The sequence below is a fragment of the Nocardia sp. CWNU-33 genome, assembly GCF_046764895.1.
Classification (GTDB): domain Bacteria; phylum Actinomycetota; class Actinomycetes; order Mycobacteriales; family Mycobacteriaceae; genus Nocardia.
Genome location: NZ_JBKOQN010000023.1, coordinates 1 through 57,671 on the forward strand (window position 1 = coordinate 1; position 57,671 = coordinate 57,671).

A 57,671-nucleotide genomic window follows, 5' to 3' on the forward strand; every position below is an offset into this window, starting at 1 on the left:
CGACCGGCCCGTACTCGATGATCACCCAGCAGCCGCTGGGTGGTAAGGCGCAGTTCGGTGGCCAGCGCTTCGGCGAAATGGAGTGCTGGGCCATGCAGGCCTATGGCGCGGCCTACACGCTGCAGGAGCTGCTCACCATCAAGTCCGATGACGTCGTCGGCCGCGTGAAGGTCTACGAGGCGATCGTCAAGGGCGAGAACATTCCGGAGCCGGGCATCCCGGAGTCGTTCAAGGTGCTCCTCAAGGAACTCCAGTCCCTATGCCTCAACGTCGAGGTGCTGTCTTCCGACGGCGCCGCGATCGAGATGCGCGACGGCGACGACGAGGACCTGGAGCGCGCGGCGGCGAACCTGGGCATCAACCTGTCCAGGAACGAAGCAGCCACCGTCGACGACCTGGCGAACTAGGCGGTCGGCCGGATGCCGTTCACTTCGAACGGCATTCGGCCCCGCGTTCCACCAACTAGTGAACTTTTTGCTCGAATTCGACCCGAATAGGGGAAAGGAAGTTACGTGCTAGACGTCAACTTCTTCGATGAACTCCGGATCGGCCTGGCCACCGCCGAAGACATTCGGCAGTGGTCCTTCGGCGAAGTGAAAAAGCCGGAGACCATCAACTACCGCACGCTCAAGCCGGAGAAGGACGGGCTCTTCTGCGAGAAGATCTTCGGTCCGACCCGGGACTGGGAGTGCTACTGCGGCAAGTACAAGCGCGTCCGCTTCAAGGGCATCATCTGTGAGCGCTGTGGCGTCGAGGTGACTCGCGCCAAGGTGCGTCGTGAGCGGATGGGCCACATCGAGCTGGCCGCTCCCGTCACCCACATCTGGTACTTCAAGGGCGTGCCTTCGCGTCTGGGCTACCTGCTCGACCTGGCGCCGAAGGATCTGGAAAAGATCATCTACTTCGCCGCCTACGTGATCGTCGGCGTCGACGACGAGCTGCGCCACAACGAGCTCTCCACTCTCGAAGCCGAGATGGAGGTCGAGAAGAAGGCGGTCGCCGACCAGCGCGACGCCGACCTGGAGGCCCGCGCCCAGAAGCTCGAGGCCGACCTGGCCGAGCTCGAGGCCGAGGGCGCCAAGTCCGACGTCCGCCGCAAGGTCAAGGACGGCGGCGAGCGCGAGATGCGTCAGCTCCGCGATCGGGCCCAGCGTGAGCTGGATCGGCTCGAGGAGATCTGGACCACCTTCACCAAGCTGTCGGTGAAGCAGCTCATCGTTGATGAGGTGCTCTACCGCGAGCTGGTCGACCGCTACGGCGAGTACTTCACCGGCGCCATGGGTGCGGAGTCCATCCAGAAGCTGATGGAGAACTTCGACATCAACGCCGAGGCCGAAAGCCTGCGGGAGACCATCCGCAGCGGCAAGGGCCAGAAGAAGTTGCGCGCGCTCAAGCGCCTCAAGGTCGTCGCGGCGTTCCAGACCAACGGCAACTCGCCGATGGGCATGGTGCTCGACGCTGTCCCGGTGATCCCGCCGGAGCTGCGTCCGATGGTTCAGCTCGACGGTGGCCGTTTCGCCACCTCCGACCTGAACGACCTGTACCGCCGCGTGATCAACCGCAACAACCGCCTCAAGCGACTGATCGACCTCGGCGCGCCCGAGATCATCGTCAACAACGAGAAGCGGATGCTGCAGGAGTCCGTCGACGCGCTGTTCGACAACGGCCGTCGTGGCCGTCCGGTCACCGGACCGGGTAACCGCCCGCTGAAGTCCCTGAGCGATCTGCTCAAGGGCAAGCAGGGGCGTTTCCGTCAGAACCTGCTCGGCAAGCGCGTCGACTACTCGGGCCGTTCGGTCATCGTCGTCGGTCCGCAGCTGAAGCTGCATCAGTGTGGTCTGCCCAAGCTGATGGCGCTCGAGCTGTTCAAGCCGTTCGTGATGAAGCGTCTGGTCGACCTGAACCACGCGCAGAACATCAAGTCCGCCAAGCGGATGGTCGAGCGTCAGCGTCCCCAGGTGTGGGATGTCCTCGAAGAGGTCATCGCCGAGCACCCGGTCCTGCTGAACCGTGCGCCCACCCTGCACCGCCTCGGCATCCAGGCCTTCGAGCCGCAGCTCGTCGAGGGTAAGGCGATCCAGCTGCACCCGCTCGTCTGTGAAGCGTTCAACGCCGACTTCGACGGTGACCAGATGGCCGTGCACCTTCCGCTGTCCGCGGAGGCGCAGGCCGAGGCCCGCATCCTGATGCTGTCCTCGAACAACATCCTCTCGCCCGCCTCGGGTCGTCCACTGGCCATGCCGCGTCTGGACATGGTGACCGGCCTGTACTACCTGACTCGCCTCGTCGAGGGCGCGAAGGGTTCCTACCAGCCGGCCTCCAAGGACGCTTCCGAGCAGGGCGTGTACTCCTCGCCTGCCGAGGCGCAGATGGCGGTCGACCGTGATGAGCTGACCGTGCGTTCGCTGATCAAGGTGCGGCTCACCGAGCAGCGCCCGCCGAAGGACATCGAAGCGGAGCTGTTCCCGGAGGGCTGGAACCGCGGTGACGCGTGGCTCGCGGAGACCACGCTGGGCCGGGTGCTGTTCAACGAGTTGCTGCCCGCGGACTACGCGTTCATCAACGAGCAGATGCCCAAGAAGCGTCAGGCGACGATCATCAACGATCTGGCCGAGCGCTACCCGATGATCGTGGTCGCGCAGACCGTCGACAAGCTCAAGGACGCGGGCTTCCACTGGGCCACGCGTTCGGGTGTGACGGTCTCGATGTCCGACGTGCTGGTGCCGCCGGAGAAGGCCGAGATCATGGAGCGCTACGAGGCGCTCGCCGATCAGATCGAGAAGAAGTACCAGCGTGGCGCGCTCGATCACACCGAGCGCAACAGCGCCCTGGTCAAGATCTGGCAGGAAGCGACCGAAGAGGTCGGTACGGCGCTGCGTGCGCACTACCCGCCGGACAACCCGATCATCACGATCGTCGAGTCGGGCGCGACCGGTAACTTCACCCAGACTCGTACCCTCGCCGGTATGAAGGGCCTGGTTACCAACCCGAAGGGTGAGTTCATCCCGCGGCCGATCAAGTCCTCCTTCCGTGAGGGCCTGACGGTTCTGGAGTACTTCATCAACACCCACGGTGCGCGTAAGGGTCTGGCCGACACCGCGCTGCGCACCGCCGACTCGGGTTACCTGACCCGTCGTCTGGTGGACGTCTCGCAGGACGTCATCGTGCGTGAGCACGACTGTGGCACCGAGCGCGGCATCATCGTGACGATCGCCGAGAAGCAGGCGGACGGCTCGCTGATCCGGGACGCGCACGTGGAGACCTCCGCGTATGCGCGCACCCTGGCATCGGACGCGGTGGACGCCAAGGGCAACCTCGTCATCGCCAAGGGCGCCGACCTGGGCGACCCGGCCATCGAGGCGCTGCTGGAGGCCGGCATCACCGAGGTGAAGGTCCGCTCCGTGCTGACCTGCACCACCGGCACCGGCGTGTGTGCGACCTGCTACGGCCGCTCGATGGCGACCGGCAAGCTGGTCGACATCGGTGAGGCCGTCGGTATCGTCGCCGCGCAGTCCATCGGTGAGCCCGGTACCCAGCTGACCATGCGTACCTTCCACCAGGGTGGTGTCGCAGGCGAGGACATCACCGGTGGTCTGCCGCGTGTCCAGGAGCTGTTCGAGGCCCGCGTGCCCAAGGGCAAGGCTCCGATCGCCGAGGTCTCCGGCCGCGTGCGGATGGAAGACGACGATCGCTTCTACAAGATCACCATCATCCCGGATGACGGTGGCGAAGAGGTTGTCTACGACAAGCTCTCGAAGCGTCAGCGTCTGCGTGTCTTCAAGCACGACGACGGCACCGAGCGTCTGCTCTCCGACGGTGACCACGTCGAGGTCGGCCAGCAGCTGCTGGAAGGCGCGGCGGATCCGCACGAGGTGCTGCGCGTGATGGGCCCCCGTCAGGTGCAGATCCACCTGGTCCACGAGGTCCAGGAGGTCTACCGCTCGCAGGGTGTGTCGATCCACGACAAGCACATCGAGGTCATCGTGCGCCAGATGCTGCGTCGCGTGACGATCATCGATTCCGGTGCCACGGAGTTCCTGCCCGGCTCGCTCACCGAGCGTTCCGAGTTCGAGGCCTCCAACCGTCGCGTCGTCGCCGAGGGCAATGAGCCCGCGGCCGGTCGCCCGGTGCTGATGGGTATCACGAAGGCGTCGCTCGCGACCGATTCGTGGCTGTCGGCGGCATCCTTCCAGGAGACCACTCGAGTCCTGACCGACGCGGCCATCAACTGCCGCTCGGACAAGCTCATCGGCCTCAAGGAAAACGTGATCATCGGCAAGCTGATCCCGGCCGGTACCGGTATCAACCGCTACCGCAACATCACGGTGCAGCCGACCGAAGAAGCCCGTGCCGCGGCGTACGCGGTGCCGTCCTACGACGACACCTACTACAGCCCGGACAGCTTCGGCGCCACCACCGGTGCCGCGGTCCCGCTGGACGATTACGGTTTCAGCGACTACCGGTAATTCGGTAGCCTGCAACAACATTCGGCCCCCGCTCCTGCTGGAGCGGGGGCCGATGTGCGTTCGGGCCGGCCGGCGTCAGCCCAGGAACGGTTGGGTTCGCCCTTCGATGTGATGTCGCAGGCGGAGTCGGACAGTGTCATGAACCGGTGCGCTATCGAGCTTGCTCAGGTGGTCTCCCAAGCATGGACAACCGCGAAGGCCCCGGGGTATGAAAGTGGAACACGTTTCAGTTTGAGGCTGGTGGGAGATTCGATGGACAGCGCAACCATGGGCGAGCTGGTGATGGCCGGGTTTCAGAAGCTGGGTTTCATCCAGTACGCCGGCATCGAAGGGGTGGAGTTCGGTCCTGGCCGCAATGTTGTGTCGATTGCGCCGCATTCGGAGCACTTCAACCACAACGGTGATCTGCATGCCGCGGTGTTGTTCGGGCTGGCGGAGACGGCGGCGATGGGGGCGTCCATCTCCGGCATCGTCGATCTGATGGGGGAAACATTCATCGTCGCCAGGGACGGGCGGATCGAATATCTGGCGCGCGCGAAAGGCGCGGCGGGGCCGTTTCTGGCGACCTCCGAGGTATCGGCCGACACCCTCGCGAAGGTCCGAGCGGACATCGCGGCCCGCGTCGCGATCGAACTGGAGGTTCCGGTGAGCATTGCCGACGGCACGGGAAAGGTCGTCGCCACAGCGGCATTCACCGCTGTTATTCGCCCCAAGCGGCAATAGAACCGGCTCGTGCGAGCCATCGGGAGGGTGCGTCACCAGCGGTGCGCGCATCCTCCCGATGTCGCACTCAGCGCTTCGTGTCGAGCACCTCAGCGCTCGCTGTCCAGTAGCGCCATCTGTGCTGTGGCGTAGCGGTCGCCCGCGATCTGATCGGCTGGCACCGCCGCCTCGATGACGGCCAGCTCTTCGGCGCTGAGCTGCACATCCAGTGCGCCCAGGGTTTCGGTCCACCGCTCACGGCGGCGAGCACCGATCACCGGGACGATGTCCTCGCCTCGGGTCAACACCCACGCGATGGCCAGTTGCGCCACCGAAACACCCTGTTGCGCGGCGATTTTCGCCAGCGCATCGACCAGGTTCAGGTTCTGGGTGAAGTTCTCGCCCTGGAAGCGCGGGCTGTGGGCGCGGAAGTCGTTGGCGGCGAAGGTCGTTTCCCGGCGTACGCTGTCGCTGAGCAGGCCACGGGACAGCACGCCATAGGCGGTGATGCCGATGCCGAGCTCGCGAGCAACGGGCAGGATTTCGGCCTCGATGCCGCGGGAGATCAGCGAATACTCGATCTGCAGATCCGCGATCGGATGCACGGCGGCGGCCCGGCGGATGGTGTCCGCACCGACCTCGGACAGTCCGATGTGGCGGACATAGCCGGCCTCGATGAGTTCGGCGATCGCGCCGATGGTGTCCTCGATCGGGACGTTCGGGTCGAGGCGGGCGGGGCGGTAGATGTCGACGTAGTCGACGCCGAGGCGTTGCAGGCTGTAGCCGAGGGAGTTGCGCACCGCGGCCGGGCGGCTGTCGAAGCCGTCCCAGGTGCCACCGGGACCGCGCATCGCGCCGAACTTCACGCTGAGCATCACGTCCTCGCGGGGACGCTCGGCGATGGCCTTGCCGATCAGCATCTCGTTGTGGCCTGCGCCGTAGAAGTCGCCGGTGTCGATGAGGTTGGCGCCGGAGTCGAGTGCGGCATGGATGGTCGCGGTCGACTCGGCGTCGTCGGCGGCGCCATACATGCCGGACATGCCCATTGCGCCGAGACCGATACGGCTGACGGTCGGTCCGGTGCTGCCGAGCTGCGTGGTGGAGATCTTCGATGTCGTCATGGGACAAAGCCTGATGTACATCCAAGGATGGCGGCAGAGATCGCTTATCGGGGGAGCGGCGATCCCTGGCTCGCGGTATCGGGTTCGGGCACAGTGGAGACATGGACCGATCCGAATTGGCCGATTTCCTGCGTCGCCGCCGCGAGCAATTGACGCCGGCCGACGTCGGCCTGCCGCCGGGCGTCCGGCGTCGCACCCCCGGGCTGCGCCGCGACGAGGTGGCGTTGCTGGCGGGCATGTCCACCGACTACTACACCCGGCTCGAGCAGTCGCGAGGTCCGCGACCCTCGACCCAGGTGCTGGCGTCGCTGGCGCGAGCATTGCGGTTCAGCAGCGACGAGCGCGATCACCTCTACCACCTCTGCGACCACGCGGCCCCCGGCGGCGACTTGGGCGACAAGCACGTCGGCCCCGGCCTGCTGCACGTGCTGGCCAAGCTCGACGACACCGCGGCCGCGGTGGTCACCGACCTCGGCGAGGTGCTCGTGCAGAATCGGATGCACATGTTGCTCGTCGGTGACCACGGAAATCGACGTGGCATGGAGCGGTACTACTCGTGGCGCTGGTTCACCGAGCCGCGGTCCAGGTCGATCTTCCCGGAGGAAGACTGGGATCGGTTGGGCCGCAGCCACGTTGCCGACCTGCGAGCTACCGCGGCGCGTCGCTCCGGCGATGCCGACGTCACCGAGTACGTGCGCAAACTGCGTGCCGCGAGTGCGGAATTCGAGCGGCTGTGGAACGAACACGAAGTGGCGGTGCGGGTTGCCGACACCAAGCGGATTCTGCATCCCCAGGTCGGCCTGATCGACACCGTCTGCGAACCCCTGCTGACGCCGAACTCGGCCCAACGGCTGCTCGTCTATTTGCCGCGCCCGGGCACGGATGCCGCCGACAAGCTGGACCTGTTGCGCGTCATCGGAACCCAGACCCTGGTGTCCGACGACATCCACCGATAGCCGTCGAGGTCAACAGCCGACAGGGTGAAATCCTGGGCGGATGCGGCGACCGGCGGGATTCGAACCCGCGGACGGATCGGAGCAGGACCGCTCGTCTCCATCACACCGGCAGCCGAGGTTCCTCCGGCTGCCGGTCTGCATTGGGCCGCTCTGCCACGGTCCGCATCCTGCGGGATCGCGCGATCCCGCTGACGACATCCTAGGAACGGACCACATCATTTGTAGAGCGATTTTTTGCGCGCCGGGTGTCCAGCCTCGCTATACGTGTGTGCTCCACAGGATCCGGCCACCGCTGGCCCGGGGGCGAGCGAGCTCAACGGGCATCAGGACCTGCTCTGCGGAATCTCCGGCGACAAGGCATTGACGGGATGAGTGCCGAGAGTTGCTACTGAACTAGATGGTTCAGTATGACTTCCTCGACGAATCGTTCGGGGCGCTCGCGGATCCCACCAGGCGCGGGATTCTGCAGCACCTCGGGCAGGGGCCCGCATCGGTCAGTGAACTGGCGGAGCGCTTCGAGATGACCCTCACCGGCATCAAGAAGCACATCCACCTGCTGGAGGGCGCGGGCATGGTTGTCACGGAGAAGCGCGGACGGGTCAGATATTGCCGGCTCGGCGCGAATGTCTTCGATCGCGAGCTGGCGTGGATGCAGGAACATCGGCGCATGGTGGAAGCCCGGATGGACCGTCTCGGTGAATTCCTCGAGCGAACGGAGCACGACCAATGAGCACAGGCACCACAACCGACGCAACGATTACCACCCCCGTGGAACGCGAGATCCACATCGAACGGACCTTCGACGCGCCACTCGAGCGGGTGTGGAACGCCTACAGCCGGATCGAGCAGCTGGTCCAGTGGTGGGGCGGCGGCGACCGCTTCGACGTGGAGCGCTGGGAATTCCGCAAGGGCGGCCACTACCGCTTCGTCCAGCATTCCGACGGCGAAGTACACGGCTTCGAGGGCCGATTCCGTGAGATCACGCCGATGGAGCGGATCGTGCAGTCCTTCGAATGGGACGGCATGCCCGCCCATATCGCTATCGACAGCGCCACTTTCGTCGATCTCGGCGACGTCAGAACAAAGGTGGTGACCGTCAGCCAGTATCACACCCCGCAGGAGCGCGACGGAATGCTGCAGTCCGGCATGGAGACCGGGCTCAACGCGAGCTATCGGGCGTTGGACGCGCTGCTCACCAAGGGTGCGTGAGCCATCCGAAAGATATTTCTGCACCGAGCAATCCGGCCCTGCGTCATCGATCGAGGCAGGGCCGGACTGTCGAACGGCGAAATCAGGTGCGAGCAGGTCCGATTCGACGCTTGCGCGGCTTCAGATACAGTCCGGGCAGGGGTGGCGCCGGGATCCGCTGCTCGGGCGGGTGGCCCGCGATATCGGCGAACCGTTCGATATTCCGGTTCTCCCAGTCATTTCGGGCGGTGACGATGTCCTCGTGGCTGCGGCCGACGAAGTTCCACCACATCACCAGATCCTCACCGAACGGCTCGCCGCCGATCAGCGCGAAGTGTGCGCCGTTCGCGCTGCTGAGCGGCAGTTCGGTGCGCTCGGTGCCCAGGTACAGCAGCGGGCCCGCACCGACCTCGGCGCCCGCTACGGTGACCGCGCCCTCGATCACCAGCACCGCGTATTCGAAGCCGGGTTCGAGCGGAAGGGTGGTCTCGGTGCCCGGCTCGATCCGCACGTCCGCGCCGACGAGGGGCGTGTAGGCGATCGCCGGTGAGGTGTGACCGCCGAGTGAGCCCATCAGCACAATCGCACGCACGCCGGGCGTCGCGTACACCGGTAGTTCGCGATGCTGCTCGAAGTGCGGTTCGATCGCGGCTCGGTCACCAGGCAAGGCGATCCACAATTGCAGCCCGTGCCCCGAGTGCGCGCCCGTGACCTTGTATTCGGAATGCGCGATGCCACGTCCCGAGGTCATGAGGTTCAGCTGGCCCGGCTCGATCTCCACATCGGACCCGACCGAGTCGCGATGCCGGATCCGGCCGTCGAACGGCCAGGTCACCGTTTGCAGGCCGATGTGCGGGTGCGGGTCGATATCGGGGGAAGCCCCCGTCTTGGTGACGGTCGGCGACCCGAAATGATCGAGGAAACACCATGCCCCGACGGTCGGCAGATCACGTTGCGGCAGTACGCGTTCGACGAAAACGCCGCGCACACCGCCGAGCGGCACCTCACGTGCGGGGAAGAACTCGGTCACCGGACCCGGCCACGGACCCGCCTCGCACAGCGCTTCCTCGGGGTGCGGATCCAGATCGCTCACCGTGTGATGCCCTTGCCGACCACGTGTTCGTCGTACTGCGGGTGCTTCTCGAGGTAGGCCTTGATGAACGGGCACAGCGGCCGGATCACCCGGCCACGCGCGATGACGTCCTCGATGGCCTGCCCAGCGAGAATGCTGCCGAGACCCTTGCCGGAGAAAGCGCCATCGATCTCGGTGTGGATGAACACCGTCTCGTCGTCGCGCTCCTCGTACTCACTGAAACCGGCGAGTTCGCCGCCGTAGAAGACCTCGTAGCGGTCCTTCTCGTCATTGCGGACGACCTTGCTCTCCGGAGCCGATTCGGTCATGTTCGCCCTCTCCTTCCGCGTGCGCACCGGATGCATGCTCATGATCGACACCCGGTTGAACGCGCCGATCGTCGTCGCGACCCAGATGACGGTGGAAACCTGATCATCCGACAAATGCTTCCGCGCGAAAGCGTACTCACGCTCCATCGTCGGCTGATCCGGCAATGTGGTGGTGAGCTCGGCGAGGGCGAGGGTGGCGCATTCGAGCGGGGTGAACAGCTCGGTGCGGCGCCAGGCCGGCAGTACGGCGAGTTCGCGCTCGGTGGCGCCTGCGGCGATAGCGGCACGATGGTGCACGTCCAGGCAGAAGGCGCAGCCGTTGATCTGCGAAACGCGAACGTTGATCAGTTCGATGAGCCTGCGATCGAGCCCCGCTGCGGCGCCCGCGGCACGGACCGCGCTCGCGACGGTGTTGAGTGCGCGAAACGCATCGGGTGTTTGCTTGTCGATCCAGACGTGGTCGTCGTCGTGGCCTCGGGACTCCATGAGCCCGGATAGTAGAGCAGCAGCACGGCGACCTGGTCGGACTGTGCTCCAGATCGCCCGCGCTGCCCTGGTATTCGAGCTCAGGAGATCTCGCTGAACCGCCGAATCTGGAACGGCTCGGCCAGGATCTCCGCGAGCGCTGCCGCGCCCTGCTTCAGGTGCGGTGTCGCGAAATGCTCTGCAAGGGCCGCTGCGTCGACCCACTCCTCGAGCAGCACCATCCGGCTCGGATCGGTCGGGTGCAGGTAGAGCTCGTAGCGTAGGCAGCCTGCCTCGGCGACCGTCGGTGCGACAAGGGCCTCCAGCGTCTCGCGCAGGTCGCCCTCCCGTCCCGGCTTCGCGTGGAATCGGACATTGAGCGTCAGCGTGGACACAGATGATCTCCTGCTCTCGTGTGCGGGTCGATGGTCGCGGAGGTCACGCCTCGAGGCCCGCGCTGTGGTGTGCGGTAAGAATTGCCGGTCGGATCGCCGAGGCTTTGCCCTCGTACACGTCGATCTTGTAGTCCAGCACGGCCACGGTCTGGCGCAGTTCATCGATCTTGGCGAGTACCTCGGCGCGAGTATTGCGGAACATCTCGAGCCGTTGCGGGAACGTGGAATCGCCTGCCCGGACCAGTTCGGCGTAGCGGACCATATCGGCCACCGACATGCCGGTCGTGCGAAGCCTGCCGATCAGCGCGAGCCACTCCAGATCGCGGTCGCTGAACCGCCGCTTCCCGGTGTGATCGCGCCCGATGTAGTCCATCAGTCCGATCCGCTCGTACCAGCGCAAGGTGTCCCGGCTCAGGCCCGAGCGTTCGGCAGCATCGCCGATCGAGTACCTCGGGCGCTCCCTGTCGGCACTGACAACACTCTGACTTGCAGTTTCACTCACTGCACTCGCCCTTCCCGTGGAACACCGACGACGCTACTCGCCTGGAGCGCACTCCAAGCAAGGCTATTCTTCCGGCAAATCGGAACGCCGTCGAACGGGCGGTGCGCCGAGGCGGACGGGTCAGTCGCGCTTCGGCAGTTCCTGGACGGCCCACTTATTGCCGTCGGGATCGGCGAAGAACGTGAACAGGCCCCAGCCCATGTCCTTGACCGGTGACGCCTCCACGCCGGCCGCGACCAGCTGCTGGTAGGCCGCTTCGGCGCTGGCGACGACGACCTGCATGCCCTCGACGCTGCCAGGCGCGGCCTCCGTGATGCCCCTGCCGATACAGATCGAACAGCCGGAACCGGGCGGGGTCAGCTGTACGAAACGGATGTCCTCGGTGGGGCTTTCATCGAAGTCGGCATTGAAGCCGATCTTGGTGTAGAAGTCCTTGGCCCGATCGACGTCGGTGACCGGAATGGCGACGAGCTCGATTTTCCAATCCATAGTCCCGAGCATCCCACCGAGGCCCGACAAAGTTCGGGTTTCGCGCCTACGCTGGGAGCATGCCAGGTAAGGACATCGATCGGGTCAAGGCACGTGCCGCCTGGGCCACGGTCAAGGAAAGCCCGGTGATCACCGCCATCGCGGTGGCGCCGTTCGTCGTCGCGTTCGGTCTCGTCTGGTGGCTGGTCGGCGGGTTCGCCGCCTTCGTGCTGCTTGTTGTGCTCGGCGTTGTCGTTGTCGTCGGCGGCAAGCTGCGGCACTGACATCGAGGCCGATGCCGCCGGGCGTCCGCAACGTGGCCGGGGAGTTGGTCAGCGTGGAACCGAGGAATTTCTCAGCGCGGAATGTGGAAGCGCACGAGCTCTCCGGTGCCCGGGTCGACGTCCGCCCACGGGCGGTCGAATTCGAGCACTGCGAGTGCCGAGGTGGGGAACTTCCTGCTGAGCTCGACCGCCTGCATCGAGTCGCGGTTGCCCGCCAGCTCCCATGCCGTCCACGGCATTCCGGGCGCGTGCCCGATCACCAGCAAGGTCGAGACGGCGTCGTCGCTGAGCTGGACCAGTTCGATGAGAGTCCGCGGCGAGGCCTCGTAGATGCCGGATTCATAGACGACCGGCGCGTCGATCCCGGCGGCGGCCAGCGTTTCCCGGGTGCGTGTCGCGGTCGAGCACCGCACGGCATCGATCGGCGGCTGAGTATCGCGCAACCATTGCCCCGCCAAGCCCGCTTCGCGCTCTCCGCGCGCCGCGAGCGGGCGTTCGTGGTCGGCGACACCGTCCGGATAGGCCGATTTGCCGTGCCGCATGAGGATCAGAGTCCGCACCATAGGGATACCGTAGGGCCTCCGGCCGAGAGGCGTGAACCACACTCGAGGCAAACTGAAAGCGGCGTCACAACGCGGTGCCCTGCGGGACACTCCCGCGGGTCCACTGTTGTAACGCTTCTGCCCATCTTCAACCCTTGGGTGGCCTACAGCCCACGCACATTTTCGAGGATCTGCACACTATGGCCTACGTAATCACGCAGCGTTGTTGCAACGACGCCAGCTGCGTCTCCGAGTGCCCGGTCGATTGCATTCGTCCCACACCGGATCAGCCGGAGTTCGCGACGACCGAGATGCTCTACATCGACCCTGACACCTGTATCGATTGCGGTGCCTGTGTCGACGCGTGCCCGGTGGAGGCCATCTTCTCCGAAGATGATCTGACTGCGTCGCTAGCCAGGTATCGCGATATCAATGCCGCGTACTTCCAACGGCACCCGCTCGAATCGAACTTCGATCCGATCGTGACGCCTGCGCGGCCGCCCAAGGACCTCGGCACCCTGCGGGTCGCGATCGTCGGCGCCGGACCCGCGGCCTGCTATGCGGCCGACGAGCTGCTGCGCCGCGCCGACGTGGAGGTCGAGATGTTCGACCGGCTGCCGACGCCGTGGGGTCTGGTGCGCGCGGGCGTCGCCCCCGACCATCCCGGCACCAAGACCGTCTCGGGTCTGTTCGAGTCCGCGTTCCGGCGGGAGACGTTGCAGTACTACCTCAATGTCGAGGTCGGCACGCACATCACGCACGAGGAACTGATGGCCCACCACCACGCCGTCATTTACGCCGTCGGCGCTGCCACCGACCGCCACATGGGCGTGCCGGGTGAGAACCTGCCGGGCAGCCACTCCGCGACCGAGTTCGTCGCCTGGTACAACGGACACCCCGATTACGCGGACCGCCAGTTCGATCTCTCCGGCGAGCGAGCGGTGATCGTCGGCAACGGCAATGTCGCCCTCGATGTCGCGCGTGTGCTGACCGTCGATCCGGACGAGCTCGCCAAGACCGACATCGCCGACTACGCCCTGGATGCGCTGCGCCGCAGCAATATTCGCGAAGTGGTCGTGCTCGGCCGGCGTGGCCCACTGCAAGCGGCGTACACCTCGTCGGAATTCCTGGCGCTGGCCCACCTGAAGGGTGTGGACATCGTCGTCGACGAGGCCGATCTTGCCCTCGACACGGGTAGCCAGGCATTGCTGGACGACCCGAAGGTCGAGCCGTCGCTGCAGCTCAAGTACACCCTGGCGAAGGAGTACGCCGCGGGTCGGCGCGATCCGGCCAACAAGCGGATCGTGTTCGGCTACCTGGGCTCGCCGACGGCGCTCACCGGCGCCGAGCACGTCGAGACGGTCGAATTCGTGCACAACGAATTGGTCGAAGAGGGCGGCCAATTGGTGGCCCGGGCGACCGAGCGCACCGACAGTGTGGAGGCCTCACTGGTGCTGCGGTCCATCGGCTACAAGGGCGAACCGATCAAGGACCTGCCCTTCGACGAGCGGCGCGCGGTGGTGCCCAACGAGCACGGACGAGTGCTCGGCGACGACGGCATCCCGATCCCGGGCGTGTACGTCAGCGGCTGGATCAAGCGCGGTCCGCGCGGCGTGATCGGCTCCAACCGGATCGACTCCGAGGAGACCGTCGAGCAGCTGATCGCCGACTTCACCACTGGCAAACTCGGTGTGCCGCAGGCCGATCGGGCCGCACTGAAGGCGCTGCTCGGCGAGCGCCAGGCCGACCTGGTCGACCGGCAGGGCTGGAAGGCGATCGATCTGGCGGAGAAGTCGGCGGGCAAGGCTTCCGGCCGCCCTCGGGTCAAGTTCACCAGCCGCGAGGATCTGATCAAGGCCGCACGCGGCTGAGGAAACAATGCCGGTCGGATTCGCCACGATCCGACCGGCGTTCTCGTCTTGCAACAGCGGCGCGGCGGCGGGGGAGAGCCTCAGGCGGGCAGCGGAATGATGCGGACCACCGTGGTGGTGGTGCCGCCGACGACGAACCACAGTCGCAGCACCGGATGACCGGACCGGTCACCCGGCTCATAGCGGCTGCGCACCGTCACATGCTGGCGCGCAAGTACCGGCGCCACGTACTCGATCACCGCGCGGTGCGGTGCGGCGACCAGCTTGGGATACTCGGCGAGGTACTGCTCCACCGCCTGCCAATAACAGGCGTTGTTGACGTGGTTGTACTGGTCGATGTCGGTGGCGCGCACCGGGAACGGCATGTCCGTGTCCGACTCCGCCGGTGTGGTGTCGGTGAGATACGGCCGCCAGCGCAGCCGATGCTCGGTGGTGGTCTGCGCCAGGTAGGCCAGGCCGTCATCGCTGATCCGCGCGGGCATGTTGTTCGACTCGCTGATATTGATCCAGAAGCCCTCGGTCTCGATCAACCCACCGTTCGAGCTGGTCACCCGCACCCGCATGTTCGTCCACCTGGTCGACATGCTCGAGCACCACCGCAGCAGCTGCACTTTGTCCGGCCAGAGAATCGGCCGGATCACATCGATCACGGTGCGTCGGACGATCCAGTTCGGATCGGTCCGGTTGAGGAAGGTCTGCTCCAGCTCTTCGCCCGCAATGTCCTGCAGATAGCGGGCAACCGCATCGAATCGCAAGCGGTTGTACGGATCTACATCGCCAGCCCGGATGGGCCACGCCGAAGCAAACCCCATGCCCTCCTGGGGAAGCGGGGCGAGTGGCTGTTCGAGTGACACTGGTGCTCCTCGCGCTGCACGTTGTGCCGCGTTCTCGTGCGTTGCTTGTTCTGAGATGACTTTACGGGTCGTACGTCACACCCTCTCGGCGAGTCGCCCGTACTCCCGCATATGACGTCTCATCAGGCAAAATAGGCGCTATGACGGACTCCGACCTCCCCGGGAAACTCGGCAGACCCGCCGAGCGAGCCCTCGCCGCAGCCGGAATTCAGCGTCTCTGCGACCTCACCTCGTGGACCGAACGCGAGGTGGCCGCGCTGCACGGTGTCGGGCCGACCGCCATCACCAAGCTCCGCGCCGCCCTCGCAGCGCACGATCTGACCTTCGGCCGACCAGGTGGCGCGGTAGGTCAGTAGCCCTGATATGCCCCGCCGCTATTGACGGCTGCCACACCGGGAACATTGGACAGCGAGCCGTACCGGTCGATCGCGTATCGCGTACCGGCGATGATGTTGTCGACCGGGTCGTAGATATCGTCGTGGCCGGGCGCTTTGTATGCGTTGAACGTGCTGTCGATCGTCTGCATCAACCCCTTCGAGGGGTGACCGGCCGCGGCATTGCTGTCCCAGTTGTTGACGATCTGCGGATTGCCGCCGGACTCGTGCTCGATGATCATCGCGAGCGCGCGCTCGTCGATCTGATCGGGGCTGTAGCCCATCGCGATCAGTTTCTCTTTGGCCTTCTTGATCCATTCGGCGACATCGCCGGACGGCATCGGCCCGGTCGGGGAGCCGGAACTGGTCGGGGACCCGGAACTCGGGCTGCCGGTAGACGGCGTTCCCGAGGACGAATGGGAGTTGCCGCTGCTGTTGTGATTGCCGCCGGTCGCATAGTTGGGCTTGTTCGAGGCGACGGGCGTCGCGGTATTCGTCGCGGCCGGTGTGGTCGGCGTCGGCGCGGGTGCGGTGCCGGATTTCGGTTCGCCGAGGCCGTCGTAGGCGGCCTGGAGATTCCCGACAGCCTGGGCGACCTGCGTTTTCGCCTGTTCCGCAACGCTTTCCGCCTGCTGCAGCGCGTTGGTGATATCGACCTGCCAGGTTGCCGCATCCCGCAGAATTCGCAAGGACTCGTCCACCCGCTGCTGGCCGTTCATCAGTGCGCAGACCTTGGCGATCCGGTCGTCGGCCGTGACGGTTCCATTGGGCTCGACCTTGAAACCGGGTATGGGTTCCACGCCGTCGGTGCCGGCACTCGGCGTGGTGGCGAGGTCGCGCAGCTGCAGCACCTTGGTCTTGGCGTTCTTCAGGTTGTCCACCTGCGAGGTGAACGCGGTATGCAGGCCCTGCAGCGCGGTGCTGACGGTGCCTGCGCGTGTCTGTTCGATATCCATCCGCGCATTCGCCGCGGTGGCGGCGGCGCCGGACCAGGTCAGCGCACGGGTCTTGTCGGAGCCGTCCTTGACCGCGGCGTCGAGCTTGGTCGCCATTCCGTCGGCGTGATTACCCGCGGTGGTCAGCTGGTCGGGCTCCCATTTCTCTACATCAGGAATGGTCAGCGTCATGACACCTGCAGTCCGATCGTGCGGAGTTTCGCAGCGAAGTCGTCTTCGGTCAGCTCGTACGCGCCCGCCGCATTGTGCATATTGCCCGCGACGGTCGTGAGACGTTCACCGATTCGCTGCAGGCAACGGTTGACCACATCGGTGGTCTGCTGCACAGTGCCGCCGAATTCGGTGCCCGGCAGTGCATTGCTCGCGACGCCGAAGCCCGCCCCCTCGTTGAACTTCTGAATGGCGCCCGCTTCGGTGCCGAGGTTCGTCGCGAACGATTTCAGCGTTTCCGGATTGACCTGCATTAGGAAATCCCCCTTCCCGCCCGACCATAAGTCGCGGCCAGCATAGCAAAATGCGTTCGTCCGGACAGGTGCACCGAAGCGGGCATCGGGTGCTGCGCATTATGTTGGTCACAGCGTCGCCGGCGAGTTCCGCGTCGGCGAGTGGACAGAGAGGTCGGCACATGCGCGCAGCCCAGGTCAGCAAGTTGGAGGGGCCCGAAGCGATCGAGATCGTGGAGATCCCGGAGCCTGCGGGATATCCGGGAGGCGTGGTCATCGATGTGCACGCGGCCGGGGTGGCTTTCCCCGATGTCCTGATGACGCGTGGGCTGTACCAGATGAAGCCGGAGTTGCCGTTCGTCGTCGGTGGCGAGGTGGCGGGCATCGTTCGTGAGGCGCCGCAGGACGCGCACGTCAAGGCCGGCGATCGGGTGGTGGCGCTGACGTTGCTCGGCAATGCCATGGCCGAAGTTGCTGTCGCGCCCGCGCAGATGGTGTTCCGCCTGCCCGACAACGTGTCGCTGGAGGCGGGGGCCGGCATCCTGTTCAACGACCTGACCGTGCATTTCTGCCTGCGTAACCGCGGCAGGCTCGCCGAAGGCGAGACCGTGCTCGTGCACGGTGCCGCGGGTGGTATCGGCACCTCGACGCTGCGCATGGCGGTCGCGCTCGGCGCCGGCCGGGTGATCGCGGTGGTCAGCACCGAGGAGAAGGCAGCGGTGGCCCGCGCCAACGGCGCCACCGATGTGGTGCTGACCGAGGGCTGGCTCGCCGCGGTCAAGGAACTGACCGGCGGCCGCGGTGTGGACATCGTGCTCGACCCGGTGGGTGGTGACCGTTTCACCGACAGCATCCGATCGCTGGCCTCGGCAGGCCGCCTGCTGGTTGTCGGCTTCACGGCCGGGGAAATCCCGACGGTCAAGGTGAATCGGCTGCTGCTCAAGAACGTCGAGGTGACCGGCGCAGCCTGGGGTGAATGGGTGATGACGCATCCTGGTTACCTGACCGAGCAGTGGGCCGAGGTCGAGCCGCTGCTCGCCTCCGGCAAGATCGCGCCGCCGGACCCGGTGCGCTACCCGCTCGAGCAGGCCGCCGCGGCGGTCGCGTCACTGGACAACCGCACCGCCACCGGCAAAGTCGTCGTCACGGTGCGCTGAGACTGTCGGTGCGGCGACGTACTCTGAGCGAATCGAGAAGCCGGCGCACCCGCCGCTCGACCACCACTCCTCGAGGAATCGCGGCACGATGCTGTCCAATCGGGTACTGAACCGGACCCTGCTCGCCCGCCAGCATCTGCTGGAGCGCTCGTCGCTGAGCGTGCCCGAGATGTGCGATCATCTCGTCGGGCTGCAGGCCCAGGACTCGACGCCGCCGTTCGTCGGATTGTGGAGCCGCACAGCGGATTTCGATCCGGCGACGGTGTCGGCAGGGCTCGAGGATCGCGCGCTGGTTCGCATCACGTTGATGCGCGGCACGATTCACCTGGTCACGCCGCCGGATGCCTTGCGTATCGCACCGCACGTGCAGCCCGAGCTCGAAAAGATACCGTTCCGTAAGGGGTTCAACTACGGCGCGATGGTCGGACTCGATCCCGCGGAAGTCCGCGCGCGTGGCGAGCAGGTGCTCGGGAACGAGCCGATGTCGGCGGCGGATATGCGCGCACATGCGGCCGAGCTGTGGCCCGATCGGGACGCGGGTGCGGTCGTGCAGACCTGGCTCTATCAGCTGCCGGTGCTGCAGACTCCGCCGCGTGGAAAGTGGAAGGACAACAGCAGGCCGGTCTGGTCCCGGGTCGAGCCGTGGCTCGGCGCGCCACTGGATCCGACATATCCGTTGGCGGAGTTGGTTTTCCGGTACCTGCGTGCTTTCGGTCCCGCCAGCACCATGGACATGCAAACCTGGTCGAAGCTGACCGGCATGAAGCAAGCGGTCGAGCAGCTGGGCGACAGGTTGCGCACCTACACCGACGAGCGCGGCCGCACCCTCTACGACGTCGCCGACGGTGTACTGGCCGACGCCGAGCTGCCCGCCCCGGTGCGCCTGCTCGGCTGGTACGACAATGCGATTCTTTCGCATCAGGATCGGAGCAGGATCGCGCCCGACAGCCGGCCGGTGCCGTTGCGCGCGTTTGCCGCCGCGGTTTCGCCGGTGCTGCTCGACGGCTACCTTTCCGGGTTCTACAAGATCTTCCCGGAGAAGGGTGTCGCCCGCCTGCGCATCACCCCGACCAGGAAGTGGTCGGCGGCGGAGAGTCGGGCTGTCGAGGCCGAATCGCATGCGCTGCTCGCGTTCCTGGAGGCAGATAAACAGCCGCGCGTCGAAATCCTCGAGGTAGCTGCCGACCTGCGCCCCTGATCAGCGCTGTCCGGAGGCACGCGACTCGGCAGGCCGTGCGCGGTCGGCTATCGCCCGTGGGCGTCGCGGTAGGCGGGGGCCTTGGTGGTTCCGGTGGGGGTCAGGGTGCGCAGCAGCGGCAGTGTGCGGCGCTGGATCACCGTCGACAACACGATGACGCTGTGTGAGCGCACCACCGCGGTGGTCCGATCGATGCTCAGCAACACCGATTGCAGGCCGGCGTGCGAGTCGGCGCCGATCCGGCACAGCACATCGCCGGATCCGGTGGTCGCATAGGCCTCGAGCACGCCGGGAATCGCGTCGAGCTCGGCGGCGACGGTATCGAGCGCACCCTGCGCGATCTCCAGCGTGACGAAGGCCTGGACATCGAAACCCGCAGCGGTGACGTCGATTTGCGGGTCGTAGGAGGCGATGACCCCGGATTCCTCCATGCGGCCGATCCTGGATTGGACGGTGGCCCGTGCAACCTTGGTGCGGCGCGACAGTTCGAGGACTCCCGCCTTCTGGTACTCGTGCATCGCGGCCAGGATGGCGAGATCGAGTTCGTCGAGTTTTGCCGGCGTGTGCGACATGTCGGCCTCCGTTCGTGGCGCGGGCTGTGCTCGGTGATGCTATTCAAATTGTCCAGCATCTTGTGGGTCTTGCTAGCCGAATTCGCCAGAGTGTCTATCGGAATCCACCGCTATTGCCTACCGGCATAGGTGGCGATTTCCTTGGATCATGACGATCGAGAACCTGCCGAATTCCCGGCCGACGGCCCTACCCACCGACGGTGAGCTGCGCAGGCTCGTCGGACTGGTCGAGCACGACGACAGCGTCGATCCGTTCCCCGTCATCGGTTGGGACGCCCTGGTCTGGGTGGTCGGCAACGCGACGCAGACCGCGCACTTCCTGGAGTCCGCCTTCGGCATGCGGCTGGAGGCCTACGCGGGACCGGAGACCGGCAATCGTGACCACAAGGCGTTCGTGCTGCGCAGCGGCGGCGCGCGGTTCGTGATCACCGGTGCGGTCGATCCGGACAGCCCGCTGGTCGGCCATCACGACCGGCACGGCGACGGCATCACCGATATCGCACTCGAGGTTCCGGACGTGGACCGCTGCATCGCCTGGGCGCGCACCCACGGCGCGACGATTCTGGTCGAACCGCACGACGAGACAGACGAATTCGGCGCGGTCCGCTCGGCGGCCATCGCCACCTACGGCGAGACACGGCATACGCTGGTCGACCGTTCCAAGTATTACGGGCCATATCTGCCCGGCTATATCGCCCGCCGCTCTATCTATCGACCGCGCGCGGGCACGCCGGTCCGGCTGTTCCAGGCGATCGACCATGTCGTCGGCAACGTCGAGCTCGGCATGATGGACGAGTGGGTCGAGTTCTACCGCCGCGTCATGGGTTTCACGAATATGGCCGAATTCGTCGGTGACGACATCGCCACCGAGTACTCCGCGTTGATGAGCAAGGTCGTCGCCAACGGCAATCACCGGGTGAAGTTCCCGCTGAACGAGCCCGCGGTGGGCAAGAAGCGTTCGCAGATCGACGAATATCTCGAGTTCTACCGCGGGCCCGGCGTGCAGCACATCGCCCTGGCCACCAGCGACATCCTCACCTGCGTCGACACGCTGCGCCGTGAGGGCGTCGAATTCCTGGAAACGCCGGACACCTACTATTCCGACCCAGAATTGCGCGCCCGCATCGGCCACGTCCGGGTGCCGGTCGACCAGTTGCAGCGGCGCGGCATCCTGGTCGACCGGGACGAAGACGGCTACCTGCTGCAGATCTTCTGCAAGCCGCTCACCGATCGCCCGACCGTCTTCTTCGAACTGATCGAGCGACACGGTTCGCTCGGCTTCGGCAAGGGCAACTTCAAGGCTCTGTTCCAAGCGATCGAACGCGAACAGGAAGCCAGAGGCAACCTCTGACGTGCCGCCGAGTCAGGACGCCAAGAGGTCGTAGACCTCTTGGCCATTGATCACGATCGGCTGGCAACGAGCATGCGGATTCCCATTGTTGTGATACCAATTCGCATGATCGAGGCAGTCGCTCAGCCAGTAGTAGCGGCCGAGGAAGTTGCCTCCCGCGGAGGCTGTTCCCGCGAGGCCGCCCCACAGCCCCGCAATGATCAAGACAGCAACGGCCAATTTCTTCAGCATTGGTTTCCCCTCCCAATTGCTCACGTAGTGAAGCGTTTTCATCATAGCGAGCGCGGCCGCGCCGCCGAACCCGCCGCGGCCCCGCAGTCGTATCCGGCCGTGTCAGGTGCCGATGGGTAGAGTTCACGGCATGCGGATTCCGTCGGCAATCGTCATCGGTGCGACCTTGGCGTTGGCACTGTCGGCATGCGGTTCGAGCGGCGACTCCGATTCGTCGAACACGCCGCTGCGTCCGCCGCCGAAGGTTGCCACTCTGGGTCCGTTCGCCGGTGAGTGCGGTCATGTCACCGACGACGAGGTCCGCGAAATCGCGGGTTTGGCGCAACTCTCGCGGGTGTTCAAGAACTCGGTCGGCTGCAATTGGCAATCCGCTGGGCAGGGTTCGACCAGCGTCACTTTCGCCGCGTATCGGGGCAGCCCCATCGATCGGGAACGGGCGTGGGTGACCACCCAGGGGCGTGGTGTGGAGAAGATCGAGGTCGGTGGTCGCGTTGGATTTCAGGCGCTGGAGACCAACAGCGCGGTGTGTGATCTCGCCGTGCAGCTCGACGACGATTTTTTCGAGTGGTCGATGTCGTTCGGTCTCTTCGCGGCGACCGGCAATCCATGCGACCGGATGCACAAGCTCGCCGAGTTGACCGTGCAGCGGCTGCAGTGAGGGAGTTCGCCATGAATCTTCGTGCCCGTTCGATGACCCGCGGCCTGATCGCCGCGCTGGCCGTGCTCGGCATCGCCGTTTCGGTCGCCGGTTGCGGGCGCACGGTGCCCGGGTCCGCGCATCCCGCGGGGTCGGGCACCGGATCGTCGGTCAACACGAACTTCGACAAGCTGTTACGCGAGTGCGATGTCGTCTCGATGGACCAGATCGGCAAGGCGGTGGGCGAGGGCGCATACGCCGGGGCGTCGTTCTACGGTGCGGTGTGCATGTGGGACGTGGACAATGCGCCCGGCGGCACCGCCATGGTGACCCTGAACTGGTACGAGGTCGGCTCGCTGAACAACGAGAAGACCAACAACGACAAACTCGGCTACCTCACCAACAACATCACCGTGCAGGGCCAGCGGGCGCTGCAGACGCATCGCCCCAACGATCCCGACTCCTGCGGGGTCAGCGCCAGCGCGGCCGACACCGGCGTGATCGGCTGGTGGATCAATTACCGTCCCGGCTCCGGACATCCCGATCCGTGCGTCGGTGCGCAGAAACTCGTCGAATTGACCCTGAATCTCGCGAGGTAGGTACGCTGGAATCGAACTGCCGGTCGTGGTGGTTACCCACCCCACTTTGACCCTGTGTCGCGATCACGAGTATCGTGGATCGCTGTGCCCGGAAGCATGCGGGCAAGTTCGTGCGTGGACGTAAGCCAGCGAAAGCGGCTGACCTTCCCGGCGTGCCCGGAAAACCGGTCTTGCTTCGCGCGCGACACGCCCGACCTCGGGACGCGAGAAACGCGGCTGGGCGTGCGGGTGAAAGCTCGATGACAGCGGCGTGAACGACGGGCCCGGAGGCGGTAGCTTGCGTGACCACGGAGGGCGCCGAGAACGCCGCCAACTGAACACCGACATGAAGTTCCAGACACCGCGTTAACTAATTAAGGAAAGCCGGTCTATGCCAACCATCAACCAGCTGGTCCGCAAGGGTCGTCGCGACAAGGTCTCCAAGACCAAGACCGCGGCCCTCAAGGGGAGCCCGCAGCGCCGTGGCGTGTGCACTCGCGTGTACACCACGACCCCGAAGAAGCCGAACTCCGCGCTGCGTAAGGTCGCGCGTGTTCGCCTGACCAGCGCGGTCGAGGTCACGGCCTACATCCCGGGCGAGGGCCACAACCTGCAGGAGCACTCGATGGTGCTCGTGCGTGGCGGTCGTGTGAAGGACCTCCCCGGTGTCCGCTACAAGATCATCCGTGGCTCGCTCGACACCCAGGGTGTGAAGAACCGCAAGCAGGCCCGCAGCCGTTACGGCGCCAAGAAGGAGAAGAGCTGATATGCCACGCAAGGGCCCCGCACCCAAGCGTCCGCTGATCAACGACCCGGTCTACGGGTCGCCGCTGGTCACTCAGCTGGTCAACAAGATCCTGCTGGACGGCAAGAAGTCCACCGCCGAGCGCATCGTCTACGGCGCGCTGGAGCAGGCGCGCGAGAAGACCGGCACCGATCCGGTCGTCACCCTCAAGCGCGCGCTGGACAACGTCAAGCCCGCACTCGAGGTGAAGCCCCGTCGTGTCGGTGGCGCCACCTACCAGGTGCCGGTCGAGGTTCGTCCCGGCCGCTCCAACACCCTGGCGCTGCGCTGGCTGGTCAACTACTCGCGGGCTCGCCGTGAGAAGACCATGGTCGAGCGTCTCGCCAATGAGCTGCTCGATGCCAGCAACGGCCTCGGCGCTTCGGTGAAGCGTCGCGAGGACACCCACAAGATGGCCGAGTCCAACCGGGCCTTCGCGCACTACCGCTGGTGACGTCTGCCCGGCCCGTCGTTATTGGGTCGGGAGGCACAGCCGGATGCGGTACTTACCCACCGCTTCCGGCGTTGACATAGTGACGACCACAGGGTCGTCCCCGAAAATCCCAACTAGCTACGAGCGGGGAAGATTTCCGTGGCACAGGACGTGCTCACCGACCTGAACAAGGTCCGCAACATCGGCATCATGGCCCACATTGATGCGGGCAAGACGACCACAACTGAACGCATCCTCTTCTACACCGGCATCACCTACAAGATCGGTGAAGTCCACGATGGCGCGGCCACCATGGACTGGATGGAGCAGGAGCAGGAGCGTGGTATCACCATCACCTCCGCGGCTACCACGTGCTTCTGGAACGACAACCAGATCAACATCATCGACACCCCCGGGCACGTCGACTTCACCGTCGAGGTGGAGCGGTCGCTGCGCGTGCTCGACGGCGCCGTCGCGGTGTTCGACGGCAAGGAAGGCGTCGAGCCGCAGTCCGAGCAGGTGTGGCGTCAGGCCGATAAGTACGACGTGCCGCGTATCTGCTTCGTCAACAAGATGGACAAGCTCGGTGCGGACTTCTACTTCACCGTGCAGACCATCAAGGACCGTCTCGGCGCCAAGCCGTTGGTGATCCAGCTGCCGATCGGCGCTGAGGACACCTTCGAGGGCATTGTCGACCTGGTCGAGATGAACGCCAAGGTCTGGAAGGGCGAGACCAAGCTCGGCGAGGAGTACCAGGTCATCGAGATCCCGGCCGACCTCGCGGACCAGGCGGAGATCTACCGCCAGGAACTGCTGGAGACTGTCGCGGAGTCGGACGAGGCGCTGCTCGAGAAGCACTTCAGCGGCGATGAGCTCACGATCGATGAGATCAAGGGCGCCATTCGCAAGATGACGGTCAACTCCGAGCTCTACCCGGTGCTGTGTGGTTCGGCGTTCAAGAACAAGGGTGTTCAGCCCATGCTCGACGCCGTGATCGACTACTTGCCGACCCCGCTGGACGATGGTGGCACCGATGGCCACGTCCCGGGCAAGGAAGAGGAGATCATCCACCGCGACGCGAACAGCAGTGAGCCGTTCTCGGCGCTGGCGTTCAAGATCGCCGTGCACCCTTTCTTCGGCAAGCTGACCTACGTGCGCGTGTACTCGGGCAAGGTCGACTCCGGCGCCCAGGTCATCAACTCGACCAAGGGCAAGAAGGAGCGTCTGGGCAAGCTGTTCCAGATGCACTCCAACAAGGAGAACCCGGTCGGCGAGGCCGTGGCAGGCCACATCTACGCGGTCATCGGCCTGAAGGACACCACCACCGGTGACACCCTGTGCGATCCGCAGAACCAGATCGTGCTCGAGTCCATGACCTTCCCGGACCCGGTCATCCAGGTCTCCATCGAGCCGAAGACCAAGTCCGACCAGGAGAAGCTGGGCACCGCGATCCAGCGTCTCTCGGAAGAGGACCCGACCTTCTCAGTCAAGCTCGACCAGGAGACCGGCCAGACCGTCATCGGCGGCATGGGCGAGCTCCACCTCGACATCCTCGTCGACCGTATGCGTCGCGAGTTCAAGGTCGAGGCGAACGTCGGCAAGCCGCAGGTGGCTTACCGCGAGACCATCACCAAGAAGGTCGAGAAGCTCGAGTTCACCCACAAGAAGCAGACGGGTGGCTCCGGCCAGTTCGCGAAGGTCATCATCGCCCTCGAGCCGTTCGTCGGCGAGGACGGCGCGACCTACGAGTTCGAGAACAAGGTCTCCGGTGGTCGCGTTCCGCGCGAGTACATCCCTTCGGTGGACGCTGGTGCGCAGGATGCCATGCAGTACGGTGTGCTCGCGGGCTACCCGCTGGTGAACCTGAAGGTCATCCTGCTCGACGGCGCATACCACGACGTCGACTCCTCGGAAATGGCGTTCAAGATCGCCGGCTCCCAGGCACTGAAGGAAGCGGCCCGTAAGGCCGGTCCGGTGATCCTCGAGCCGCTCATGGCGGTCGAGGTCATCACGCCCGAGGACTACATGGGTGATGTGATCGGCGACCTGAACTCCCGCCGTGGCCAGATTCAGGCCATGGAGGAACGCAGTGGTGCCCGTGTCGTCAAGGCGCTGGTTCCGCTCTCGGAGATGTTCGGTTATATCGGTGATCTGCGGTCGAAGACCCAGGGCCGGGCGAACTACTCCATGGTGTTCGATTCGTATGCGGAGGTTCCGGCCAACGTGTCGAAGGAGATCATCGCCAAGGCGACCGGCGAGTAATCCGACGGGGCAGGCCGCACGGCCTGCCCCATCAGCCGGGAGTCAGTACGACCCCCCAGTAATAACCGCACTGCTGCAACTGCACGCACCAACAAGTCCAGGAGGACACCACAGTGGCGAAGGCGAAGTTCGAGCGGACGAAGCCGCACGTCAACATCGGCACCATCGGTCACGTCGACCACGGCAAGACCACGCTGACTGCAGCGATCACCAAGGTGCTGGCTGACAAGTACCCGGATCTGAACGCCGCGTTCGCGTTCGATCAGATCGACAAGGCGCCGGAGGAGAAGGCTCGTGGTATCACGATCAACATCTCCCACGTCGAGTACCAGACGGACAAGCGCCACTACGCGCACGTCGACGCCCCGGGTCACGCTGACTACATCAAGAACATGATCACCGGTGCGGCGCAGATGGACGGCGCCATCCTGGTGGTCGCCGCCACCGACGGCCCGATGCCGCAGACCCGCGAGCACGTGCTGCTCGCCCGTCAGGTCGGTGTTCCTTACATCCTGGTCGCGCTGAACAAGTCCGACATGGTCGACGACGAGGAAATCCTCGAGCTCGTCGAGATGGAGGTCCGCGAACTGCTGGCCGCCCAGGAGTTCGACGAGGAAGCGCCGGTCGTGCGTGTTTCCGGTCTGAAGGCGCTCGAGGGCGACCCGAAGTGGACCGAGTCGATCGTCGAGCTGATGAACGCGGTCGACGAGTCGATCCCGACTCCCGTTCGTGAGACCGACAAGCCGTTCCTGATGCCGGTCGAGGATGTCTTCACGATCACCGGTCGTGGCACCGTCGTCACCGGTCGTATCGAGCGCGGCATCATCAACGTGAACGAGGAAGTCGAGATCGTCGGCATCCGCGAGAAGGTCACCAAGACCACCATCACGGGCATCGAGATGTTCCGCAAGCTGCTCGACAACGGCCAGGCGGGCGACAACGTCGGTCTGCTGGTTCGTGGCATCAAGCGTGAAGATGTCGAGCGTGGCCAGGTCGTCGTGAAGCCGGGCACCACCACCCCGCACACCGAGTTCGAGGGCCAGGCCTACATCCTGTCCAAGGACGAGGGTGGCCGCCACACGCCGTTCTTCAACAACTACCGTCCCCAGTTCTACTTCCGTACGACTGACGTGACGGGCGTTGTGACCCTGCCCGAGGGCACCGAGATGGTCATGCCCGGTGACAACACCGAGATGTCCGTCAAGCTGATCCAGCCGGTCGCCATGGACGAGGGTCTGCGCTTCGCGATCCGCGAGGGTGGCCGCACCGTCGGCGCCGGTCGCGTCACGAAGATCGTCAAGTGATTCTCTGACTCGCTGACCAAACGGCGCCGCCCCGAAAGGGGCGGCGCCGTTTGCGTTTTCGCGGGTGTGTGCCGGTCGGGGCGTTATCGCGAGCCTGGGACGGCCGGTGCTCGAGTTCGGTGATCTGTTGCCGATAGGCGTCCAATTCGCAGAGCTTGCCTGCTATTTCGTCGGTCAGTTGCGCGATCCGGCCGAGGTACCGGTGCGCAGGCCGGTCGATCCAATACGCGCCTGCCCGGCCCTGCTCGACAGCGAGCTGGATGTCCGAGGCGGCGATCCCCGCGGCCGCGACATCCGTCGTCGCGGCATCGCGGGCGGACTCCAGCTGCCGCACGCGCAGCTGGTCGGTCCGATTATGACCCCCTTAGCGGATATCGTGGCTCCTCCGGTCCGCGATTGTCGCCGAGACCTTCCCCAGCGCCGAGAAGGTCATCTCGACGACCGGTTGTCCGGCGGGATATTCGATGGACGCGGGCGGGGGCGGGCGGTACATATGAGGCATGTTTCCCTCGGGTCCGCGTTCGCGGTAGTTGTCGGCAGAGCCCCTTCGGCGTGCCGCCCGCGCCGCGTGGACGATGCTCGCGCCGTTGCCGGAACGCACCAACTAGGCGAGCGTCTTTCTGACGAAACTAGTTGAGGGAGTGGGGATTACCGTGACACGTGGCGTGCTTGGCAATCTGAGTATGGTTCGGAACATCGGCATCATGGCCCATATCGATGCCGGTAAGACTACGACCACCGAACGGATCCTTTTCTATACCGGCGTCACCTACAAGCTGGGCGAGGTGCACGACGGCGCTTCGGCGATGGATCGGATGGTGCAGGAGCAGGAGCACGGAATAACGATCGCCTCGGCGGCGACCACCTGCTTCTGGAACGGCTACCAGCTCAACGTCATCGATACGCCGGGACACGTCGACTTCACGGCGGAGGTGGAGCGGTCGCTGCGCGTGCTCGACGGTGCGGTCGCGGTGTTCGACGGCAAGGAAGGCGTCGAGCCGCAGTCCGAGCAGGTGTGGCGTCAGGCCGACAAGTACCGGCTGCCGCGCATTTGTTTCGTGAACAAGATGGACAAGCTCGGTGCGGATTTCTTCTTCACCGTGCAGACCATCAAGGACCGTCTCGGCGCCGAGCCGTTGGTGATCCAGCTGCCGATTGGCGCTGAGGACACCTTCGAGGGCATTGTCGACCTGGTCGAGATGAACGCCAAGATGTGGTGCGGTGATACGGAACTCGGTGAGCGGTACGAGGTCGTCGAGATTCCGGCCGTGCTTCGAGAGCGTTCCGAGCGCTACCGCGTGGAGCTATTGGAGGCTGTTGCCGAGTCGGATGAGGCACTGCTGGAGAAATATCTCGGCGGTGTGGAATTGTCCGTCGTGGAGATCAAGGGGGCGATCCGTCACCTGACGGTGAATTCCCTTGCCTACCCGACGCTTTGCGGTTCGGCGTTCAAGAACAAGGGCGTGCAGCCGATGCTCGACGCGGTGGTCGACTACTTGCCGACACCGCTCGACAGCGGCGGCATCGATGGTCACGCGCCGGGCAACGAGGGACAGATCATCCACCGCGCTGCCGATGCGGACGCGCCGTTCGCGGCGCTGGCGTTCAAGATTGCCGCGCACCCGTTCTTCGGCGAGCTCACTTACATCCGGGTGTACTCCGGCCGGGTCGGAGCGGGCGCGGTGGTGATCAATCCACGCATGGGACGAAAGGAGCGTTTGGGCAGGCTTTTCCAGATGCACTCGAACAAGGAGACACCGGTCGACGTGGCCGCTGCGGGACACATCTACGCCGTGATCGGGCTGAAGGACGTCACCACCGGTGACACCCTGTGCGATCCGGACCACCAGCTCGTGCTGGAGTCGATGACATTCCCCGATCCGGTCATCCAGGTTTCGATCGAGCCGAAAACCACCTCGGATCAGGAGCAACTCGGTGTCGCGATCCAGAAGCTGGCCAGGGAGGACCCCACCTTCTCGGTGACGCTGGATAAGGAGACCGGCCAGACCGTCATCGGCGGCATGGGCGAGCTCCACCTCGACATCCTGATCGACCGCATGAAGCGGGAGTTCAACGTCGAGGCGAACATCGGCAAGCCGCAGGTGGCCTATCGCGAGACGATCACCACCGCGGTGGCTCGGCTCGAACACACCCACCGTAAGCAATCCGGTGGCAAGGGTCAGTTCGCGAAGGTCGTCGTCGCAGTGGCGCCGTTCGCCGGCGCGGGCGGCGCGATCTACGAGTTCGAGAGTCGGGTGACCGGTGGTCGAGTGCCGAAGGAATTCATTCCGTCGGTCGATGCCGGTGCGCAGGATGCCATGCAGTCGGGGATGCTCGCGGGCTATCCGTTGGTGAACATGCGGGTGGTGCTGCTCGATGGTGCCGTGCACGAGAAGGATTCCTCCGACTTCGCCTTCCGGACCGCGGCTGCTCAGGCGGTGCGAGAGGCGGTCGGTAAGGCTCGCCCGGTGCTCCTCGAACCCATCATGGCCGTCGAGGTCGTGACACCGGAGGAGTACCTGGGTGATGTGATCGGCGACCTGAACTCCCGCCGTGGCCAGATTCAGGCCATGGAGGAACGCAGTGGTGCCCGTGTCGTCAAGGCGCTGGTTCCGCTCTCAGAGATGTTCGGTTATATCGGTGATCTGCGGTCGAAGACCCAGGGCCGGGCGAACTACTCCATGGTGTTCGATTCGTATGCGGAGGTTCCGGCCAACGTGTCGAAGGAAATCATCGCCAAGGCGACCGGCGAGTAGTACGCGGATGGCGCCGCCCCGATTCGGGGCGGCGCCGTTTCGCCGCTCATGTCATTGACGACATCACCTCGGAGGTCATGGACTTCATCGGTAATCCGACGCACTGTCGTAGTGAGAGATCGCAACGATTCGGAGGATGCATGGCCAAGAACGCGCAGCTGGAGGTCACCGAGGGCACGCTCGAGCACAAGCTGCCCTATCTGGCGCTCGGCTCGGGGCGGCCGCTGGTGTTTCTGCGGTGGTTCACCCTCGATCACGCCAACCCACGCGGGTGGATGCGTGACTCGGAGATCACCACGCTCACGCCACTGGCGAGGCGCTACCGGGTCTACGCGGTGAACCGTGCGCCGGACATGCCCGCAGGCACGACGATGGCCGATATCGCCGCCCAGCACGCGGCGGCGCTGCGTGCCGAATTCGGTGGTCCGGTAGACGTGCTCGGGGTTTCCTCGGGAGGTTCGCTCGCGCTGCAACTGGCGGTGGACCATCCCGGGGCGGTGCGCAGGTTGGTGATCGCCTCCTCGGGTTACCGACTGGAGGACCATGCGCGCGAATCCCAGCTGCGCTACGCGGTGGCGGCGGCCGAGGGCCACCGCGCGTTGCACCACATGGCTCCCATCTTCGCCTCCTCGCCGATCCTCGGACGTCTCGTTGCGGCGGCCATGTGGTTGGCCGACCCGTTGGCACGCCCGAAGAATCCCGCGGACACCCTTGCCTTCGCGCTGGCAGAAGACGTCTTCGACCTCTCCGGCCGCCTCGGCGACATCACGGCCCCGACCCTGGTGATCGGCGGCGAACGCGACAGCGCCTACAGCACGGCAACATTCCGCCACACCGCCGATGGCATCCCGAATTCCCGCTTGATCATCTACCCCGGCGCCGACCACCTGGGTGCGATCAAGCACCCACGCTTCGCCCCCGATATCGCCGACTTTCTCGACGCGGCCTGAGCGGCGGTCCTGCGGGCCGCGCCGCGCAGGCGCCGTTCAGCAATTCGTCGGCGCAGGCTCGCCGCGGAAGCGGGCCTCCAGCCAGGCGAGCGCCGCGGGGATGCCGAGGACAGCGGCTGTGAGGTGTTCGGGGGAGGCGGTGAGTTCGGTCTGTAACCGAACGCCCGCCCGGCAATAGCGGCGGTTGATGTTGTCGGTCGCGTCGATCGGAATGAGCGGGTCGGTCGGCGAATGCCATTCGAATATCGGCATGTTCGGCACGCCGTCGAACAATTCCAGACTGTTTTCCTCGACGACGCTTCGCGCGTTTCGATTTTCCGTGAGTGACATGTTGCTTGCGAAATCGCGCGCGCTGCGCCACGCTCCGGCGGCCAGAATTTCATTGGTGCAGCTGTTGGCAATGCGGTCGCGGGCTGCCATTCCCTGGGAATTGAGGTAGTCGCTGATCGGGAATCGGTCCGGGTATTCGCGTTCCAGCCCGATGGCCGCCGCCATCAACAGCCCGAAGGCCGGATGTGGTTCGAACCTGATGCCTTCCAGCATTTTCACCATGTTCGTCGGTACACCGCCGGCTGCGGCGCCCGCGATGTCGAGCTCGGGTGCATAGCGCGGTGCGAGTGCGGCGGCCCACGCGGTGGCCATGCCACCGCCGGAATAACCTGCCATCGCGATCGGGCTGTGCTGCACACCGAGCTCGGGAACCTGACGCACCGCGCGGATTCCATCGAGAGTGATCTGGCCGCCGAGCCGGGCCGCACCGTAGGCGAAGGTCGGACCGAGGTGATCGGGCAGGGCGACGCTCCAGCCATGCAGCAGCACCGCGTTCAGCGCCACCGCTTCCTTGATCTGCAGATTGAAATCGTCGGAGTAGAGCTCCCTGGAGACTGCGCACTTGGTTCCGAGCGCGTTGATGATGTGCTGGTAGGACAGCAGCGGCCCGTCGGGAGGGCGGCCGTGCGGTGTCAGCACGGTGGTTGTCGCCGCGATGGGCAGTCCGCGGGAGTTCGTCGAGCGGAATTTGATCAGCGTGACGTCGGTATCCGGGAAGATCATCAGCGGTGGCAGCGGCCGGGTCGCGATCACCTGACCCGGCCGTTTTGCCGCGATATCGGCCGGTGCGGCATAGAAAGGATCGGGATCCGCGACCGGGTAAATCGGTGTTGCCGGCGCGGTGCCGGTACCGATCAGCATCGTCGCTAGAACCCCGGCCAGCAGCCCGGTTGTCAGTGTGCCTCGCGTGGTTATACCAATGTGCACATAATTACAACTATCACGGCCTAGCTGCACAATTGCGAAGGCACGGCATTTCAGAATTTTGTCAGCCGAGCTCCGTCATGCCCGCGGCGACGACCTGAGCCACATTCAACAACTCGTCTGTTGTCGGCAGCGGCAGGCCGTCGAGCGCATGCAGGCGGTCGGTGCTCGCGATCGCGAACATGGCCGAAACCCAGGCGGCCGCACAGGCGCGCAGGGTGCCTTGCTGAACCGGTGTCGGCGTGCTCGCCTGGAGGACTCGGGCGGTGATATCGAGCATTTGGTCACGCAGGTGGCGCAATTGGCGCCGCACGTCCGGGTGGGTGTCGGCTTCGCGCCACATGATGACGCGCAGCACCGAGGAATGGTTGTCGCGCAGATTGAGCGCGGCATCGAGATTGACCAAACTGGCGGCCGGATCGCCGGGCGTGACCACCGTGCCGATGTCATCGATCGGATGGTTGGGCACCCGTTCGGCCATCAGCGCGGACAGAATCGAATCCTTGGTCGGGAAGTAATAGAAGACCAGGCCCTTGGGGACGCCTGCCGCGCCGGCGATGGCCGCGGTCGCGGTCGCATCGAATCCTTGTGCCGCGAAAAGCTTTTCGGCGGCATCCAGAATGAGCTGCCGGGCGTCGCCGTCCACCTTGGCGCTACGGCGACGCCCTGCTCGATGCGGTTTGGGCATCTGCATCAGTGGTGCGGAACCATGTCGTGCAGACGCGCCGACATTGCCGGCAGCGCCGCGATCGCGACCACTACCGTCACTATCCCGACTACCCATGCGGTCCAGGATGCGCCGCGGTACTCGGTGAAGTCCATTGCCCACGGGGAAATGAACAGCAATGCGCCGAACAGGCCCATCGCGTAGTCGGTGGCCTGCATGGCGGGCCGGTAGATCTGCGCGAGTCCGGTGAGAGCAATGAGAACGCCCAAGACGATCAGTGACCACTGGCCGTTGTCGTTCGTCTCTACCCAGAGGGGTGACAGCGCGGCAAAGACTCCCAGCACGATGGCCAGGTAGTCCTGTGTGCGACTTTCGGTGAACATGGAGTGCCTCCTCGGGCTATGGAATGTTCTCCTGCCTCCGATTCAACTCTGATTGACCGCCCGATCAATATCGATATAGAAACGGTTGTGCACCAATGGGCGGTGGTCCTGGTCCCGTCGTCACAGTGACGGCCCTCACTGTGAGCTGTGACCAAGCAGAAGTTAGGGTGAGCTGCGTGTCACCTTCAGTTACGGATGCCCACTCGACCCGGCGACTGTCCGGCCACACCGAAGGAGAGGCCGCATGAACGGGCCGATCGTGATCGTCGGCGCTGGGCTGGCCGGCCTGCGCACCGCCGAGGAACTGCGCCGCGCAGGATACGAGGGTGACCTGATCCTCGTCGGCGAGGAGTCGCGGCTGCCCTACGACCGCCCGCCGCTGTCCAAGCAGTTCGTGCGCGGCGAGACCGACGACACCACACTCCGACCGGAGGAATTCTTTGTCGAAAAGCAGATCGATCTGCGCCTGAACACCGCGGCGGTCGGCGTCGACACCGCGGCGCGGCAGGTGGCTCTTGCCGACGGCAGCCTGCTGGACTACGCCCAGCTGATCATCGCGACCGGCCTGCAGCCGCGCCGGCTGCCGGGCCTGCCCGACCTGAAGGGTGTGCACGTGCTGCGCGGGCACGCCGACGCCGCCGCGCTGCGGGCCGAATTGTCCGGTGCGAGTAAGGCGCTGGTGGTCGGTGCGGGGTTCATCGGATGTGAGCTCGCGGCCAGCTTCCGTGCGGGCGGGGTGCAGGTGGTGCTGATCGAACCTCAGCCGACGCCGCTGGCCTCGGTGCTCGGCGAGCAGGTCGGTGCGCTGGTCGCCAGGATGCATCGTGCCGAGGGCGTGGATCTGCGCTGCGGCACCGGTCTGGACACCTTCCTCGCCGACGACGCCGACCGGGTACGCGGTGCGCGGCTGTCGGACGGCAGTGAGGTGTACGCCGACCTGGTGGTCATCGGGGTCGGCTCGCGCCCGGTCACCGAATGGCTCGCCGATTCCGGCATCGTGCTCGCCGAGCCGACCGCGGGCGGTGGCGTCCTCGCCGATGGGGTGGGCCGTACGTCCGTCGAGGGTGTGTGGGCGGTCGGCGACGTCGCCGCGTGGCTGCACGAGACTGGTCAGCGCAAGCGGGTCGAGCACTGGACCAACGCGGGCGAGCAGGCAAAACTACTGGCCTGCGCACTGCTGGGCGCACAACCGCCGACCGCGGCGCGGGTGCCGTACTTCTGGAGCGACCAGTACAACGTGAAAATCCAGGCCCTCGGCACCCCGAACGCGACCGACGAGGTCCACATCGTCTCCGACGACGGCCGCAAGTTCCTTGCCTACTACGCCCAGGACGGCAACCTCACCGGCGTGGTCGGCGCGGGCATGACCGCACAGGTGATGAAAGTCCGCGCGAAGATCGCAGCGGGCGCCCCGGTGGCGGAGCTGCTCGGCACGGCTCGATAGGCGGCTGCCTCGCGTGCGCTCGGCCCGGCGCGGCGATTGTCGGACGGTGTCCGGCTGTGTTCGATGGGCGGCTGCCTCGCGTGCGCTTGGCCCGGCGCGGCGATTGTCGGACGGTGTCCGGCTGTGTTCGATGGGCGGCTGCCTCGCCTGCGCTCGGCCCGGCGGGATGGTGTCCGGCTACGTTCTCCAGGCGGCCTACTAAGGTTGGACCACGTGATCGTCGCGCTCATCGATTCCGGCCTCGGGTTGCTGACCACAGCTGCGTGGCTGCGCAAGCTTCGACCGGATGTGGACCTGCTGCTGCAACTGGATCCGGATGGTGCGCCGTGGGGGCCGAAGCCGGAGGAGTGGACGATCGATCGGGTGGTCGGCGCCGCGCGCACCTCGGTCGAGCTCGGTGCGGAGGTGATCGTGCTGCCGTGCAATACCGCAAGCGTCACGGCGCTGGATCATGTGCGCGCCGAGGTCGGTCCCGAGGTGCCGGTGATCGGCACCGTGCCCGCGATCAAGCCTGCGGCTGCCGTCTGCTCGTCGGTGGCGGTGTGGGCGACCGCGGCGACGACGGCCAGCCGCTACCAGGCGGACCTGATCGCCCGGTTCGGTGGCGCGGCCGACGTAGTCGGCGTCGCCTGCCACGGCTTGGCCGATGCCATCGACGCGGGCGATCTCGCCGGAGCCAAAGAGTCGATCGCGCGGGCCGCCGAGCAGACCCCCGCCGACGTCGAGGGCGTGGTTCTCGGCTGCACGCACTACCCGCTGGTGATCGATGCCATCCTCGCTGCGCTGCCCGCTGGTGTTCGCCTCTTCGACAGCGCGCAAGCCGTTGCCACGCAGACGATTCGGCGCATGGACGCGCTCGGCAGGCCCAGCACCGGAAACGGCGCGGTCCGGGTGCTCAACAGCGGTCGTCCCGGTGATCTGCCTGCCAGCGCCGCCGCCTTCGAGTCGGGCCGAATCCTCGGCGCGCAGAGCTGATTTCCGCAGATCTCCGCCACCGCGCCCTTCGACAGGACAAGTCGACCGGCTGACATGGAAGGTTCGCTGATGACGGCAGTTACCGAGAACGCTGCGCAGCTGCGGGCGGCGCTGGCCGAGGTCGCCGACCCCGCCGATGCGTTCCAGCTACAGCGGTTCTTCAAAACCGGCCCCGGTGAGTACGGCGCGGGCGACGTCTTCATCGGCGTCCGGGTGCCGGTGACCCGTTCGATCGCGAAACGCTTTGCGACACTACCGCTCACCGAAATCGACGCCCTGCTCGACAGCCCGGTGCACGAGCACCGGCTCGCGGCGCTTGTCATCCTCAATGGCAGGTTCGCCGCGGCATCCAAGCCGCGCACCTTCGACGACAAGGCCCGCGCGGCCATGGTCGAGCTGTATCTCGCCGCCGTGCGTCGTGGCCGCGTGAACAACTGGGACCTCGTCGATGTGTCGGCGGAGAACATCATCGGCCCGTGGCTGCTGGACAAGCCACGCGACCTGCTTTTCGAGCTGGCCGACGCCGAGTCGCTGTGGGAGCGTCGAGTCGCCCTGCTTTCGAGTTTCGCATTCATCAAAGCGGGCGATGCCACCACGACTTTCGAACTGTCCGAGCGATTGTTCGCCGACCGCCGCGACCTCATCCAAAAGGCGCTCGGCTGGATGCTCCGCGAGGTCGGAAAGCGCATCGATGAGCAGCTGCTGACCGACTTCCTGGACAAGCACGCGCCCGAGATGGGCCGCACCGCACTCAGTTACGCCGTCGAACGCCTCGCCCCCGCGCAGCGCGTCGCCTACCGCGCAGCACGCTGAAACAAAAGAAGCCGCAACTCACACCCACCACGGACCGAGTTTTACGAGCGACCGTTCGCAGCCTGCACCCATGCAACCGATACAGAGCGCCAAAGTCGCGAGCTTCCCCACCAAAGTGCCCATCACGGAGCGAGTTTTACGAGCGACCGTTCGCAGCCTGCACCCATGCAACCGATACAGAGCGCCAAAGTCGCGAGCTTCCCCACCAAAGTGCCCATCACGGAGCGAGTCTTACGAGCGAACACGCAGCGCCGCAGGCGCTGCAAATCAGACTCAGAACTGGATCTTCAGGCGGTCGGTGACCGGCCTGGCCTGGCAGCCGAGGATGTAGCCGTTGGCGATGTCCTCGGGGTCGAGGATTTCGGCGTTCTCCATCTCGACCTTGCCCTCCAGCACCGTGCAGGCGCAGGAACCGCATTCGCCTTCCTGGCAGGAGTAGGGCACGTCGAGTCCCTTGGCCAGCATGATGTCGACCAGGGTCTGCTTGCGCGGCCAGGACAGCTCGTGCACTTCGCCGTCGAGTTCGACCTCGACGGTGGCGGCGGCAGCGGCCTCCTCATCACTGACCTCGACCGGTGCCTGGTCGGCGAACGGGTCTCCGGCAAGGGAATTGAACGTCTCGGCGTGGGTCCGCGAGCGCGGCACATCGAGCTGTGCCAGCGCGTCGTGCACACGGTCCATGAACGGTTTCGGCCCGCACATGAAGGCGTTGTAGGTGGCGTAGGGCGACACCAGGGTGGCCAGCGCGTCCGGCGTGGGCAGGCCCTGCAGGTACTCCAGCCAGTGGATCACGGTGAGCCGTTGCGCATGCTTGTCGGCCAGCTCCCGCAATTCGGCCGCGAAGATCACCGATTCGTGGTCGCGGTTGGCGTATATCAGAACGACCTTGCCGTTACCCCTGGCCAGCGCCGATTTCAGGATGGACATCACCGGGGTGATGCCACTGCCCGCGCCGAAGAGCAGCAGATCCTCGTCGAGGTCCTTGGGTGTGAAAACGCCCGAGGGTGGCAGCACCTCGATCTGGTCGCCCGCTTTGACGTTGTCGCACACCCAGTTCGATCCGTAGCCGCCAACGGTGCGTTTGATGGTGACTTTCGGTAGGTCGTCGGTGTAGGGCGAGCTGGCAAGGGAATAGCAGCGCGCCACCGAGCCGGTCAGGTCGCTCGGAATGCGCAGTGTCAGGAATTGGCCGGGCTGGTAGCTGAAGCGTTCACGCGATTCCTCGGGCACGTCGAAGACCAGCGAGCAGGTGTCGACGGTCTCGGTGATGACAGCGGCTACCCGCAGCACGACCGAGCGCGAGCCGTGTGGAACTTCAACGGTGGTCATAGCGTCCTCTCGAACGTGGCGCGGCCGGCGGGTACCGACAAAACTAGAACGTGTTTCAGTTTCATCGTACGTCGGTATTCGGCTGCCGGACAAGCTGGGCCTCCAGACCGGCTACCAACACCTCCATGCCGAAGTCGTACGCGTACTTCCCACGCAGGTCCGCCATGTACTTGGTGGCGCGCTCCACGACGTCGGGCAGTGCCACATCCGACAGCGGCGAGCGGTCCCGTGGATTCACCCGGCTGCGGCCGAACAGGTAGGTGTGGATCGTCGCGTAGGCGGCGAGCACATTGCGGTCGGTGAAGCCCGCTTCGAACAAGATCTCCATCAGTGCGGCGATCAGATCGAGCTGTTTGCCGAGCATCTGCTCGATCAGTACATCGCCGAGGCCGGGATGCTTGCGCAGCTTCTCGTCGATCTGGTCGATGAGGTCGCGCAGCCGCTGCTGCCACGGCCCGGATTCGGGCGGTGGCTTGCGAACTCCGGTCAATGCCGCAGTGGCGACCAGGTCGAGCAGTTCCCGTTTATCGGCCACGTAGTAGTACGGCGCCATCGGTGAAACCCCGAGTTCGCGGGAAAGTCGCCGCATGGACAATTTCTCGACGCCGTCTTCCCGAACCACTCGCAGCGCGGCCTCGACGATCTCGGACTCCGACAGAGTATTGCCGCCCCCGCTCGCCTGCATTCGTCCGACTCCCATGCCACCTCTACCACCGCGGGCAACGATCGCCCGTCACGTCCTGTTCAGCTGCTTGCCACCGAAAGTCTAGAGCGCGCGCCGCCGAACCGGTCAGTGTGCGTGCGACTCGGCCCGCAGGTCGGACGGCCCGGGGTGACGCGTCCACTGAGTGGGACGCTGCACGCCCACCTCGATCGATCGAGTGGAACCTGTTCCATTTTGTCAGTGCATGACGTTATCGTGTGAGCGCGGCTACATCGGGTGGCCGTGGACACCGATCGTCATCTCGGAGGTAGCCATGCCGGAATACGGATCGCTCGGAAAGACCGACGCCGACAGCACCGGGCCGATCACCACGGTCGATGCGCGTTCGGCCGAGGAAGCGCCGCTGGTGGAGGAAACCCTCATCGAAGAGGTCTCCATCGACGGTATGTGCGGCGTCTACTGAACGGCGGAGCGACCATGCTCGATCTCGATACTCGTTGGGAGCTGCACCCGAGGGTGGCGCTGCGGCCGGAGTCGTTCGGCGCGCTGCTCTACCACTTCGGCACACGCAAGCTCTCGTTCCTGAAGAACCCGCAGATCCTCGAGATCGTGCGGTCGCTGCCCTCGCACGCCTCGGCGCGTACCGCGCTGCGGGCGGCCGGCCTGTCGGACGATGTCGCAGGCCCGTATGTGCGGGCACTGGAACAGCTGGCCGACTCGAGCATGATCACTCCAGCGGCACCGGGCAGTGCCCCGGAGGCATTGCGGCACAGCGCATTCACCGCACCCGCCGCCCGATCGGACGCGGGGGCGGCTCCGGCATCGGCCGGTGCGGTGCGCCTGATCGACCGATTCGAAACCGGCCTCGCGGCACCGATCTGCCTCACCTGGGAGCTCACCTACGCCTGCAATCTGTCCTGCGTGCACTGCCTGTCCTCCTCGGGCAGGCGCGATCCGCGCGAGCTGAGCACCGAGCAGTGCAAGGCGCTGATCGACGAGTTCGAACGCATGCAGATCTTCTACGTGAATATCGGTGGCGGCGAACCCACTGTGCGCCCGGACTTCTGGGAGCTGGTCGACTACGCGACCGCGCATCATGTCGGAGTGAAGTTCTCCACCAACGGAGTTCGCATCACGCCGGAGGTTGCCGCGCGCCTTGCCGCCAGTGACTATGTGGACGTTCAGATTTCGTTGGACGGTGCCGACGCCGAGGTCAACGACGCCGTGCGCGGGCCTGGCTCCTACGACATGGCGATCCGGGCATTGGACAACCTGGCCGCGGCCGGGTTCTCCGACGCCAAGCTGTCGGTGGTCGCGACCCGCCACAACATTGCCCAGCTCGACGAGTTCAAGGCGATTGCCGACAAGTACGGCGCCACACTGCGTTTGACCCGACTGCGGCCTTCGGGGCGCGGCGCGGACGTCTGGGACGAACTGCACCCGCTGCCCGAACAGCAACGGGTGCTCTACGACTGGCTGGTGCGCAACGGTGACGGTGTGCTCACCGGCGACTCGTTCTTCCACCTGTCCGCGTTCGGCGAGGCACTGCCCGGGCTGAACATGTGCGGTGCAGGCCGGGTTGTCTGCCTCGTCGATCCGCTCGGCGATGTGTACGCCTGCCCGTTCGCCATCCACGAACGGTTCATGGCCGGAAATGTGGTGGCGGACGGCGGTTTTCGGGCCGTCTGGCAGGAATCGGAGCTCTTCGCGGAGCTGCGCGAGCCCAGCGGTGGCGGCGCCTGCTCCGGCTGCGCTCACTACGACTCCTGCCGCGGCGGCTGCATGGCGGCCAAGTTCTTCACCGGCCTGCCTGCCGACGGACCGGACCCGGAGTGTGTGCAGGGCTACGGCGAGGCGGCACTGGCCGACACGGGGCGGATGATCCCGCGCTCGTCGGTCGACCACTCGCGGCGGGCGGTGCCGCGCAAGTCGGGTCCGCGGAAGTCGGGTCCGATTCCGCTCACGCTGTCGGTGTCCCGGCCCGTCGTCACGCCCGAACGACGCCCGTCGCGCGCCTGCGACGAGAGTCCGCTGACATGATGCCGGGTCGGTAGCCAGTGATGTGCTGCCATATCGCTCGAAGGTCGCCGTCGATCGGACGGCCGGATGATTGCCCTCCAGTTGCCGAGGGTCCGAGTTCGGTAGCCAGCGACCACTCGGCAACGCTCGGTGTCGGGAGTTGCCGGTCCGTTCGGGCCAATTCGCACGGAATTCTGTCCTTTTTTCCGGGTGGATGATGCTCGTGCACGAATCTCCGCCTAGCATGCCAAGAATGCGCAATGATCGCCTGCCCGACGGGTTCGGGGTACGGATCGATCCACGGGTACGCGCATACTCCGGGGGACGCATATTGATCGGCGGTTCGCCCGCTCGGTTGCTGCGGCTTGCCCCGGAGGCCGCCGAGATGATCGGCGACGGGTACCTGGAGGTCACCGACCCCAAGTCTGCTGTTGTTGCCAGACGGCTGCTCGATTCCGGTGTCGGCAATCCGCGTCCCCGGCTGCTGCCCTCGCCGGAAGACGTCACCGTGATTGTTCCGCTGTACAACAACGCCGACGGTCTGGTCCGACTGCTCGCGGCGCTGCGCGGGCACAACGTGATCGTCGTCGATGACGGTTCCGATCAACCGGTGCGCATCCCGAGCAATCGGGGCACCCGGTGCCGGGTGACCGTCCTGCGTCACGATCGCAAGCAGGGGCCGGCCGCGGCGCGCAATGCCGGATTGCGGGCCGCGACAACCGACTTCGTCGCCTTCCTCGACTCCGATGTCGTCCCGCGCAGCGGCTGGCTCGAGGTGATGCTCGGGCACTTCAGCGACCCGGAGGTCGCGCTCGTCGCGCCCCGTATCGTCGCGCTCGATCCGGAGTCGAACGCGCTGGCCCGCTACGAGCACACCCGTTCCTCGCTCGACCTCGGCAGGCGCGAGTCGGCGGTGCAGTCGCGCGGCCTGGTGTCCTATGTGCCGAGCGCGGCACTGCTGGTCCGGCGCCGGGCCCTGCTCGCCCAGGGCGGCTTCGACGAGACGATGCAGGTGGCCGAGGACGTCGACCTGTGCTGGCGGCTGGAGCAGGCGGGCTGGCGGCTGCGCTACGAGCCCGCGGCGCACGTGGCGCACGACCATCGGATCTCCTTCCGCGACTGGTTCGGCCGAAAGCTGTTCTACGGCACCGGGGCCGCACCGCTCGGCGACCGGCACGCCGGCATGGTGTCGCCGCTGTCGGTGCCGTCCTGGACGGTGGTTGCCGCCCTGCTGTTCGCGACGCTGTCGAAGTGGGGCCTGTTCGGTGGACTGATCACCCTCGTCACTGCGCTGATCCGACTACGAAGGGTCTTCGCGGAGCTGGACAACCCGACCAGGATCGCGGCCATCTACCTCTCGCGCGGATTCTTCGCGGGCCTATGGCGTTTGGCATCGGCGATGTGCAGGCACTATTGGCCGGTCACCATGCTGGCCATGCTGGCGTCGCGGCGCATCCGGCGCATCGCGGTGACCATGGCCGTTGCCGACGGCCTCGCGGATTGGTTCACCCACCGCGATTCGGGCGGGCTCGATCCGTTCCGCTACGTGGCCTACAAGCGGATGGACGACATCGCCTACGGCAGCGGGCTGTGGCTCGGCGCGTTTCGCGCGCGCAGCCTCGAGTCACTCAAACCCACCACGCCGTCCAGCTGACTCGGACCGCTGATGCTGTTGATGTTGATGTAGATGGCAGACACTCTGATCGTCGGTGGCGGCACGGCGGGCTGTGTACTCGCGGCCCGGCTGAGCGAAAACCCGGACCACACCGTGCGTCTGCTCGAGGCGGGCCCGGTGTGGGCGACGGCGGCAGAGATGCCCACCGACCTGCTCGACGCCACCCGGCTGCCGGTCGGCCAAGGGTCGCCATGGCTGTGGACCTACCCGGTTACCCTCGCGACGGACGATACGGGCAACGAGGTCGCGGGAAATATTGTGCGCGGCAGGGTGATCGGTGGCTCCGGTGCGATCAACGGCAGCTACTTCGTGCGCGCCACGGCGGCCGACTTCGCCGCGTGGAGCAGCGAGATCGCCGCGACCACCTGGTCCTTCGACGCGGTGCTGCCGTTCTATCGGCGACTCGAGCACGACCACGATTTCGGTGACCGCCCATGGCACGGCCGGACCGGACCCGTGCCGGTGCGCCGGATAGCCACACCCGTGCCGCTGAGCGCCGAGTTCGCCGCGGCCTGCGCCGCGGCCGGCGTTCCCGAGGTCGCCGATCTGAACGCCCCGCCCGGCACCGGCCCCGCCGACGGCATCGGCCGCGTGCCGTGCAGTATCGAGAACGGCAGGCGGGTCAGCACCGGATGGGCGTATCTGCTGCCCGCATCGGCGCGGCCCAATCTGACCGTCGTCGGTGGAATACAGGTCACCCGCATCGAATTCCGGGGCACTCGCGCCATCGGTGTGGAATTCCTGCGCGACGGTGTGATCGGCACGATGTCGGCCGATCGGATCGTGCTGTGCGCGGGGGCGATCGAATCGGCGGCCCTGTTACTGCGTTCCGGCATCGGCGGCGTCGAGCAGCTTCGAACACTGGATATTCCGGTACGCCATCCCGCACCGGTCGGAATCGGATTCAGTGACCATCCCGAGATCGGTATCGAATACCGGCTCGATCCACCGCTTCGAACGCCGGAGACGGTGCCGCTGGAATATGTACTGAGTCTGGACGATATCGAAATCCGGCCCTACACCGTCGCGTTCACACCGGGGGTGCAGCGGCTCGGGGTGGCTTTGATGCGACCACATGCCGAAGGCGTCATGCGACTACGTTCACCCGATCCTGTCGTGTCGCCACATATCGACCACCGTTATCTGTCGGCGGCACACGATCGGAACCGTTTGCGGGAAGCTGTCGGCACTGCCACCGAATTGTTGCGCCGGATATCGGCGGCGCGGGTATCGAACCCGATCCCGGAATCCTCCGGCGCTGCTGCCGACAGGTGGCTGTGGGCGAATCTGGCTACCTCGCAACATCTCTCCGGTACGTGTCGGATGGGGCGTGCGCATGACGAACGTGCGGTGGTGGACGAGCTGTGCAGAGTGCACGGAGTGACCGGATTGTCGGTGGTTGATCTTTCAATTGTCCCGGTGCCGTTGAGTCGCGGTCCGCAGGCTACGACGGTGCTGATCGCCGAGCGCGCCGCCGACTACCTCTCTCGGTGATGTGAAAGATGAGTAGGTCACATTTGTACGAGGAATGAACCGGGTGTGACCTGGCGGACAAAAGATGCATCCGCCCTTCCACCGGAATACGCGCCGGTACAGTTTGGGGCGGAAAGAAAGGCAAATGGTCAGCAATCTTGCAGGTGGGCGGCCCCCACGGCATGGCGTCGAACCCGGCACTCAACTCGGCGCCCTTGAAGCCTATGCCGCACAAGCGCACGGATATCTTAGCGCGGGTGGCGAGCAGCTTTCGCAGCTTGCCGGTCTGCTGCGTCCGGTCGTGCTCGAATCATGGCTGCGCAGTGTGCGCGGCGGCGTCGATCCCATGGATGTGCTCGACGGTCGGGGTCTGCGCGGCGCGGATTTACAGCGCTACCGCGATGCACATCCGATCGCCGCATTGATGCCACTGATCGACAAGCTTCTCGTACAGGACACGGCCAGAACGGGTTTGATTGTCGCGGTCTCCGATCAATTCGGTCGCGTGCTCTCGATTCACGGTAATGCCGACCACATCACCGCGGCGTCCGAGATCGGTGTGCGGGCCGGCGACGATCTGAGTGAGCGGCGCATCGGCACCAATGCGGTCGGTCTTGTGGTGCGCACCGGAAGGGCCGCATGGATTCACGGCCCCGAGCATTTCCTGTATCGCATGCATCAGATCACCGGCGCCGCGGCGCCCGTGCACGATCCCGACGGCAGGCTGGTCGGGGTGCTGATGATCGCCGGTGGCGTCCGTGTCGCAAAGCCGGAGATTCTGGCGTTGGTCAAGGCGGCGTCGACCGCCGCGGAAATGGATCTGCTGCTCAGCGCGATGCGAGCGGGACAGCACGGTGCCGTGCATCGGCCCGGCACTCAGGAGGCGGCCGATGCCGCCGCGGCGGGCCGGTTGGGTCTCGACGTGCTCGGGCTCGGGCAGCCGTTGCTGACTGTCGCGGGCGATCGAGTTCCGTTGTCGCAGCGGCACGCCGAGATTCTGCTGCTGCTCGCCGAGCACCCGGAAGGGCTGGGCGCCGACCATCTCGCGCTGCTGCTCGACGATACGGATCTGGACAACGGCACCATCCGCGCCGCCATGTCGCGACTGCGTTCGGTGGTCGGTCCGACCGTATTCGGTTCGCGCCCATACCGCTTGCGCGTGCATGTCGCAACCGATGTGGAGGCCTTGCGCGCCGCACTCGACTCCGGTGATGTCGATGCTGCATTACGGCTTTATGCGGGCCCGGTACTTCCGCGCTCGACCGCTCCGGGGATTGTCGACCTCCGCGACGAGCTCCGGGTCCGGTTGCGCGCCGCGGTACTGAGTTCCGGTGACGCCGCCGTCCTGCGTCGGTGGACGGCGGCCGCCGAGGGGCGCGACGATGCCGCGGCGTGGGCCGTCTACCGCTCGGCGGTCGATCGAGATTCGCCGCTGTACGCGCAGATCGAAGCCAAGATCCGGGTCCTCGACCGGCGCTTGGGCGCCGATGCAACGCGGATGCAACGTTCCGGCTCATAGTCTGCACATCTGAAAGTGTGGTAACTCACACGCGCGGCCCCACTGTGGTCGCGAACACAGCTCTGTCCAGGGCTTTCTGCCCGCTCAACTCCGCTGGACGATCGTCCAGAAGTTTTTGGGGGAAAGCGTTCCTTTTTATTAACGAACCGCCTAATGTTCGCAATGCATGGATCGCATCCATGTGATGTAGCTGACACGGCCGCGGTGCCCGCCCGCACGGCGGCGGCGGAGTTGGAGGAACGATCAAGAGCTAGGCGCAACCGTGGCGATCTGCGTTCGCCACGGCGGTGACGCGAAGTCGCCGATCTCGTTTCACGCAAATCTGTTCGGACCCCGCGCGAGCGATGCTGCCGCGTCCCGCGCTTTCGTCGAATCGCCCCAAAGGCCGGCATTCATGCCATGCGCCGGAGCTCGAAGGCTCTGGTGCAGAGGCTTATTCGTGCTGCCCAAAAGCATTCGGCCAGCTGTTGTTTCGCAAAACGAGGAGGCTCTGGTGCACGGTACGGAGTTGGGTGAGTTCGGTGCACGGCCGGATGAGACCGCCCATACCGGGGCGGTGCCACCCGCGCCGACGCCGTTTCCGCTCGCGCCCGCGCAGCTGGGGGTGTGGTACGCGCAGCTGATCGATCCCGATGTGCCGATCAATATCGCGCAGTACGTGGATGTGCACGGCGAACTGGACATTGCGATCCTGCAAGAGGAATCGATCGAGGCGGCCTACGAATGCCAATCGATCCTGGTGCGGCTCGGCGAATCCGACGGTGTGCCCTATCAGTGCGTCGACCCGGAACTTTCCAAAGACATCAAAGTGATCGATCTGCGCACACACGCCGATCCGATTGCCGCCGCACAGGATTGGATGCGGACGGATATGAGCGCACCAGTCGATCTGATCGCCGATCGCCTCGCCGAATGCGCTGTATTGCGGGTCGCCGACCAGCGGTACTTCTGGTATCTGCGGGCCCACCATCTCGTCTTCGACGGATACGGTGCGCTGACCAGCACCAACCGTGTCGCCGAGCGCTACACCGCGCGGGTGCTCGGCACCGAGCTCGCCGCGGCGCCGCCCGGCAAGCTGGCCGCGCTGGTCGAAGGCGAGCTCGCCTACCGCAACAGCACGCGATACGCCACCGACCGCGCGCACTGGGCGCAGCGGGTCGCCGGACTCGACAGCGCGACCAGCCTCGACGGCCGCACCGCGCCGCGGGCGGCGATGAATCTGATTGCCGGCCGTGCGCTGCCGGAGCGCCTGGTCGAACAAATGAATGTCCTTGCCTCGAGCCAGGATTCGACCTTCGCGGTGGTCTTGCTCGCGGCCTTCGCCTGCTACCTCGGACGGCTCACCGATCGGGACGAAGTGGTGCTCAGCCTGCCGGTAACCGCGCGCACTACGGCGGTGATGCGGCGTTCGGCAGGGATGCTGTCGAATATCGTGCCGCTGCGGCTGCCGGTCGGCGGCGCACGGTCCGGCGCCCCGGTCACCTGGGGTGCGCTACTGCGGGCGACCAGAGTCGAGGTGGCAGGCGCACTGCGTCATCAGCGATACCGGCACGAGGACATCCGCCGCGACGCCGAACACGATGGGCAGCCCGCGCGACGTGCGCTATTCGGTCCGCTGGCCAACATCATGCTGTTCGGCAACGACCTGACCCTCGGCGACACCGTGGCCAGGTATCACGTGCTCTCGACCGGGCCGGTGGAAGACCTCAGCTTCAACGTCTACTACGGCGAGCGCGACAGCGTGCACGTGGATTTCGAGGCGAATCCGAATCTGTACGGCGCCGACGAAATCGCCCGCCACCACGCGCGATTCCTGCAATACCTGGAGCGGCTGCTGGCCACCGATCTCGACGCACCGGTGGACGCGGTGCGGGTCGCGACCGAGTTGGAGCTCGAGGTCAGCACCAGGATCTGGAATGCGACCGGCTACGACGTCGATGCGGTACTGCCCGGTCGATCGGCAGGCCGGGCTCCTGTCGCGACGCTTGTCTCTCTGTTCGAGGCGCAGGTCGCCCGCACGCCGGATGCGGTGGCGGTGCGATACGCCGACGGGTCCGGGCAGGCCATGACCTACCGCGAGGTGGCGGCCCGCAGCAACCGGCTGGCACGGCAGCTGATCGGGCTCGGGGTCGGGCCCGAGACCGTGGTCGCGCTGAACCTCCGGCGCTCACCCGAACTGCTCGTCGCGATCTACGCGGTGCTCGCGGCCGGTGCGGCTTACGTTCCGCTCGACCCCGACCATCCCGCCGAGCGCACCGCGCACATCCTGGCCACCGCCCGCCCGGCCTGCGTGCTGACCACCGAACGCGATGGTGCGCCTGCTGTTTCCGGAGTTCCTGTCGTGTATGTCGACCGGTCGGATCCCGGCTGTTGCGATGGGCCGGTCTGGGATCGGGAACGCACCGCGGCATTGCGGCCCGGTCATCCCGCGTACGTGATCTTCACGTCGGGTTCGACCGGGCTGCCGAAGGGCGTGGCGGTCACCCATGAGGCGATCGTCAACCGGTTGGTGTGGATGCAGTCGATGTACCGGCTCGGCGTCGACGACGTAGTGTTGCAGAAGACTCCCGCCACTTTCGATGTGTCGGTGTGGGAGTTCTTCTGGCCGCTGCAGGTCGGTGCGACCCTGGTGCTCGCGCAGCACGACGGGCACCGCGATCCGGCCTATCTGCGCGCTGTCATTGCCGAATACGGCGTGACAGCAGCACATTTCGTGCCCTCGATGCTGGAAGCGTTTCTGGCGCATCACGAATTCACGACGCGGACCACACTGCGGATGGTGTTCGCCTCCGGCGAGGCGCTGCCCGCCGCACCGGCCCAGCGGCTGCGCGTGTTGACGGGCGCGCGGCTGCACAACCTGTACGGCCCGACCGAGGCCGCCGTCGACGTGACCTTCCATGAAGTGACCGACGCCGATACCCTCTCGGTGCCGATCGGCGGGCCGGTGTTCAACACCCGGCTCTATGTACTCGATTCGCGGCTACGGCCGGTACCGGTCGGGGCGCCGGGTGAGCTGTATCTGTCGGGGGTACAGCTCGCCCGGGGTTATCTCGATCGGCCGGGACTGTCGGCGGGCAGGTTCGTCGCCGATCCGTTCGGCGGGCCGGACGGCCCCTCCGCACCGGGTGATCGGATGTACCGCACCGGTGATCTGGTGCGTTGGACCACTGCCGGTGAGCTCGAATATCTCGGCCGTACCGACTTTCAGGTCAAGCTGCGCGGGTTGCGCATCGAGCTCGGCGAAATCGAATCGGTGCTCGGCACGGTCGATTCGGTGGTGCGTGCCGTGGTTGTGGTGCGTGATGATGCCGGGGTCGGCGAGCAGTTGGTCGCCTATGCCGTGGAGTCCGAGCCGGGATCGGTGCTGCCGCGGCAGTTGCGTACTGCGGCGATCAGGGCACTGCCCGGATACATGGTGCCCGCGGCCTTCGTGGTGCTGGACGCGCTGCCGGTCAATGCCTCCGGCAAGCTGGATCGTGCGGCATTGCCCGCGCCGGAGCGGACCACCACGGAGTATGTCGCCGCGGTGACGTCGGTGGAGCAGACCATCGCGCGGGTGTTCGGCGAGGTGCTCGGTCACGAGCGCGTGGGCCGCAATGACGACTTCTTCGCACTCGGTGGAAACAGCTTGGTGGCCACACAGGTGGCGGCCCGGCTCGCCGCCGATTTGGGCTGCCGGCTCGGAGTTCGCGAATTGTTCACCGCCACCACGGTGTCCGAACTCGCCGAACTGATCGAGCGGGCGGGAGGAATCGGCGGCGTGCCCGCTGTTGCGCTGCTGCGGGCGCGGCCGCGGCCGCCGCTGGTTCCGCTTTCTCCCGCACAGCAGCGGATCTGGTTCCTGAACCGGTTCGACAGTTCCGGCGTGGGGTACAACATGCCGTTCGTGGCGCGACTACGCGGCGCGGTCGATGTCGCCGCGCTGCGGTCGGCGCTCGATGACGTCCTCGCCAGGCACGAGGTGCTGCGCACTATTTTCCCCGCGATGCTCGCGGACGCGGCCGAAGCGGCCGAAGGTGTTGCAGCGCAGCAGGTTGTCCTTCCGATGGCCGAGGCCCTCGGCGTTGCCGAACCGATCGGCGCACGCGAGCTCGATGCGGAACTGCTCCGCTTCGCTGCTCGCGGTTTCGATCTGGAACACGAGATTCCTTTTCGTGCCCGCGTTTTTACAGTGGACGACGGCAGTCACGCGGTTGTTCTGGTACTGCATCACATCGCCGCCGACGGGCTTTCGCTACGGGTGCTGGCGCGCGATGTGATGACCGCCTATGGTGCGCGACGCGTCGGCGCCGAACCGGGCTGGTCGCCGCTGAGCGTGCAGTACGCGGACTACAGCCTCTGGCAGCGTGCGCGGGGTCTGCCTGCCGGGCACCTGGAATTCTGGACCGCAACCCTTGCCGGGGCGCCCGACCAGCTCGAGCTGCCGACCGACCGGCCGCGGCCGCCGGTGTCCTCCGGTGCGGGCGCGGTGTTCGGTTTCGTGCTGCCGCAGGACCTCCATGTCGATATCACCGATCTGGCTCGCGCCGAGGGTGTCTCGACCTTCATGGTTGTGCACGGTGCGCTAGCTGTGCTGCTGTCGCGGTTGTCGGGCACCGCCGACATCGTGATCGGCACCCCGATCGCCGGTCGCGGCGAGCGCGCACTCGACGATCTCATCGGGATGTTCGTGAACACCCTGGTGTTGCGCACCGAGGTCGACGCCGCGGCCTCGTTCGCCGCCCTGCTCGCCCGGGTGCGCGAGGTCGACCTCGCCGCCTTCGGTCATGCCGAACTGCCATTCGAGCAGCTAGTCGAGGCCATCAACCCGACACGCTCGCAAGCGCGCCACCCGATGTTCCAAGTCATGCTCGCCTTCGACAACGCACAGGAAATCACCCTCGAATTACCCGACATGTCGGTTGCCACCAGTACTCTGGACACTGGAGTGACCAAGTTCGATCTTCAGCTCACGGTCACCGAAGGCTTCGTCGGTGCCGGACTCGAGGAAGGTTCGGCACCGACGGGGGTCCGTGCGGAATTCACGTACGCGACCGATCTTTTCGACGAAGCCACTATCGCGGACTATGCGCGGTGGCTGGTGCTGCTACTGCGGGCGATCACGGCCGATGCCGATCTACCGGTCGGTGACCTGCCGTTACTCGACGCCGCGGGGCAGCGGCGGGCGATCGAGCGGGGTCGGGCCCCGCGCGCGACCCCTGCCACGGGCACCGTGCTCGCCGCGTTCGAGGAGCAGGTGCGCCGGACCCCCGATGCGGTGGCGTTGCTGGACGGCGATCGGACGTTCACCTACGCGGAATTGTCCTCCCGGGTCAATCGTCTCGCGCGGGTGCTGATCGATGCGGGTGTCGAACCCGAGTCGCTGGTGGTGCTCGGGATGCGCCGCTCGGCGGAGCTGGTGGTCGGCGCATACGCGGTGCTGACCGCAGGCGGCGCGTATGTGCCCATCGACCCCGACCAGCCTGTCGCCCGGATCGCACACGTCATCGCCTCGGCACAGTCTGTGTGCGTACTGACCACCTCCGCCGATGGTTGGCAGGGCGGATCCGATGTCCCGGTCATCGCGATCGATGCGCTCGATGGCGCGCGGTACTCGGACGCGCCGGTCGGCGACGCGGAGCGCCCGCGACCGTTGCGTGCGCTGAATACCGCCTACGTCATCTTCACCTCCGGCTCCACTGGGCGGCCGAAAGGCGTTGCTGTCCAGCACGCCTCGATGGTCAATCAGGTCGAGTGGATCGCCGATGAATACCGCATCGGCCGCGACGACGTCGTGCTGTTCAAGACGCCCGCGACCTTCGATGTGTCGGTGTGGGAGCTGTTCGCGCCGCTGGCCAGGGGCGCTCGGATAGTGGTGGCCGAGCATGACGGGCATCGCGACAGCGGCTATCTCGCAGCCCTTATCGCGGCGCACTCGGTGACCATGACCTCGTTCGTGCCCTCGATGCTGACGGTGTTCGCCGATGCGGCTCCCGGTGCGGCGATCGCGTCGTTGCGCACCGTCTTCGTCGCGGGTGAGGCGATGACCGGCGAAGCCGCGGCGGACTTCGCCGCGGCGAGTTCGGCCCAACTGCACAATCTGTACGGTCCGACGGAATTCACGGTGCACGCCACGCACGCACCGGTCGACGCGGCGAGCTCCGGTCCGGTGCCGATCGGGCGTCCGGTGCGCGCGAGTCAGGTGCTCGTACTCGATGCGCGGCTGCGTCCGGTGCCGGAAACAGTGGTCGGCGAGCTGTACTTGTCCGGCGTCCAGGTCGCACGCGGGTACCACGGGCGGGCAGATTTGAGTGCCGAACGGTTCGTCGCCAACCCGTATGGTCCGCAGGGATCGCGGATGTACCGGACCGGCGATCTGGTGCGGCGCACGCGCGCCGGTGCGCTGGAATACCTGGGGCGCAGCGACTTCCAGGTGAAGCTGCGCGGACAACGGATCGAGTTGGGCGAGATCGAGGCGGCGCTGGTCGCCGCGTCGGACGTGCGGGCGGCCGCGGTGCGGATATTCGCCCATCCCGCCGGGGACATGCTCGTCGCCTATGTTGTCACCGCCATACCCGAGGCGGAGCTCGCCGCGGTGCTCGGGCAGCGGCTGCGGGCGGCGCTGCCCTCGTACATGGTGCCTGCGGCGTACGTCGGGCTCGAGGCGATGCCGCTGACCAGTTCGGGCAAGCTGGATCGCACGGCACTGCCGGACCCGGTACCGGCCGCCAATGTATTTCGCGCGCCGGCCACCATTGCCGAGCAGGCGGTGGCCGAGGCATTCGGCAAGGTGCTCGGCCTCGATCGGGTCGGCCTCGACGACGATTTCTTCGCGCTGGGCGGAAATTCGCTCGTGGCCACGCAGATCGCGGCGCGCATCGGGGCCGCCGTCGGCACCGATGTTCCGGTGCGAATGCTGTTCGAACATCCCACGGTCGGCGCGTTCGCTGCGAATCTGCCCGCTGCCGGCGGGGCCACGAACCGTCGGCCGCTCGTCGCCCGACCGCGTCCGGACCGGGTGCCGTTGTCGTATGCGCAGCAGCGGATGTGGTTTCTCAACCAGTTCGACGCGAACTCGGTCGCGAACAATCTGACCGCGGCCGTTCGGCTCACCGGTGTCCTCGATCGTGCCGCGCTGTCCGCCGCGATCGGCGATGTCCTCGCCAGACACGAGACGCTGCGCACCAGCTACCCGGCGGTGGACGGCATTGCACGCCAGCACGTGCTGCCGATCGACGAGACACCGACACGGCTGATCGCCGAGCCGGTCGAGGACGCGGACCTCCAGGATCGGATCCGTGCCATCGCGGCATTGCCTTTCGCCGTGGACAAGGCCGCGCCCGTGCGGCTGACCTTGCTGGAGACGGGTGCGCGAAACGACACCGCTGAGGGCGCAGAGCAGGTGCTCGTCGTCTCGATACACCACATCGCCGCGGACGGCTGGTCCATCGCGCCGCTCACTCGCGACATCATGCTCGCCTACGCCGCACGATGTGCGGGCACCACGCCGGCCTGGACGCCACTGCCGGTGCAGTACGCCGACTTCACGCTCTGGCAGCGGGAAACACTCGGCGCGGAAGCCGATCCCGACTCGCTGATCGCCGAGCAGATCCGCTACTGGTCCACCGAACTCGCCGGCCTGCCCGACACCTCGACCCTGCCCGCGGACCGGCCGCGTCCCGCTGTCGCCTCGGGCCGCGGGGACCGGCACACGTTCACCATCGACGCCGCGCTGCACCGCCGACTGCGCGAGCTCGCCGACGAGTCGCACGCGTCGCTGTTCATGGTCGTGCACGCCGCCTTCGCCACCCTGCTTGCCAAACTTGCCGGGCAGCAGGATGTCTCGATCGGCACGCCGATCGCCGGTCGCGGCGATCAGGCGCTCGACGAGCTGGTCGGTATGTTCGTCAACACCCTGGTGCTGCGCACCGACGTGCGTCCGGAGCTGTCGTTCGCCGACCTGATCGCCGCTGTGCGCGACAGCGATCTGCGTGCCTTCGCCAACGCCGAGGTCCCCTTCGAGCGGCTGGTGGAGGTGCTGAATCCGCAGCGCACCACGGCACGGCATCCGCTGTTCCAGGTCATGCTCGATTTCCAGAACACCGCGCAGACCTCGTTGGCGCTGGCCGGTCTGGAGGTGTCCGCGCTCGACATCGAATCGCGGACCGCGAAATTCGATGTGCAGTTGACCCTTACCGAGTCCACCGACAGCACCGGCGCACCGGCGGGCATCGCGGCGGTCCTCGAGTACGCCACCGATCTGTTCGATGCGAACACCGTCGCCACGTTCGCTGCCCGGCTGCGTCGAGTGCTCGACGCCGTCGGCACCGACCCACAGCTTCGGGTCGGTGACATCGACCTGCTGTCCGGCCCGGAGCGCGTCCTGGTGCTGGACACCTGGAACGCGACCGCACGCGACATGGATGCCACCGCAACGCTGGTGTCGCTGTTCGAGGCGCAGGTGGCACGCACCCCGGACGCAATCGCCCTCTCGTTCGACGGTGCCTCGCTGTCGTATGCGGAGTTCGCGAGCCGAGTGAATCGGCTGGCCCGCCTGCTGGTGTCCATCGGTGTCTGCCCCGGCACGGCCGTGGCCTTGGGCATGGCCCGCTCGACGGAACTCGTCGTCGCGATGTACGCCGTGCTCACGGCGGGCGGTGCGTACGTCCCGGTGGATCCGGACCATCCGGCCGAGCGGATCGAGCACGTGCTGCGCACCGTGCGTCCGGTGTGCGTGCTGAGTCGCTCGGGCGACGGACTGGATCTCACCGCCGCGGACCGGCCGCGGGCGTGGGCGGTGCTCGATGTCGACCTCTTCGACGACAGCGACTATTCCGATGCGCCGCTGACCGACGCCGATCGGCTCGGTGCACTCACACCGGACAACGACGCCTACGTGATCTTCACGTCGGGTTCGACCGGGCGACCGAAGGGGGTCGCGGTTTCGCACGCCGCGATCGCGAACCGGCTGGTGTGGATGCAGGACGCGTACGGGCTGAACCGCGCGGACACCGTATTGCAGAAGACGCCCGCCACCTTCGACGTGTCGGTGTGGGAGTTCTTCTGGCCCTTGCAGATCGGTGCACGGCTGGTGGTCGCCGAGCCGGACGGACACCGGGATCCCCGCTATCTCGGGCAGGTCATCCGGCACGAGCGCGTGACCGTCGCGCATTTCGTGCCCTCGATGCTGATCGCCTTCGTCGCCGATGCGGCAGCGGCGCGGTGTGATTCGCTGCGCCTGGTGTTCTGCTCGGGTGAGGCACTGCCGCCCAGGCCCGCACATCGACTGCGCGAACTGACCGGCGCCCGACTGCACAATCTCTACGGTCCGACCGAGGCGGCCGTCGACGTCACCGCCCATGAGGTGACCGACGCAGATATCGACACCGTGCCGATCGGTGTGCCGGTGGCCAACACTCAGGTGTACGTGCTGGATGGCCGACTGCGTCCGGTGCCACCCGGTGTGCCGGGCGAGCTGTATCTGGCGGGGGCGCAGCTGGCGCGCGGATATGTGGCGCGGCCCGAGCTGACGAGCGATCGGTTCGTGGCCAATCCGTTCGATCCATCCGGGGCGCGGATGTACCGGACCGGTGATCTGGTGGCCTGGACCAGTGGTGGCGCAATTCGCTACCTCGGCCGCACCGACTTCCAGGTGAAGGTGCGTGGTGTGCGGATCGAGCCGGGGGAGATCGAATCCGTGCTCATCGGTATGGATTCGATCGCGCAGGCCGTCGTCGTGGTGTACGCGGGCACGCAATTGGTGGGGTACCTCGTCGCGGAGCCCGGTGCGACGATCGGCCTCGACGACGTGCGGTCCGCGCTGGGCAGGCGGCTACCGGGCTACCTGGTGCCGTCGGCCTTCGTGGTGCTCGACCAGTTCCCGCTCAACGCCTCCGGCAAGCTGGATCGAAAGGCATTGCCCGCACCCGTGTTCGAGGCCACGGCTTTTCGCGCGCCCGCGACTGCGGTGCAAGAGATTGTCGCGCGTGTCTTCGGTGCGGTGCTCGGCGTCGAGCGGGTCGGGCTCGACGACGACTTCTTCGCGCTCGGCGGAAACTCCCTGAACGCCACTCAGGTCCTCGCCCGGCTCGGTGCAGCGTTGGATGCCGAGCTTCCGGTGCGGATGCTGTTCGAGGCGTCGTCGGTCGCGGCGCTGGCCGCGCGGGCCGAAGCGCACGAGGGGGCGGGCGGCCGTACCGAGTTGGCAGTGCGCCCGCGTCCGGAGCGGGTTCCGCTGTCGCCTGCCCAACAACGGATGTGGTTCCGCAACAGGTTCCTGTCGAATGCCGAGACCGGTCCCGGTACCGCCGTCGACAACATTCCGGTCGCGCTTCGCCTCACCGGAGAGCTGGATGTCGCCGCGCTGACCACCGCGCTGACCGATGTCATCGACCGCCACGAAACGTTGCGCACGGTCTATCCGGACGGACCCGACGGTGCCGAACAAGTGGTCCTTCCGAGGGGATCGGCAGTTTCGGTGCTGCGGTCGGACCCGGTCACCGAATCCGAACTCGCGCAACAGCTCGCCGCTTTCGCCGCGACGACATTCGACGTGACCAGCGACATGCCGTTGCGTGCCGCGCTGTTCACGATCGACGGGCCGAACTCCGTCGACCATGTCCTGGCGCTGGTGCTGCACCACATCTCGGCCGACGGGTTCTCGCTCGGGCCGCTGGCAGGTGATCTGATGACTGCCTACGCCGCGCGTAGCGCGGGCACCGCGCCCGCGTGGGCCGCACTGCCCGTCCAGTACGCCGACTACACACTGTGGCAGGCCGAAAACCTCGGTGCCGCCGCGGATCCCGCGTCACGGACCCATCGTCAGCTCGCGTACTGGCGTCAGACCCTCACCGGCCTGCCCGAGCAGCTCGAACTGCCCACCGACCGCCCGCGCCCCATCGTGTCGTCCTATCGCGGCGACACCCACCGGCTGCGCATCGATTCCGACCTGCACAGCGAACTGAGCGAGCTGGCGCGTAAACGGGACGCCACCTTGTTCGCCACCATGCACGCGGCGCTCGCGGTACTACTCGCCCGGTTGTCGAGCGCCGAGGACATCGCGATCGGCACACCGGTTGCCGGTCGCGGCGCGGCCGCGCTGGACGGCCTCGTCGGCATGTTCGTCAACACGCTGGTGCTGCGCACCCGCATCGATACCAGGGCGCGCTTCGAGACCGTGCTCGACACGGTGCGCGCTCAGGACATCGAGGCACTCTCGCATGCGGACATTCCCTTCGAACGGCTGGTGGAGCTGGTCGCCCCCACGCGGGCGCAGAACCGCCATCCGCTGTTCCAGGTGGCCATGACCTTCCAGAACTTCGCGCTGCCGCGGCTGGAAATGGACGGTCTGCTGGTGCGTCCGGTCGAGTTCGACGCGGTCACCGCCAAGTTCGATCTACAGTTCACGGTGCTCGAGTCGAACGACGCGGGTGGTCGCGCGGACGGCATGGAAATCGAAATCACCTATGCCACAGACCTTTTCGATGCTGCAACGATCGAGGTACTGGCTCGGCGCTACACGCAGGTGCTGGCCGCGATCGCCGCGGACGCGACGGTGGTCGTCGGTGACATCCAACTGCTCAGCGCGGAGGAGCAGCATCGGGCGCTGTACGAGTGGGCGGGCACGCCGGGGCCGCGGACTGCCGTGACCGGCACCCTGGCCGATCGGTTCGCCCTGGCCGCGGCGATCGACCCGGCCGCCGTCGCGGTACGGGCAGGCGATCGGTCGCTGACCTATACCGCACTCGACGACCGATCCAACCGGCTCGCCCGGCGGCTCATCGCCGCGGGCGTCGGGCCGGAAGCGCTGGTCGCGGTGGCGCTCCCGCGTTCGGTGGACCTGATCGTCGCGTTGCTGGCGGTGGTGAAGGCCGGCGGTGGCTATCTGCCGATCGATCCCAACTATCCGGCCGACCGGATCGAGTACGTCCTCGACGATGCTCGGCCGATCTGTGCGATCACCAGCGCGGCAACCGGATTGGCGCGCGGCTGGTTCGGTGGTCCGGTCATCGAGATCGATGCCGCCGATCTGGAATCCTTCGACGGTGCGCCGGTGACCGACGGCGATCGCCGTCAACCGTTGGACCCGGCGCATACCGCCTATGTCATCTACACCTCCGGCTCTACCGGTCGGCCCAAGGGCGTCGTCATCCCGCACCGCAATGTGCTGCGGCTGCTGGACAACACGACGGGCCGGTTCGAGTTCGGGCCGTCGGATGTCTGGACGCTGTTCCACTCCTATGCCTTCGATTTCTCGGTATGGGAGCTGTGGGGCGC

Annotated in this window: 46 protein-coding genes, 1 tRNA gene and 2 pseudogenes (1 of these 49 running past the window's edge); 29 read left to right on the top strand and 20 right to left on the bottom strand. The window is 66.2% G+C overall.

Annotated features, from left to right (window positions below; genetic code table 11):
- The 3 genes and pseudogenes from ACLMAL_RS26820 to ACLMAL_RS26830 all read left to right on the top strand — a co-directional run.
- Window positions 1-407: pseudogene (locus ACLMAL_RS26820) on the top strand (DNA-directed RNA polymerase subunit beta); the annotation flags it as partial.
- A gap of 105 nt (window positions 408-512) precedes the next feature.
- Complete coding sequence (locus ACLMAL_RS26825) at window positions 513-4,466, top strand: DNA-directed RNA polymerase subunit beta' (RefSeq protein WP_406233561.1); 3,954 nt, start codon at window positions 513-515, stop codon at window positions 4,464-4,466.
- A gap of 252 nt (window positions 4,467-4,718) precedes the next feature.
- Window positions 4,719-5,189 carry a PaaI family thioesterase gene (locus ACLMAL_RS26830; protein ID WP_412001616.1) on the top strand — a complete coding sequence of 157 codons (471 nt, stop codon included), beginning with the start codon at window positions 4,719-4,721 and terminating at the stop codon, window positions 5,187-5,189.
- A gap of 89 nt (window positions 5,190-5,278) precedes the next feature.
- Here ACLMAL_RS26830 and ACLMAL_RS26835 read toward each other — a convergent pair whose 3' ends face one another.
- Window positions 5,279-6,289: an aldo/keto reductase gene (locus ACLMAL_RS26835; protein WP_412001617.1), complete on the bottom strand. Its 1,011-nt coding sequence runs from the start codon at window positions 6,287-6,289 to the stop codon at window positions 5,279-5,281.
- Window positions 6,290-6,390: 101 nt separating this feature from the next.
- Between ACLMAL_RS26835 and ACLMAL_RS26840 the strand changes: the two genes are divergently transcribed.
- Window positions 6,391-7,245 (top strand): helix-turn-helix transcriptional regulator, encoded by an 855-nt coding sequence (locus ACLMAL_RS26840; protein WP_412001618.1) that lies wholly within the window; start codon window positions 6,391-6,393, stop codon window positions 7,243-7,245.
- Window positions 7,246-7,289: 44 nt separating this feature from the next.
- Here ACLMAL_RS26840 and ACLMAL_RS26845 read toward each other — a convergent pair.
- Window positions 7,290-7,409 (bottom strand) — tRNA-OTHER (locus ACLMAL_RS26845).
- 233 nt (window positions 7,410-7,642) lie between these two features.
- On the opposite strand from ACLMAL_RS26845, the gene ACLMAL_RS26850 reads away from it, so the two are divergent.
- Together ACLMAL_RS26850 and ACLMAL_RS26855 are read left to right on the top strand one after the other, a co-directional pair.
- On the top strand, window positions 7,643-7,975 hold the full coding sequence (locus tag ACLMAL_RS26850) for an ArsR/SmtB family transcription factor (protein ID WP_412001619.1): 333 nt from the start codon (window positions 7,643-7,645) through the stop codon (window positions 7,973-7,975).
- On the top strand, window positions 7,972-8,454 hold the full coding sequence (locus ACLMAL_RS26855) for an SRPBCC family protein (protein ID WP_412001620.1): 483 nt from the start codon (window positions 7,972-7,974) through the stop codon (window positions 8,452-8,454). The genes ACLMAL_RS26850 and ACLMAL_RS26855 overlap by 4 nt, the downstream gene beginning before the upstream one ends.
- 82 nt (window positions 8,455-8,536) lie before the next feature.
- Here the strand turns inward: ACLMAL_RS26855 and ACLMAL_RS26860 are convergent, their stop codons facing one another.
- The 6 genes and pseudogenes from ACLMAL_RS26860 to ACLMAL_RS26885 form a co-directional block, all read right to left on the bottom strand.
- Entirely contained in the window at window positions 8,537-9,526 is a 990-nt protein-coding gene (locus ACLMAL_RS26860) for a pirin family protein (protein WP_412001621.1), read from the bottom strand.
- Window positions 9,523-9,870: a GNAT family N-acetyltransferase gene (locus ACLMAL_RS26865; protein WP_412001675.1), complete on the bottom strand. Its 348-nt coding sequence runs from the start codon at window positions 9,868-9,870 to the stop codon at window positions 9,523-9,525. The genes ACLMAL_RS26860 and ACLMAL_RS26865 overlap by 4 nt, the downstream gene beginning before the upstream one ends.
- A pseudogene (locus ACLMAL_RS26870) lies at window positions 9,847-10,320 on the bottom strand (carboxymuconolactone decarboxylase family protein); the annotation flags it as partial. The gene ACLMAL_RS26865 and the pseudogene ACLMAL_RS26870, both read right to left, overlap by 24 nt.
- Before the next feature lie 80 nt (window positions 10,321-10,400).
- Window positions 10,401-10,694: a putative quinol monooxygenase gene (locus tag ACLMAL_RS26875; protein WP_412001622.1), complete on the bottom strand. Its 294-nt coding sequence runs from the start codon at window positions 10,692-10,694 to the stop codon at window positions 10,401-10,403.
- Between the two features lie 43 nt (window positions 10,695-10,737).
- Window positions 10,738-11,196 (bottom strand): MerR family transcriptional regulator, encoded by a 459-nt coding sequence (locus tag ACLMAL_RS26880; RefSeq protein ID WP_412001623.1) that lies wholly within the window; start codon window positions 11,194-11,196, stop codon window positions 10,738-10,740.
- 120 nt (window positions 11,197-11,316) lie between these two features.
- Complete coding sequence (locus ACLMAL_RS26885; RefSeq protein WP_328406546.1) at window positions 11,317-11,685, bottom strand: VOC family protein; 369 nt, start codon at window positions 11,683-11,685, stop codon at window positions 11,317-11,319.
- A gap of 59 nt (window positions 11,686-11,744) precedes the next feature.
- On the opposite strand from ACLMAL_RS26885, the gene ACLMAL_RS26890 reads away from it, so the two are divergent.
- Entirely contained in the window at window positions 11,745-11,948 is a 204-nt protein-coding gene (locus ACLMAL_RS26890; protein ID WP_412001624.1) for a hypothetical protein, read from the top strand.
- A gap of 71 nt (window positions 11,949-12,019) precedes the next feature.
- Here the strand turns inward: ACLMAL_RS26890 and ACLMAL_RS26895 are convergent, their stop codons facing one another.
- A complete protein-coding gene (locus tag ACLMAL_RS26895; protein WP_412001625.1) occupies window positions 12,020-12,511 on the bottom strand; it encodes a SixA phosphatase family protein in 492 nt (163 codons plus the stop codon).
- 179 nt (window positions 12,512-12,690) lie between these two features.
- Between ACLMAL_RS26895 and ACLMAL_RS26900 the strand changes: the two genes are divergently transcribed.
- A complete protein-coding gene (locus ACLMAL_RS26900) occupies window positions 12,691-14,361 on the top strand; it encodes an FAD-dependent oxidoreductase (protein WP_412001626.1) in 1,671 nt (556 codons plus the stop codon).
- A gap of 80 nt (window positions 14,362-14,441) precedes the next feature.
- Here ACLMAL_RS26900 and ACLMAL_RS26905 read toward each other — a convergent pair whose 3' ends face one another.
- Window positions 14,442-15,215, bottom strand: a complete 774-nt coding sequence (locus ACLMAL_RS26905; RefSeq protein WP_328406542.1) for an acyl-[acyl-carrier-protein] thioesterase — start codon at window positions 15,213-15,215, stop codon at window positions 14,442-14,444.
- A gap of 140 nt (window positions 15,216-15,355) precedes the next feature.
- Here ACLMAL_RS26905 and ACLMAL_RS26910 point away from each other — a divergent pair, with 140 nt between their 5' ends.
- Entirely contained in the window at window positions 15,356-15,571 is a 216-nt protein-coding gene (locus tag ACLMAL_RS26910; protein WP_412001627.1) for a DNA-binding protein, read from the top strand.
- On the opposite strand, the gene ACLMAL_RS26915 is transcribed toward ACLMAL_RS26910, so the two are convergent.
- Window positions 15,565-16,716 (bottom strand): transglycosylase SLT domain-containing protein, encoded by a 1,152-nt coding sequence (locus tag ACLMAL_RS26915; RefSeq protein ID WP_412001628.1) that lies wholly within the window; start codon window positions 16,714-16,716, stop codon window positions 15,565-15,567. The two genes, ACLMAL_RS26910 and ACLMAL_RS26915, sit on opposite strands and share 7 nt — an antisense overlap.
- Complete coding sequence (locus ACLMAL_RS26920) at window positions 16,713-17,009, bottom strand: type VII secretion target (protein WP_412001629.1); 297 nt, start codon at window positions 17,007-17,009, stop codon at window positions 16,713-16,715. The genes ACLMAL_RS26915 and ACLMAL_RS26920 overlap by 4 nt, the downstream gene beginning before the upstream one ends.
- 161 nt (window positions 17,010-17,170) lie before the next feature.
- Here ACLMAL_RS26920 and ACLMAL_RS26925 point away from each other — a divergent pair, with 161 nt between their 5' ends.
- On the top strand, window positions 17,171-18,145 hold the full coding sequence (locus tag ACLMAL_RS26925) for an NADPH:quinone oxidoreductase family protein (protein WP_412001630.1): 975 nt from the start codon (window positions 17,171-17,173) through the stop codon (window positions 18,143-18,145).
- 88 nt (window positions 18,146-18,233) lie between these two features.
- Window positions 18,234-19,343, top strand: coding sequence for a winged helix DNA-binding domain-containing protein (locus tag ACLMAL_RS26930; RefSeq protein WP_412001631.1), 1,110 nt, complete (start codon window positions 18,234-18,236; stop codon window positions 19,341-19,343).
- A gap of 47 nt (window positions 19,344-19,390) precedes the next feature.
- On the opposite strand, the gene ACLMAL_RS26935 is transcribed toward ACLMAL_RS26930, so the two are convergent.
- Window positions 19,391-19,915, bottom strand: a complete 525-nt coding sequence (locus tag ACLMAL_RS26935; protein ID WP_412001632.1) for an Lrp/AsnC family transcriptional regulator — start codon at window positions 19,913-19,915, stop codon at window positions 19,391-19,393.
- Between the two features lie 148 nt (window positions 19,916-20,063).
- Here ACLMAL_RS26935 and hppD point away from each other — a divergent pair, with 148 nt between their 5' ends.
- Window positions 20,064-21,266 (top strand): 4-hydroxyphenylpyruvate dioxygenase, encoded by a 1,203-nt coding sequence (gene hppD / locus ACLMAL_RS26940; RefSeq protein WP_412001633.1) that lies wholly within the window; start codon window positions 20,064-20,066, stop codon window positions 21,264-21,266.
- Between the two features lie 12 nt (window positions 21,267-21,278).
- Here hppD and ACLMAL_RS26945 read toward each other — a convergent pair whose 3' ends face one another.
- Window positions 21,279-21,497: a hypothetical protein gene (locus ACLMAL_RS26945; RefSeq protein ID WP_412001634.1), complete on the bottom strand. Its 219-nt coding sequence runs from the start codon at window positions 21,495-21,497 to the stop codon at window positions 21,279-21,281.
- Window positions 21,498-21,627: 130 nt separating this feature from the next.
- Between ACLMAL_RS26945 and ACLMAL_RS26950 the strand changes: the two genes are divergently transcribed.
- The 6 genes from ACLMAL_RS26950 to tuf all read left to right on the top strand — a co-directional run bounded on the left by ACLMAL_RS26950 (window position 21,628) and on the right by tuf (window position 27,495).
- A complete protein-coding gene (locus ACLMAL_RS26950) occupies window positions 21,628-22,155 on the top strand; it encodes a DUF3558 domain-containing protein (RefSeq protein ID WP_412001635.1) in 528 nt (175 codons plus the stop codon).
- Between the two features lie 11 nt (window positions 22,156-22,166).
- The gene (locus ACLMAL_RS26955; RefSeq protein ID WP_412001636.1) at window positions 22,167-22,733 is read left to right on the top strand and encodes a DUF3558 domain-containing protein; all 567 of its coding nucleotides are present in this window, start codon (window positions 22,167-22,169) and stop codon (window positions 22,731-22,733) included.
- Between the two features lie 370 nt (window positions 22,734-23,103).
- A complete protein-coding gene (gene rpsL, locus ACLMAL_RS26960; RefSeq protein WP_019049359.1) occupies window positions 23,104-23,478 on the top strand; it encodes a 30S ribosomal protein S12 in 375 nt (124 codons plus the stop codon).
- Window position 23,479: 1 nt separating this feature from the next.
- Window positions 23,480-23,950, top strand: coding sequence for a 30S ribosomal protein S7 (gene rpsG / locus ACLMAL_RS26965; protein WP_040739280.1), 471 nt, complete (start codon window positions 23,480-23,482; stop codon window positions 23,948-23,950).
- Window positions 23,951-24,088: 138 nt separating this feature from the next.
- Window positions 24,089-26,191, top strand: a complete 2,103-nt coding sequence (gene fusA, locus ACLMAL_RS26970) for an elongation factor G (protein ID WP_412001637.1) — start codon at window positions 24,089-24,091, stop codon at window positions 26,189-26,191.
- Between the two features lie 113 nt (window positions 26,192-26,304).
- Window positions 26,305-27,495, top strand: a complete 1,191-nt coding sequence (gene tuf / locus ACLMAL_RS26975) for an elongation factor Tu (RefSeq protein WP_364905783.1) — start codon at window positions 26,305-26,307, stop codon at window positions 27,493-27,495.
- Here tuf and ACLMAL_RS26980 read toward each other — a convergent pair.
- Entirely contained in the window at window positions 27,488-27,829 is a 342-nt protein-coding gene (locus ACLMAL_RS26980) for a hypothetical protein (RefSeq protein WP_412001638.1), read from the bottom strand. The two genes, tuf and ACLMAL_RS26980, sit on opposite strands and share 8 nt — an antisense overlap.
- A 349-nt stretch (window positions 27,830-28,178) precedes the next feature.
- Between ACLMAL_RS26980 and fusA (ACLMAL_RS26985) the strand changes: the two genes are divergently transcribed.
- Together fusA (ACLMAL_RS26985) and ACLMAL_RS26990 are read left to right on the top strand one after the other, a co-directional pair.
- On the top strand, window positions 28,179-30,251 hold the full coding sequence (gene fusA, locus ACLMAL_RS26985; protein ID WP_412001639.1) for an elongation factor G: 2,073 nt from the start codon (window positions 28,179-28,181) through the stop codon (window positions 30,249-30,251).
- A gap of 140 nt (window positions 30,252-30,391) precedes the next feature.
- Complete coding sequence (locus tag ACLMAL_RS26990) at window positions 30,392-31,201, top strand: alpha/beta fold hydrolase (protein ID WP_412001640.1); 810 nt, start codon at window positions 30,392-30,394, stop codon at window positions 31,199-31,201.
- A 36-nt stretch (window positions 31,202-31,237) separates the two neighbouring features.
- Here ACLMAL_RS26990 and ACLMAL_RS26995 read toward each other — a convergent pair whose 3' ends face one another.
- The 3 genes from ACLMAL_RS26995 to ACLMAL_RS27005 form a co-directional block, all read right to left on the bottom strand.
- Entirely contained in the window at window positions 31,238-32,392 is a 1,155-nt protein-coding gene (locus ACLMAL_RS26995) for a lipase family protein (protein WP_412001641.1), read from the bottom strand.
- A gap of 127 nt (window positions 32,393-32,519) precedes the next feature.
- Window positions 32,520-33,149 (bottom strand): TetR/AcrR family transcriptional regulator, encoded by a 630-nt coding sequence (locus tag ACLMAL_RS27000; protein WP_412001642.1) that lies wholly within the window; start codon window positions 33,147-33,149, stop codon window positions 32,520-32,522.
- Window positions 33,149-33,505, bottom strand: a complete 357-nt coding sequence (locus ACLMAL_RS27005) for an SPW repeat protein (RefSeq protein ID WP_328406525.1) — start codon at window positions 33,503-33,505, stop codon at window positions 33,149-33,151. Before ACLMAL_RS27005 ends, ACLMAL_RS27000 begins: the two co-directional genes overlap by 1 nt.
- Before the next feature lie 244 nt (window positions 33,506-33,749).
- On the opposite strand from ACLMAL_RS27005, the gene ACLMAL_RS27010 reads away from it, so the two are divergent.
- The 3 genes from ACLMAL_RS27010 to ACLMAL_RS27020 all read left to right on the top strand — a co-directional run bounded on the left by ACLMAL_RS27010 (window position 33,750) and on the right by ACLMAL_RS27020 (window position 36,737).
- Window positions 33,750-34,949 (top strand): NAD(P)/FAD-dependent oxidoreductase, encoded by a 1,200-nt coding sequence (locus ACLMAL_RS27010; RefSeq protein ID WP_412001643.1) that lies wholly within the window; start codon window positions 33,750-33,752, stop codon window positions 34,947-34,949.
- A gap of 213 nt (window positions 34,950-35,162) precedes the next feature.
- The gene (locus ACLMAL_RS27015; RefSeq protein ID WP_412001644.1) at window positions 35,163-35,924 is read left to right on the top strand and encodes a glutamate racemase; all 762 of its coding nucleotides are present in this window, start codon (window positions 35,163-35,165) and stop codon (window positions 35,922-35,924) included.
- 69 nt (window positions 35,925-35,993) lie between these two features.
- Window positions 35,994-36,737, top strand: a complete 744-nt coding sequence (locus ACLMAL_RS27020; RefSeq protein ID WP_412001645.1) for a DNA alkylation repair protein — start codon at window positions 35,994-35,996, stop codon at window positions 36,735-36,737.
- A 273-nt stretch (window positions 36,738-37,010) separates the two neighbouring features.
- On the opposite strand, the gene ACLMAL_RS27025 is transcribed toward ACLMAL_RS27020, so the two are convergent.
- Both ACLMAL_RS27025 and mftR2 read right to left on the bottom strand, forming a co-directional pair.
- Window positions 37,011-38,066 carry a 2Fe-2S iron-sulfur cluster-binding protein gene (locus ACLMAL_RS27025; RefSeq protein ID WP_412001646.1) on the bottom strand — a complete coding sequence of 352 codons (1,056 nt, stop codon included), beginning with the start codon at window positions 38,064-38,066 and terminating at the stop codon, window positions 37,011-37,013.
- Between the two features lie 61 nt (window positions 38,067-38,127).
- On the bottom strand, window positions 38,128-38,766 hold the full coding sequence (gene mftR2 / locus ACLMAL_RS27030) for a mycofactocin system transcriptional regulator MftR2 (RefSeq protein WP_328406520.1): 639 nt from the start codon (window positions 38,764-38,766) through the stop codon (window positions 38,128-38,130).
- Window positions 38,767-39,094: 328 nt separating this feature from the next.
- Here mftR2 and mftA point away from each other — a divergent pair, with 328 nt between their 5' ends.
- The 6 genes from mftA to ACLMAL_RS27060 form a co-directional block, all read left to right on the top strand.
- A complete protein-coding gene (gene mftA, locus ACLMAL_RS27035; RefSeq protein WP_328413443.1) occupies window positions 39,095-39,193 on the top strand; it encodes a mycofactocin precursor MftA in 99 nt (32 codons plus the stop codon).
- A gap of 14 nt (window positions 39,194-39,207) precedes the next feature.
- Window positions 39,208-40,770, top strand: coding sequence for a mycofactocin radical SAM maturase (gene mftC / locus ACLMAL_RS27040; RefSeq protein WP_412001647.1), 1,563 nt, complete (start codon window positions 39,208-39,210; stop codon window positions 40,768-40,770).
- Between the two features lie 232 nt (window positions 40,771-41,002).
- The gene (gene mftF, locus ACLMAL_RS27045; protein WP_328406518.1) at window positions 41,003-42,403 is read left to right on the top strand and encodes a mycofactocin biosynthesis glycosyltransferase MftF; all 1,401 of its coding nucleotides are present in this window, start codon (window positions 41,003-41,005) and stop codon (window positions 42,401-42,403) included.
- Window positions 42,404-42,436: 33 nt separating this feature from the next.
- Entirely contained in the window at window positions 42,437-43,918 is a 1,482-nt protein-coding gene (mftG, locus tag ACLMAL_RS27050; RefSeq protein WP_412001648.1) for a mycofactocin system GMC family oxidoreductase MftG, read from the top strand.
- Between the two features lie 124 nt (window positions 43,919-44,042).
- Window positions 44,043-45,416: a GAF domain-containing protein gene (locus tag ACLMAL_RS27055; protein WP_412001649.1), complete on the top strand. Its 1,374-nt coding sequence runs from the start codon at window positions 44,043-44,045 to the stop codon at window positions 45,414-45,416.
- Window positions 45,417-45,909: 493 nt separating this feature from the next.
- Window positions 45,910-57,671: the 5' portion of a non-ribosomal peptide synthase/polyketide synthase gene (locus ACLMAL_RS27060; RefSeq protein ID WP_412001650.1), read on the top strand. Its footprint extends 6,106 nt past the window's final position; only the first 11,762 of its 17,868 coding nucleotides appear in the window; its start codon is at window positions 45,910-45,912; the stop codon falls past the right edge of the window.

Coding starts and splice junctions, on each gene's coding strand:
- fusA (WP_412001639.1), top strand. CDS start 28,179: ATGGTTCGGAACATCGGCATCATGGCCCATATCGATGCCGGTAAGACT.
- mftG (WP_412001648.1), top strand. CDS start 42,437: ATGGCAGACACTCTGATCGTCGGTGGCGGCACGGCGGGCTGTGTACTC.
- ACLMAL_RS26930 (WP_412001631.1), top strand. CDS start 18,234: ATGCTGTCCAATCGGGTACTGAACCGGACCCTGCTCGCCCGCCAGCAT.
- ACLMAL_RS26925 (WP_412001630.1), top strand. CDS start 17,171: ATGCGCGCAGCCCAGGTCAGCAAGTTGGAGGGGCCCGAAGCGATCGAG.
- ACLMAL_RS27025 (WP_412001646.1), bottom strand. CDS start 38,066: ATGACCACCGTTGAAGTTCCACACGGCTCGCGCTCGGTCGTGCTGCGG.
- ACLMAL_RS26865 (WP_412001675.1), bottom strand. CDS start 9,870: ATGCATCCGGTGCGCACGCGGAAGGAGAGGGCGAACATGACCGAATCG.
- ACLMAL_RS26895 (WP_412001625.1), bottom strand. CDS start 12,511: ATGGTGCGGACTCTGATCCTCATGCGGCACGGCAAATCGGCCTATCCG.
- ACLMAL_RS26855 (WP_412001620.1), top strand. CDS start 7,972: ATGAGCACAGGCACCACAACCGACGCAACGATTACCACCCCCGTGGAA.
- rpsL (WP_019049359.1), top strand. CDS start 23,104: ATGCCAACCATCAACCAGCTGGTCCGCAAGGGTCGTCGCGACAAGGTC.
- mftR2 (WP_328406520.1), bottom strand. CDS start 38,766: ATGGGAGTCGGACGAATGCAGGCGAGCGGGGGCGGCAATACTCTGTCG.
- ACLMAL_RS26890 (WP_412001624.1), top strand. CDS start 11,745: ATGCCAGGTAAGGACATCGATCGGGTCAAGGCACGTGCCGCCTGGGCC.
- ACLMAL_RS26990 (WP_412001640.1), top strand. CDS start 30,392: ATGGCCAAGAACGCGCAGCTGGAGGTCACCGAGGGCACGCTCGAGCAC.
- ACLMAL_RS27055 (WP_412001649.1), top strand. CDS start 44,043: ATGGTCAGCAATCTTGCAGGTGGGCGGCCCCCACGGCATGGCGTCGAA.
- ACLMAL_RS27005 (WP_328406525.1), bottom strand. CDS start 33,505: ATGTTCACCGAAAGTCGCACACAGGACTACCTGGCCATCGTGCTGGGA.
- ACLMAL_RS26995 (WP_412001641.1), bottom strand. CDS start 32,392: ATGCTGATCGGTACCGGCACCGCGCCGGCAACACCGATTTACCCGGTC.
- rpsG (WP_040739280.1), top strand. CDS start 23,480: ATGCCACGCAAGGGCCCCGCACCCAAGCGTCCGCTGATCAACGACCCG.
- ACLMAL_RS26955 (WP_412001636.1), top strand. CDS start 22,167: ATGAATCTTCGTGCCCGTTCGATGACCCGCGGCCTGATCGCCGCGCTG.
- ACLMAL_RS27000 (WP_412001642.1), bottom strand. CDS start 33,149: ATGCAGATGCCCAAACCGCATCGAGCAGGGCGTCGCCGTAGCGCCAAG.
- ACLMAL_RS26900 (WP_412001626.1), top strand. CDS start 12,691: ATGGCCTACGTAATCACGCAGCGTTGTTGCAACGACGCCAGCTGCGTC.
- ACLMAL_RS27020 (WP_412001645.1), top strand. CDS start 35,994: ATGACGGCAGTTACCGAGAACGCTGCGCAGCTGCGGGCGGCGCTGGCC.
- ACLMAL_RS26915 (WP_412001628.1), bottom strand. CDS start 16,716: ATGACGCTGACCATTCCTGATGTAGAGAAATGGGAGCCCGACCAGCTG.
- ACLMAL_RS26840 (WP_412001618.1), top strand. CDS start 6,391: ATGGACCGATCCGAATTGGCCGATTTCCTGCGTCGCCGCCGCGAGCAA.
- hppD (WP_412001633.1), top strand. CDS start 20,064: ATGACGATCGAGAACCTGCCGAATTCCCGGCCGACGGCCCTACCCACC.
- ACLMAL_RS26850 (WP_412001619.1), top strand. CDS start 7,643: ATGGTTCAGTATGACTTCCTCGACGAATCGTTCGGGGCGCTCGCGGAT.
- ACLMAL_RS26950 (WP_412001635.1), top strand. CDS start 21,628: ATGCGGATTCCGTCGGCAATCGTCATCGGTGCGACCTTGGCGTTGGCA.
- ACLMAL_RS26935 (WP_412001632.1), bottom strand. CDS start 19,915: ATGTCGCACACGCCGGCAAAACTCGACGAACTCGATCTCGCCATCCTG.
- ACLMAL_RS26945 (WP_412001634.1), bottom strand. CDS start 21,497: ATGCTGAAGAAATTGGCCGTTGCTGTCTTGATCATTGCGGGGCTGTGG.
- ACLMAL_RS27010 (WP_412001643.1), top strand. CDS start 33,750: ATGAACGGGCCGATCGTGATCGTCGGCGCTGGGCTGGCCGGCCTGCGC.
- ACLMAL_RS26835 (WP_412001617.1), bottom strand. CDS start 6,289: ATGACGACATCGAAGATCTCCACCACGCAGCTCGGCAGCACCGGACCG.
- ACLMAL_RS26885 (WP_328406546.1), bottom strand. CDS start 11,685: ATGGATTGGAAAATCGAGCTCGTCGCCATTCCGGTCACCGACGTCGAT.
- ACLMAL_RS26910 (WP_412001627.1), top strand. CDS start 15,356: ATGACGGACTCCGACCTCCCCGGGAAACTCGGCAGACCCGCCGAGCGA.
- ACLMAL_RS26920 (WP_412001629.1), bottom strand. CDS start 17,009: ATGCAGGTCAATCCGGAAACGCTGAAATCGTTCGCGACGAACCTCGGC.
- mftF (WP_328406518.1), top strand. CDS start 41,003: ATGCGCAATGATCGCCTGCCCGACGGGTTCGGGGTACGGATCGATCCA.
- ACLMAL_RS26830 (WP_412001616.1), top strand. CDS start 4,719: ATGGACAGCGCAACCATGGGCGAGCTGGTGATGGCCGGGTTTCAGAAG.
- mftC (WP_412001647.1), top strand. CDS start 39,208: ATGCTCGATCTCGATACTCGTTGGGAGCTGCACCCGAGGGTGGCGCTG.